The organism is Enterobacter sp. 50793107 (assembly GCF_001463365.1).
Classification (GTDB): domain Bacteria; phylum Pseudomonadota; class Gammaproteobacteria; order Enterobacterales; family Enterobacteriaceae; genus Enterobacter; species Enterobacter cloacae.
In genome coordinates, this window is record NZ_LNII01000118.1 from 1 (window position 1) to 56,995 (window position 56,995).

Consider the following 56,995-nt stretch of genomic DNA (forward strand, 5'->3'; position numbering starts at 1 on the left):
GGTTAATGTATATGTTGACGGTTATTTACACATCGCAGAATTGACCCACCCTTCCCGCTGTGCCTTAATATCCACGTCGCCCAAAAGGGTATGTCCAGGAAAAACACAGTGAGTCAGGCCACACGTATGCGAAAACGACATCGATTTAACACTCGAATGACCCGCATCATATTGCTAATCAGCTTCCTGTTTTTCTTTGGCCGCTTCGTTTATTCCTCCATTGGTGCCTGGTATCACCATCAGGACAAACTCCAGTCGCAGCAAACCAGCCTGAACGTCGATACTGCCGATCGCTAATCCACCGGTGGGTTTTGTATTATCCGAATAATGGCCGCGATCCCTTTGCTGAGGATCTTATCCTGACGCATCACAACAGCCAGCTGCCGTTGCAATACGGGTTCAAGCGACATGACGCTTAGCCCTTCGCGGTCAGCGGCGTGTTCAACCGCCATTCGCGGTACAATGCTATAACCCAACCCCGCGCGAACCATCCGTTTAATGGCCTCAATGCTGCCAAGCTGCATCACCGGCGCAATCGCTAACCCACATGCCGCAAACCAGCCATCTATCAGCGCGCGGGTGCCACTGCCGGATTCAAAGGCAATCAGCGGCTGAAGGTGCAACGCCTCAGGGGTTAAACGCGAAAATCGCTCCTGCTGCATAAGCGAGGCAATAAAAACAAACTCTTCGTCCATCACCGTCACGACGTCCAGACTTTTACCACTGACAGGCAGGGTCACCAGCCCCAGATCGAGACGGTTTTCTTCTATCGCCCTGACAATGTCGAGGGTGTTGCCCGTGGTTACCCCCACTTTCAGGAGTGGGTAGTCGCTGCGTAACTGCTGCAACAATGGCGGTAAAAGATGGATACAGGCCGTTGCGCCAGTGCCAAGCGTCACGGTGCCGCTCACGTCGTGGCTGAACTCACTCACGGAACGAACCGCTTCATATACCGCCTGCTGAATACGCTCTTCGTGGAGCAGCAGAGCCTGTCCGGCAGGTGTAGCCTTGATACCACGCCCGGTTCGTTCTACCAGCCGCGTTTGCAGAAACTGTTCCAGCTGACGTATTTGCAGACTAACGGCGGGCTGGGAAATACCGAGCAGATCCGCTGCAGCCGAAAAGCTGCCGCGCTGGATCACCAGACGGAAGGTCGCAAGATGTCCCAGATTGAGCGTCGTCATGCAAAGTTTCTCTTATACGGGTCATAAAGATACGGCACTGCCAGCACAATACCGCGCCCGTTATGCTCAGGACAACTGAATAACGGAATGAAAACTCATGGAAACACCTGCACTTCCCCGCCGCCTCGCCCTCACCGCCGGATGTAATCAACTTATCAACTGGGGGATCTCTTTTTATATGCCCGGCACTTTTGCCCTCGCCATTATCGCCGACAGGGGATGGACATCGCCCCAGCTCTATCTCGGCCTGACGCTGGCGATGCTGGTGATGGCCGCCGTCTCCCCTTTTGTCGCCCGTCTGCTGGCACGCTTTGGCGGGCAAAACGTGGTGATGAGTGGAACGCTGCTGATCGCCGTAAGCTGCGCGGGGATGGCATACACCCAGACCCTTCTCGGCTGGTACAGCGCCTGGCTGGTGACCGGTATCGGGATGCGCCTGTCGCTCTACGATGCGCTATTCGCCGCGCTGGTAAACCTGTATGGACAGCAGGCGCGAAAAACGATCTCACGCATTACGCTGGCAGGTGGGCTGGCGTCTGCTGTTTTTTGGCCGCTGGGAGACACGCTGCTGAAGGTGATGAGCTGGCAGCATGCGCTGCAAATTTACGCTCTTTTTGGACTCCTGAGCGCGGTATGCATTCGAACCCTCCCCCACCAGCGTCTGGCGATTACCCGCAGCGTAAGTGCCCCCATCCCGGCCGGTGAACGGCGTAACGGCTGGCTTTACGCAACGTTTATCGCCCTCATTACGTTCGTCTCTAACGGCACATCCACGCACCTGCCGGAGTTTATCGCCAGCGTCGGCCTGCCGATCGCCCTCGGCATGCTGTGGGGAGTCGGCCAGACGGGGGCGCGCGCAATCGAGGTCATGGCGGGAGCCCGCTCAACCCCACTCTCCCTTACACGCTTTACCGCCCTCGCGATGCCGCTCTGCTTTCTTCTTGGGCTAAGCAGTACCCTGTATGCCTGGTGTGCTGCCGGATTTGTGCTGGGCTATGGCGCCATCAACGGGCTGGTGACAATCGTCAAAGCCACGCTACCGCTGGCGCTGTTCAGCGCTGAAAGCTATGCCCGGCGCACTGGTTTGCTTCTGATCCCTGCACAACTGATGGCAGCAGCGTCGCCGTTTGCATACGCATGGCTTAACAAAACGCTGGGGATCGCGGGCGCTATGTGGGTGTCTACCGGGTTAACGCTGGTAATTGCCGGGCTGGCGATCGCCATTGTACGCCGTTCGGGCACGCAGAATGTATCACACTGTATCGAGAACGCCCCGCAGACAAGCCGGTACAAAAAGCCGCCCGCAGCAAACATCTCTGATACATAAAAATGGTCTTCTGTGTTCGTTATCACTATGAACCGATAAGGAGACACAGATGATTCGCCGATATTTATTGCTCCCGGCCCTGGCCGTGGCATCGGTCAGCTCCTGGGGGGCACCACTGGATAATCTCAGCGCCGCCGACGTCAACGGTCCGGCTGCCGTTTCCCCGCTTGAGCAGCCCCAGCCACCCGCCAGGCTGATTGTCGATCCGCCGCTGGCAGGCCCGCTGAGTAAGGGGGCTGTCTTTATTCAGTACCGTGTTGAAAACCTGCGCATTGAACCTGTCTTTGGACCCGACGCGCTGAAAGTCACTCCGCGCATCGGCCATATTCACGTTGTGGTGGATGACGCGCCCTGGCACTGGGCGGACACCAGCGGTGAGCCGGTGATTCTGGTGGGACTGCCCGCCGGAAAACACAAGGTGACCATTATTCTGGCCGACCCGACGCATAAGCCTCTCGACCATAAAACCCTTGAATTCACCGTGCCGCCGCATGCGCCGGTCCACCATTTCTGAGGAGCCTGAAGATGAAAACATTATCGATACTGACGGCGGGTCTGCTGGCGATGTCGGCCAGCGCCTTTGCGCAGAGTGAAACCAGCGTGGTGCTGGTGCATGGCGCCTTTGCCGACGGCAGCAGCTGGAACAAGGTGATTTCCCTTTTGCAGAAACGCCACACCGAGGTAATAGCCGTCCAGCTGCCGCTGACCTCACTAAAAGATGACGTAGCAGCCACCCGGCGCGCCATCGCTCGCGCACACGGGGACGTGGTACTGGTAGGTCACTCCTGGGGCGGCACCGTGATTAGCGAGGCCGGCAACGATGCGCGGGTGAAATCACTGGTGTATGTGGCGGCGTTCGCGCCGGACGCCGGTCAGTCAACGGCAGAGCTGGCGAATAGCTACCCGGCGCCACCGGGGAGCGCCGGTATCGCAAAAACCGCGGACGGCTTTTTATACCTGCCGCCTGCGTCGGTCAGTAAGGACTTCGCACCGGATGTGAAACCGGGTGAACAACAGATCATCGCCGCCACACAGGGGCCAATAAAGGGCGATGCGTTTGGCGAAAAGGTCACTCGCGCGGCGTGGCACGCGAAGCCGAGCTGGTATGTGGTAAGCAAGAACGACCGGATGATCAATCCTGAGCTTGAACGCGCGATGGCGAAGGCCATCCACGCGAACACCACCGAGGTCGCGGCGAGCCACGTATCGATGGTGAGCCAGCCGGAAGCCATTGCCCGCACGATTGAGCAGGCGAGGCAGATGCACTGAAGACAATTCGACCAGCGGCGCTGTGCTTGCGCGAGCCTACGGTTTCGTAGGTCGGGTCAGCGCAGCGCCACCCGACAAGAAAGGCCGCTTCAGCCCCCATTCTCTGCGGGATAATCCCGGTTAATCCACGCGTGGTCCTCTTCCCACGTGAACATCCATTTGCGCACCGGCCCGGCCATCACGTTGAGGTAGTAGCTGTCATACCCCGCCAGGGTTGCCACCGGGTGGTAGCCCTTCGGCACCATCACCACGTCACGGTTGTAGACCGCCATGCATTCATCCAGCGTTCTGTCGTCAGTGTAGACCCGCTGCATGCAAAACCCCTGATCCGGGTTGAGGCGATGGTAATAGGTCTCCTCCAGATACGTCTCCTGGGGCGGATTATCCGTGTCGTGCTTATGGCTCGGGTACGAGCTGGTGCAGCCTTCGTTGGTCCAGACCTCCACCACCAGCAGGCTGTCAGCCGGTTTGTCTTCCGGCAGAATGTTATGCACATAGCGCTGGTTATGGCCTTTGCCGCGCGCTTCAGCGTCGATATCCTGCGGTGCAATCAGCCGCGTCGGCCAGCTACCTTTACCCGGAGCGGCACAAACCGCCAGTTCCAGCTTCGTGAGCGCCTTCACTTGCACCGTCTCCTGCGGGGTAACGTACACCGCCCACGGCTTGATGCGCTCGAACGGGCTCATCCGCTCGCCAATATCGTTAAACTGCGCGGAAGGCGTGCTGATGGAGGCGCGCCCGGCCACTAGCACCAGACAGCGCTCTTCGCTGACGGCGGGCAGCGTCAACTGCTGCCCCTCCTGCAACTCATAGGCCTCAAAGCCAACATATCCCCACCCGGCGCGTTCCGGCGTGACGGACTGGGTCCGCCCTTCAGCGTTCGGCTGTTGCCAGCGTGATAGCAGACGTGACATGTCACCTCCTCAGATAAGCCCGGCGTCGCGCGCCAGACGGCTCAGGTTGTTATACCCCAGACGGGCATAGGTCAGCGGATGGGCAATCGCCGGATCCTGCTCCGCCTCCACCACCAGCCAGCCATGATAATTCTGCGCTTTCAGCAGTTGCATGATCGGCGGATAATCCACGCAACCGTCGCCCGGCACGGTAAACACGCCGCTCAGCACCGCATCGAGGAAGCTGGTTTTGCGGTTTTTGACATCCGCCAGCACGTCGGCACGCACATCTTTGCAGTGAACGTGGTTGATGCGCGACGCCCAGCGCTGCGCCACCGCCAGCGGATCGGCCCCGGCAAAGGTCAGATGACCGGTGTCCAGCAGCAACCCGACCTCTTCGCCGGTATGGGTCATCAGGTTGTCTACGTCGTCAGCAGACTCAATCACCGTCCCCATATGGTGGTGATAGGCAATCTGCACCCCCTGCTGCTGAGTGTAGCGGGCAAATTCCGTGAGCTTCTCGCCATACTCCTTCCAGCGTGCCTGCGGGAAGCGCGGGCGCAGATGCACCGGCGTCTGCTGCTCGCCGTGAATGCAGCCGCTCACCTCCGCAAATACCAGCACCTTTGCCCCCAGCTCACGCAGCAGCGTCAGGTGGGACTGCACGGCGGCAATCTCCTCTTCCACGCTGCGCTCCAGCAGTCGGCCGGAGTACCAGCCAGAGACCAGCTGCAGATCGTGGTGCTGCAAAATGGGGCCAAGCAGGCGCGCTTTACGCGGGAATTTGTTGCCCAGTTCGAAACCGGCAAAACCGGCCTCTTTCCCCTCGCTCAGACAGGTCTCCAGCGGCGTTTCGGCACCAAGGGAAGGCAGATCGTCGTTAGTCCACGTCAGGGGGTTAATGCCTAATTGCACACTCATTGTCGTCTCCATTATGCGTGTCCGCGCTCGCGCCACCAGGCGATAAGCTGCAGGTAATTGTCCCGGATGCGCGCCACCAGCTGCGCATCGTCGATATCGTGTTTCAGCCATGCGCGGGAAGCTTCGCCAAACAGCGTGCGCCCCACGGCAAATCCTTTCACCAGTTCGTGCCCTGCCGCGGCGTTAAACCCGGCACGCAGTTGCTCGGCAGGCGCATCCAGCCCGAGGATCACCACCCCACGGCAGTGCGGATCCCGACGCTGGATAATCTCGCTCAGTGCCGTCCAGCCATCGGACGTCAGCGGCGGCAATTTCCACCAGTCCGGGTAAATACCCAGGTTGTAGAAGCGGGAGATGGCACGCAGATATAGTTCATCGCTGCGCGGCATGCTGGCGGGCAATATCACCTCCAGCAGCAGCTCATGCCCGGACTGGCAGCAGGCGTGGTAGACCTCGGCAATTTTCTGCTCCTGCTCCAGGCGCAGGCCGTGGGCATCTTCCGGGTGGAAAAAGACCAGGCACTTCACCACATGCTCCTGCGGCCAGCTGATAAGCTGGGTGCCAATGTTGCCGTGCTCCATCTCCAGCGGACGGGAGCCCGGCAGCTCAATGGGCCGCCCGATCCACCACCCTTCACCGGTAATGGCGTTGAGCGCATCCTGACCAAACGTACCGTCACACAGCAGGCCCGCTTTGCCTGCCAGCCCGGCACGGCTCGCCGCCTCGCGGCTGGCCTGCAGGATCAGCTGCTTGAGCGCCGGAATACGTTTGAGCGACGCCCCGCACTGCAGTGCCATATCTTCAAGCTGGCTGCGGTGATCGAACGCCATTACGCACAATTCCGGCCATTCGCGGCGACGGGTGGTGACCCGGTGCAGATGGTTCAGACGCGGGTCGAGATCCGGGCGTGGAACGAGCGCGGCGCGCGAGAGATAGTCATCCAGCTCAATTTTGCTCGGCATCGCCGGGGCGCAGCCGTGGCGCGAGACCACCAGCGCGCCGCAGGCGTTGGCATAGCGGCACGCCTGCTCCCAGCCCTCGTCGTTCAGGTAGCCGCGCAGCAGGCCAGACATAAAGGCATCGCCCGCGCCGAGGACGTTCAGCACCTCCACGCGCACGCCGGTCACCGTCAGGCCGTCATCCAGACGGGCCGGAATGGCACCGGTATAGACTGAACAGCCAAGCGCGCCGCGTTTGCAGACCAGCGTGGCCTGACTCACGGCACGCACCTGCGCCAGCGCCAGCAGGGTGTCCGTGCTGCCGCCCGCAATGTGAAACTCCTCCTCGGTGCCGACAATAACGTCGAAGAGGTGCAGCACCTCCTGAAGTTCACGGGTGACCTGATCGGCCGCGATAAAGCGCGTTTCGCCGTCGCCTAAGGAGGTCAGCCCCCACAGCACCGGGCGGTAATCAATGTCCAGCACCGTGCGCACGCCGTGACGACGGGCGTAGCCCAGCGCCGTCAGCACCGCCTCGCGGGTCTGCGGATGAGAAAGGTGAGTCCCGGTGATGGCAAGACACCGTGCGGAGGCGATGTAGTTTTCGTCCACATCGCTGGCCGTAATGGCCATATCCGCGCAGTTATCGCGATAAAAAATCAGAGGAAAGGTGTCCCGGTCTTTAATGCCGAGTAGCACCAGCGCCGTGAGGCGTGTTTTATCGGTGATCAGATGGCTGGTATCACAGCCCACCTGATTTAGCTCTTCGCGCAGGAATCGGCCCATATGCTCGTCGCCCACGCGCGCCAGCATCGACGAACGCAACCCCTGCCGCGCCGTGCCGTACGCCACGTTGCCGGACGAGCCACCGAGATATTTGGCAAAGCTCGACACATCCTCCAGCCGCGCACCAATCTGCTGACTGTAGAGGTCTACCGCCACGCGGCCCATGCATATCACATCAAACTGCTTTTCCACGTTGATACCTCTTCAGACAATGTCATTCACGTTCAGCCAGCGGCCTTGCTGGTGTGAGAGTGCGATGGCGTCCAGCACGCGCGAGACCTTCCACCCCTCTTCAAAGTCCGGCCACATCGGTGCGTCGGCGGCAATGCCATCCACCAGGTCACGCACTTCCACCGTTTTTTGATCGTTAAAGCCAATACCGTGGCCTGCACCCATACAGAACGCGCCGTAGTCCGGGTGTGCCGGGCCAACCAGCAGCGTGCGGAATCCCTGACGGTTGACCGGATCGTCATGCAGATAGAGCTTCAGCTCGGCCATGCGCTCCTGAGTAAAGCTGATGGCGCCTTTCGTTCCGGTGATCACATATGACAACCCCATCTTGCGGCCGCAGGCGACGCGGGAGGTTTCAATCACACCCTGCGCCCCGCCCGCGAAACGTACCATCGCGTGGGCCTGGTCCTCGTTTTCGACGGCAATCATCTCCGACGACCCGGCCTTCGCCGGACGTTCCGGGACCACAATCTTCAGGTCGCCGCAAACCTGCTCAATCTCCCCCACCAGGTACTGCGCCATATTGACGATATGCGCCGCCAGATCGCCCAGTGCCCCCAGCCCGGCAGTCTCTTTGAAGCAGTGCCAGTGAATGGGCGAAAGCGGGTCGGCCATATAGTCTTCGTTGTGGGTGCCGTAGAAGTGGATCACCTCGCCTATTTCGCCGCGGGCGATAATCTCTTTCGCCAGCTGCGCCGTCGGGTTTTTCATGTAGTTGAAGCCCACCAGGGTTTTCACCCCTGCCCGCTTCGCGGCCTCGACCATCTCACGCGCGTCGTGGGCGTTCAGCGCCAGCGGTTTTTCCGAGTAAACGTGCTTGCCGTGGCGGATCGCCTCCAGCGCCATCTCTTTATGCAGATGGTTGGGCGAGCAAATATCCACCACATCAATGGCCGGGTCGGCCACCAGCGCCCGCCAGTCTCCCGTTGAACGGTTAAAGCCAAACGCCTGCGCGCGCTCTGCCGCCAGCGTCGGGCTTACCTCGGCCACCATCTCACGCACCAGCTTGCCACGCAGGTTGAACACCGTAGGGGCCTGGGCATAAGCGATGGCATGCGCCTTGCCGATATACCCGGTGCCAATTAATCCAATACGAACCTCTTTCATCGTGATCCTCACAGTGCGCCGCGACGGCTCTTGGCGTAGGTGTCGAACGCCACCGCCAGAACGATAATTAACCCGGTGATAATCTGCTGGTAGTAAGCCGAGACGTTCATCAGCACCAGGCCGTTAATCAGAATGCCCATAATGATGGAGCCGATAATGGTGCCGCCGATGCGTCCGTAGCCGCCCATCAGCGAGGTGCCGCCAATCACCACCGAGGCAATGACGCGCAACTCAAAGGAGATCCCGGCCACCGCCTCGGCGCTCCCCAGACGCGCGCTAAGAATAAAGCCCGCCAGCCCCGCCAGACAGCCAATCAGCACATAGACGCTGACCAGTACGCGCTTCACGTTCACACCCGCCAGACGCGCCGCCTCCGGGTTGCCACCGATGGCGTAAACGAAGCGCCCCCAGCGGGTTTTGTGCAGCGCCAGATAACCGCCAACGGCGACGATGGCGAAGATCCAGATCGGAATGGAGATACCGAGCAGCTCGCCCCGTCCCCACCAGCGGTAGCCCTGATCGAAACCGGCGATTGGCGCGCCGTCGTTAATCACCAGGGTCAGGCCGCGCCAGATGGTCATCCCCCCGAGGGTGACGATGAACGGCGGCAGGCGCAGGCGGGTGACGCCCAGGCCATGCAGAAAACCAATCGCCGTGCCCATCGCCAGACAAATCCCCAGCCCTATCAGCCAGCTCATGCCGCCCCAGGCGTTCGGGTCGACGGTGGTAAAGTTGTCGCCTTTAATCACGTACGCCGCGGTCATGGCGCACACTGCCAGAATGGAGCCGACGGAGAGGTCGATCCCGGCGGTCAGGATGACGAAGGTCATCCCCACGGCCATGATCCCGTAGATGGAGACTTCGGTCAGGATGTTGAAAATGTTGCGTTCAGAGAAAAAATTGCTGTTCTGCGACTGGAAGAAAATCAGTAGCAGGATCATGAAAATCAGCACCCCAAAGCGCTCGAAGAAGGCGATGGGATCGATGCGTCCGGCGCGTTTCACCGGGGCCTGCGTTTTAGAAATCATCTGCGTCATGAGAAACTCCGTTATGCCGCGTTCAGGGCGTTGTGGTTGATGGCCATCATCGTCATCAGCCGCTCTTCGTTGGCATCATCGCCGTGGATCTCGCCGGTGACCCGGCCTTCGCTCAGGGTGATGATCCGGTCGGACACCGCCATCACTTCAGGCAGATCGGAGGAGATCACAATCACCGCCACGCCCTTTTTCGCCATGTCAAACAGCACCTGGTGCACTTCTGATTTGGTCCCCACGTCGATGCCACGCGTTGGCTCATCGACAATCAGCACCCGTGGGTTGAGCGCCATGCAGCGCGCGAGGATCACTTTTTGCTGGTTACCGCCGGAGAGCTTGCGCACCTCCTGCGCACTGTTGACCATCTTGATCTGCAGCGCCTGGCGGTAGGACTCAATCAGATCGTCCTCTTTGCGGGTATTGACGAACCAGCGCCAGTGCAGCAGTGACGAAAGGCAGGAGAGCGACAGGTTGTCGCGAATCGACAGCCCCAGCACCGCCCCCTCTTTTTTGCGATCTTCCGGCACCAGCGCCACGCCCTGATCGAGGGCATACAGCGGGTCGCGCGGCTGGTACGGCACGCCGTCAAGCTCAAAGCTGCCAGAGGTAAACGCGTCTGCGCCAAACAGGCAGCGGGCCACTTCGGTGCGTCCTGCACCCACCAGTCCGGCGATGCCCAGCACCTCACCCGCGTGGACATGGAAGCTGATGTCATGCAGGGCAATACCGTGCGGATCCAGCGGCGGCTTTTCGCGGCTCAGCCCCTTCACGGCCAGACGGATGGGTTTATCCTCATGGTGGGTTTCACTGGCGGGACGGCGGTTAAACGCCACGTCGCGCCCGACCATCAGGCGGATCAACTGCTCTACGTTCGTTTCTGCCACCGCGCCGGTGCCGGTGAAACGGCCATCCTGGAAAACGGTGAAACGGTCGCAAAGCTGAAAAACTTCATGCAGGCGGTGCGTCACATAGATAATGCTCACCCCGCGGTTTTTAAGCTCCCGCACCACACGGTGCAGGCTTTCTACTTCGCTGTCGCTCAGCGCGGCGGAAGGTTCATCCATGATGATCAGCCTGGCGTTGAGGGTCAGCGCTCTCGCGATCTCGACCATCTGCTGCTGGGCCACGCTCAGGCGGGCAACGGGTGTGGTCGGCGCGACGTTCAGCTGCAGGTAATCGAGAATGACCTGCGCCTCCTGGTTTACCGCTTTTTCATCGACGATCAGGTTCCGCTTACGCGGCTCGCGCCCAAGGAACATGTTTTCCGCGACGGTCATGTTGGGCAGCAGGTTAAATTCCTGATAGATGGTGATAATGCCCTTGTTCTGTCGTTCCACCGGGGAGTCATCTACCGGCAGCGTTTCGCCGTTGAACCAGATCTCCCCGCGCGTTTGCGGCTGCGCGCCCGCAAGCGCCTTCAGCAGCGTGGATTTTCCCGCCCCGTTTTCCCCCAGCAGGGCGTGGATTTCTCCTGGCCCGACGGTCAACTGGGCATTGCTCAGCGCCCAGACGCCGGAAAAGCTTTTCGCCAGCTCGGTCACTTTCAGTAAGGGTTGCGACATCAGTCTGCTCCTCCTCATGATGAGCCGCCAAAGGCGGCTCGGGACATATTAGTTACCGGCTTCACCGATACGCTCAGCCTGCTGCAGGTTCTCTTTGGTGATAAGCGTTGGCGGATAGTCCGCGCCGGTGATGGCTTTCTTCTCACGCACGTTGGCCACCAGCTGGCTCATTGCCGTTTGCACCGCAAAGCCCGGGCGCTGATCCGCAGTCACCGCCAGCCAGCCGTCACGCACGCGAGCCAGCGCTTCAGGAACCGCATCAAAGCCGGTTACCAGGATTTCACCGGGCTTCACGCCCTGGCTCTGCAGGGCTTCAATCGCCCCCAGCGCCATATCATCGTTAGCGGAGAGGATCACCTGCGGGCGTTTCGGTAGTGACGGCAGAACGCTTTCTACAATGCGCATCCCTTCAGAACGCATCCAGTTGCCGGTCTGATCGGCGACGATCTTGTATTTATCGCCACCCGCTTTCAGGCTGTCGCGGATCCCTTTAGTGCGTTCGATGTTGGAAGAGGAACCCGGCTGACCGGTGAGCAGAATGATCTCTGCCCCGTCGGGGAATTTGCTTTTCACGAAGTCGCCAATGGCCTGGCCGCCTTTGTAGTTGTTGGCGCCAAAGTGCGGCACTTTCTTCTGACTGTCGACGGAGCGGTCAAGGGTGACCACCGGCAGCTTCGCATCCTGAATTTCATCCACCGCGCTGGAGACCGCGTTCACGTCGTTCGGGGAGACGATGAACCCCTGCGCCCCGCGGGTGATGGCGTTTTCCAGGTCAGCCACCTGTTTTGGTGAACTGCCCTGCCCGTCCAGCACCTGCAACTTTACGCCCATCTCTTTTGCGGCTTTCACCGCCGTGCGCTGCATGTGAACTTCAAACGGCATCGCCAGGTTTGGCGTACTGAAAACAATTTGCTCGTTTTCGGCGAGGGCGGCCCCGGACGTCATGGCGATGAGGGCGGCTAAGATCAGCTTTTTCATTATTATGTCTCTCTGTGTAGGGTGGTTGTGTTTAGAGGACGATCTCGCGCTGGCTACGCAGCGACTCCAGCGCTTTATCCGCGAGGTACAGCGCACGTTCACCATCATCGCCGCTGCAGTCAGGCACCGCTTCGCCGCGCAATACCGCAACAAAGTGTTCCCATTCCGCGGCGTAAGCGGATTTGTAGCGCTGCAGGAAGAAGTGTTCCGGCAGCGCGCTGGTGCAGCCCTGTTTGCCGTAGTGCTGCACCTGATTTTCAAGAATATTGCCCGCGCAGAGCAGCCCTTCAGAACCGTGTAGCTCCAGGCGCTGGTCGTAGCCGTAAGAGGAGCGGCGGCTGTTGACGATGGTCGCCATTGCGCCGGAGGCATATTTCAGAACGATAAATGCGGTGTCGATGTCCCCCGCCTCGCCAATCGCCGGATCCACCAGGTTACTGCCCTGGGCATACACTGACACCGGCTCTTCACCCATGATGAAGCGCGCCATATCAAAGTCGTGAATGGTCATATCGCGGAACATGCCGCCAGAGACGCGGACATACTCCGCCGGTGGTGGAGACGGATCGCGGGAGATGATCAGCAGCGATTCCGGTTTGCCGATACGCCCGGCCTGGGCGTCGGTTTTCACGCGGCGGAACTGTGGGTCAAAGCGGCGGTTAAAGCCGATGAACAGCGGCACGTCGTACTCTTTGACTACTTTCAGGCAGTCGCGCACGCGGGCGAGGTCGAGGTGTACCGGTTTTTCACAGAAGATGGCTTTGCCATGACGGGCGGCCATTTCAATCAGGTCCGCATGGGTATCGGTCGCCGAGGCGATCAGCACGGCATGAACGTCAGGGTCGGTCATCGCCTCAATCAGGCTCTGCTGGCGGGCCTGGTACTGCGTGGCGAGACGGGTGGCAAATTCCTGATTCGGGTCAACCACGGACCAGAGCGTGGTCGCGCTGTGGCTGGCGATGTTAGCTGCATGTACCTGGCCAATTCGGCCAGCGCCCAGTAAAGCAATGTTAAACATAACGGCTCCCGGTGTTGGTGAATGCTGTGAACTAACGACCCTTTAAATAAAACATTTATTTCATTTTTATAAATAGTGAAAATTATGTTTTTGAGTGTGGGTTAACACTTTTGAGATGAATGAGATAAATTTTGTTATCAATCTCACAACATGAAAGGACGTGCTACCCGCCCCTCTCCCCAAAGGGGCGAGGGAGAAAAGGCCGCACCGAAGCATCCCCTCTCCCCTTTGGGGAGAGGGTTAGGGTGAGGGGAAATGAAATGAAAATTTCGTTAGGGCGGGAAATCTTAATACTGACGTGCTTTTTTCACCTGCGCCTGCGTCTGCGCCGCGGCTTCGCGCACGGCAGGAGACGCTGCTACCTGCGCATCGCCGGTTCGCCACCAGGAGGCGTAATCGTGGGTCATGGTCTTCGGCAGCACTTTGATGTCCAGCAGCGTCGGGCCAGGATGGGCGCGGGACGCCTCCAGCGCCGCCAGCAGGCTTTGCTCATCATGTACCCGCCACGCGCGACAGCCGTAGCTTTCCGCGTTTTGCGCGAAATCGACCTTCACCAGCGGCCCGTCAAGCTGCCCGGTCTGCGGGTTACGGTGGCGGTTTTCCGTGCCGAAGCTTCCCATTCCATGACCCATCTGCAGGTTATTAATGCAGCCAAAGCTGGCGTTATCAAACAGCAGAACGGTGATTTTAATGCCCTCCTGCACCGCGGTTTGCAGCTCGGAGTGCAGCATCATGTAAGAGCCATCCCCCACCATGGCGTAAACCGGTTGCCCGGGTCGGGCAAGCTTTGCGCCAAGCGCCGCCGCAATCTCGTAACCCATGCAGGAGTAACCGTACTCCAGATGATAGGTATCAGGCGTTTTGACCTGCCAGAGGCGCTGTAAATCTCCCGGCAGCGAACCGGCTGCGCCCACCACGATGGCGTTATCTTCAACATGCTGATTAATCAGCCCCAGCACCCGCGTCTGGGTCAGGCGGGTGTTGAGCGTCTCGCCATATTCCGTCAGTTGGGCATCAAGATGGCCCGCCACTTCCGGTGCCTCGTCCGGGCGCCACTGGCGCTCCCAGAGACGGCGGCACTCGTCGTGCCAGGCGGCTTTCGCCTGCGCAATCTCCTCTCCCCAGCCGCTGCGATACTCCCTGAGCGAGTGGGTTAAGGCCTGCAGTCCGGTCCGGGCATCGGCAATCAGCGCGGTGGCGTCAAGCTTCAGGGCGTCAAACTCGGCCACGTTCAGCAGCAGAAACTCGACGTCCGGGTGGGAAAAGAGCGCCTTGGAGCCGGTGGTAAAATCGGTAAGACGTGTCCCCACGCCAATCACTAAATCGGCCTGCGGCGCAAGCTGGTTGGCGGCCATTCCGCCCGTCACGCCCACCCCACCCATATTAAGTGGGTGGTCACTTACCAGCGCCCCTTTTCCGGCCTGGGTTTCGGCAAACGGCAGATGCAGCGTTTCGACAAATTCGCGCAACGCCTCATGCGCACCGGAGTAGCGTACACCGCCGCCGCACACCACCAGCGGACGGCGTTTACGCGCAATCAACGCCTGCGCCTGCGCCAGACGCTGCGGATCTGGCGGTCGACGCTCGATGTGATGCACGCGACGCGCGAAGAAGCTCAGCGGGTAATCCCAGGCTTCGCCCTGCACGTCCTGCGGCAGGCAAAGGGTTACCGCACCGGTATCTGCGGGGTCAGTGAGCGTTCGCATCGCATTTAACATGGCGCTCATTAACTGCTCCGGGCGATTGATGCGGTCCCAGTAGCGGGAGACCGGGCGGAAGCAGTCGTTGGTGCTGATGCTGAGATCGTGATACTGCTCGATCTGCTGCAACACCGGGTCCGGCTGGCGGCTGGCGTAGATATCCCCCGGCAGCAGCAGCAGCGGAATACGGTTCGCCGTGGCGGTTGCCGCAGCGGTGATCATATTGGCGGCTCCCGGCCCGACGGAGGAGGTCACGGCGAAAATGCGCTGACGGCGATGCTGTTTGGCGAATCCCGTCGCCATGTGGGCGATGCCCTGCTCATTACAGCCCTGCATTACCTGCAGATGGCCCGGATCCTGTTCCAGCGCCTGGCCGATGCCCAGCACGTTGCCATGACCAAAAATGGTCGCCACGCCCTCCACGAAGGGCGTTTCAATGCCATCAATGCTGACGTACTGTTGATTAAGGAACCGGACCAGCGCCTGGGCCATGGTCATACGTTCGGTTTGCATAAAACCTCCTGTCAGCCCAGCGTCGGCATGGAGAACGCAGCGCCTGTCTCCTGCTGCATTTCCGGCCAGCGTGCGGTGACGGTTTTCATTCGGGTGTAGAAACGCACGCCGTCGTTACCGTGCACGTTGAGTGCGCCAAAAATCGAGCGCTTCCAGCCGCCGAAACTGTGGAACGCCATCGGCACCGGGATCGGCACGTTAACCCCCACCATGCCCGCCTGCACCTCTTCGCAGAAGCGGCGCGCGCAGCCGCCGTCGCGGGTGAAAATGGCTGAACCATTACCATATTCATGGCGGTTAATCAGATCCACCGCGCTGGCGTAATCTGCTACGCGCACCACAGAAAGCACCGGGCCGAAAATTTCTTCCTTATAGATCGTCATCTCCGGGGTGACGTTATCGAACAGCGTCGGCCCGACAAAATAGCCCTTCTCGTGCCCCTGCACGCTAAAGCTGCGGCCGTCCACGCGCAGATTCGCCCCCTGCGCTTCCCCGCTGTCAATGTAGCCCAGCACCGTGCTGCGGTGCGCGGAGGAGATAAGCGGCCCCATTTCGTTTTCTGGCGTCTGGTCCAGCCCTGGCCCAACGCGCAGCGCGGCAATCTGTTTTTCCAGACGGGCGCAGAGGTCATCGGCGGTTTTATCGCCCACCGCCAGTACCACTGAAAGCGCCATACAGCGTTCCCCCGCCGCGCCGTAGGCCGCGCCCATAATGGCGTTGGTTGCCATTTCCATGTCGGCATCCGGCATTAAAATGCAGTGGTTTTTCGCCCCACCCAGCGCCTGACAGCGTTTGCCGTGGGCGGACGCGGTCTGGTAGATGTATTCCGCAATCGGCGTAGAGCCAACAAAGCTCACGGCCTGCACGCGCGGGTCGGTCAATAGCACATCAACGGATTCTTTATCCCCCTGCACCACGTTAAACACTCCGTCCGGCAGGCCAGCCTCTTTCAGCAGTTTTGCCAGCGCGAGCGCCAGAGAGGGATCTTTTTCTGATGGTTTCAGCACGAAGGTATTGCCGGTCGCCAGCGCAATCGGGAACATCCACATCGGCACCATCGCCGGGAAGTTAAACGGCGTGATCCCGGCGCAGACGCCGAGCGGCTGCATCAGCGAGTGGCTGTCCACACCGGTGCCCACGTTGGCAGAGTGTTCACCCTTTTGCAGATGCGGGATGCCACAGGCGAACTCTACAACTTCCAGGCCACGGGTCAGCTCGCCTACCGCGTCGGAGAAGACCTTGCCGTGCTCTTCGCTGATAAGACGGGCCAGACGTTCCATATTCTCTTCCAGCAGCGCTTTGAAGCGGAACATCACACGCGCGCGCTTAAGCGGAGAATGACGCGCCCACGCCGGAAACGCCTGCTGCGCGGCGGCAATCGCCTGCTCCGTTTCCTGTGCCGTACTCATCACCACCTGACGGATCTGCTCGCCGGTGGCCGGGTTGAAGATCGCCTGAACGCGCTGGCCTGAACCGGTGACACATTCGCCGTGAATAAAATTCGCTACCGTCTCCATCCTTAACCTCTCGCTGTTGATACGTGACTGTTACCTGAACACTGTGTACTGAACACTATATATGAAACAAATATTCCATTTTAAGTTGAAATAAAATAAATGATGATTATTGTGATCAAGGATGGATTTTTATGTTAACAGCCAACAACACTGACGCAGCGTGCGCTATTAAGGATTTTCAGGCGATGAAATGAGTGAAGTTTCTGTTTCATTTTTGCTGCCAGATGGATGGCCAACATTTAAAAGACGCGGTTTTGCGTTTAGAATCATAAGACTGTATTTGGGGGATAACATGACGACAGCAACCAGCCTGAACGAACTGCAGCAGCAAATCCGCGATCGCTACGATAGCCTGAGCAAGAGGCTGCAGCAGGTCTCCCGCTATGTACTGGATAATACGAACAGTGTGGCGTTTGATACGGTTGCGGTCATTGCCGAGCGTGCCGATGTGCCGCCCTCGACGCTGATCCGTTTTGCCAATGCCTTTGACTTCACCGGCTTCAACGAGATGAAACAGCTGTTTCGTATGAACCTGGTGGAGGAGACCGCCAGCTACAGCGATCGCGCGCGGCTGTTCCGCGAAATGGAGAGCGAAGCCGTGCCGGAAACGCCGCTCGATATCCTGCAGGAGTTTGCCCGCTCGAACGCGCAGGCGCTGCAGCAGCTGGCCGCCCGTGCTGAACCGGAGATGCTGGAGCGCGCCGTACAGCTTCTGGCCGACGCGGACACCATCTACATCGCCGGACTGCGCCGCTCCTTTAGCGTCGCTGCTTATCTCACCTATGCTTTAAGCCACCTAGAGTGCCGCCCGATTCTGCTCGACGGCATGGGCGGCATGCTGCGTGAGCAGATCAGCCGCATTAAGGCGCGCGACATTGTGGTGTCGATCAGCTTCTCGCCGTACGCGGAAGAGACGGTGATGGTCAGCGAAACCGCCGCCAGCGTCGGCGCGCGGCAGATTGTGATTACGGACAGCCAGATTAGCCCGCTGGCGACATTTAGCGATCTCTGCTTTGTGGTGAAAGAGGCGCAGGTGGATGCGTTTCGATCTCAATCGGCAACGCTGTGCCTGGTGCAGTCGCTGGTGGTGGCGCTGGCGTATAGGTTGGGGAGTGGGGAGAAATAGCCCCAGCGCAGTTTGGTGGACCGGGTAAGGCATAGCCGATACCCGACCACCTGAAATGCATCAGCCAGACATTAAAGGCTCCTTATCTCGGGGCAATCAGAATAACTGACGGAAGAGAGGGAATTCAGACGTTGCCCCGTAATCTGTAACACGCGCAATAAAAGCATAATGCCGCGGCGGGTATCAGGATCGTTGAGCATGGCAAACACCTGCCGAAGCGAAATATCCCCTTCCCGGTTAATTTGCTCTCCCCACGCCATGCGTAGCGCGGTTCCGCCTTCCCAGCCGACGGTGACCACATCTTCAAATACGCCAGCCAGTTTTTCGACCATCGCGCTATCGGTCATTTCCAGCATGTCTGCTGCTAAGGCCAGCAGATCAACCAGATTATTCAGGCGATTGCCCGCCATGAGCGGGGCAAGGCTTTTAAGTAACTGTTCCTGTTCGCTCATCAGAACATCCCCCTCACGACACCCCAATAGAGACCACGGTTAAAACCGTTTCGCAGCATGCCACCAAGTTTAGTCGCAGGCATGGGCGTCACGTCATTGCGATAGTCATACACCAACGGCATACCGGCCCAGAGTCCCATCTGCGCAACGGCCTGAACCCGTCCATCATAATGGTTACCGCTTCCGGGCGGTCTGCCGTACAGCTCCGCCACAATGTTATCAGCAATGATGGGCGCCTGGTTGTGGCACGATCCCCCGGCTTTACTGATCGGGAGGTCAACGGTATCGCCGATCACATACACCCCTTCCAGGCCGTAGACGCCCAGCGTTTGGTGATCCGTCGGCAGCCAGCCTTCACCGTTCTGAACCTCACTGAGGCCCGTATTACGCACTGCTTCAACCGCCCTGATGGGAGGCGTTGCCATCAGGATGTCGAAGTTCTGTGAATCGCCCTCGGCGGAATAGGCAATTTTGCTGTCAGGATCGACATGACTTAAGGTAAAGCCGCGCTGATGCTGTATTCCTTTGGCAGCAAAAATATCGCCCAGCGCCTCCCCCACCGGACGCTGCAGGAACAGACAGTTTCGCAGCAACTGCGCTACGGTCGGATAGGTATAAACGATCTCAACCTGATTACGTACGCCGCGCTGACGCAGATAGTCGTCAACCATCAGCGTGGTTTCAATGGGGGCGATGCCGCACTGATGGGGAACATTCGGAGTTTCCGGGAAAGAGACGGTAATAAATATTCGCCCTTTTTTAATGGTGGAGAGCTTATGCGCTAACTGTCTTGACGCCGCATATTGATAAAAATGGTCCCCCGCTTCGGCAAGCCCGGGGATTTTCTGCGGGAAAGGCGTGCAGCCGGTTGCGATAACCAGCAGGTCCCAGTCGTAATATTGCTTACTGGCACCGTACAGTCGACGCTGTTTAAAATCGAAAGATTCAATCTTATCGGTAATAAATCGAATTTCCGGACTCAATAATTGCCGCTCAGGCCGGGCCAGTTCATGGTGGTGGAAGAGGTTAAACGCGACGTACATAAACGCCGGTTTGTAGTAATGCACCGGCGATTCGGAAATCAGCATCAACTCTACCTGACCGGCAGCAATTTCATGCCGTAATTTTCTGGCCAGCAGGTTGGCGACAATCGTCCCTCCCGTGCCGCCGCCGACAATAATTATGCGGTTTTTCATTCCTTTATTCGCTCATGGTAGTGAATGGGAATTCACGTAACCAGACCGCTTCACTGTTACGCTCAGCTAAAGGGTAGCAATGGAATAATATCTCGCAATTTAATCCTTAATGTGAAATTTAATTTTGATAATCACACCATCATTTATAATGTACGCTACAAAATATAACTTATATCCCTATACCGTAGCCTCTGGCTGTGGTCTCTTTTCATTACCATTATTCGCCAAAGAGCAGCTTTGTGTACTTTTTAGATACGGCCCCGGAGCGCTGTCCGTTCGCGCCATAATAGCGATCTTCACGGCACAGTCGTTCCTTCACATCGCATAAAATGCCGTTGGCAAAGGTGAATTCGGTCAGATCGACATTGCTCGATGTGAACACCTCGTTTGCAGCAGCCTTCTTACCGAGATACGTCTCTGTTAATTCACGGGATATTCCCTTGTCATTGGCACATACATATCGGTCGCAGAGCACGCCCGATGCTGGCGAATTGAGCCTGGCGGCTGACCTGGCCTGGGCAGACATGGCGGACACGGCCAGCAGCGCGGCCACAGAACATGAGAGTATTGCCTTGTTCAAGATGATTATCTCCGTTGGTTAATGAGTGTCGGCTTTGCACCGGGCGCGGTGGAACCATGATGAGGGTGAAAAACCCTGAGGGTTCTGAGTTTCGGCAGGAAATGCACCGTTTAGCTTTTTATTGACCTAAACATTTGTCGAAAGTTCGGCTCGGAGGCAAGGGCCCTATCCAGGTGAGTCATGCGATTTTAGAGACCTGAACTAATACGCTCTAAAAGGAGTGGGCTTGTTGGGCGGGTTAGGGCAGGTGTGAGCGAGGAGCGGACGTTAACGTTTAAAGCAGCGAGCGGCAAAGCAGTACAAATCCTTGATTTTGTTAGGTGCCGAACTCATTGTGCGCTATGAGTATCCGTCTTGCCCGTCTAATTGTTCGTTAACTATTGTAGAACATTAATATATAGAATTAATAAATATCTTAATTTAGGGGGCTTGTCTGCTTGGCACTGTAAGTGCCAAGGCCATTTGCGTGCGATATCAATAGCTTCTTTGATATAGATTACAATGAAAGGTCATATGCATAGACGACAAGACTCTCCCCTAGGCTAACAAGCAAAATACTAATCGGGAGTTAAAGGCCGACCGATAAACATATTTCCCGAGATCCGCGACAGTATCTTATAGAGGACCACCAATGAGCCCTGCGGGTCTTAAACCCACACAGAATCCTCAATGTATACAGGCTAGCTGACTTCATGAAAGCGATAAATCCGCCCATTCTCATTCACCTCTGCCACCTTTCTCAAAGCCTCTGCTGGCGACAAACCGAAATTTCGGGTTAACACAACGAACAGATGATAGAACTCGGATTTCAAATCTGCGGCGAAGATCCCTGGATCATCAGATCCAAGACAAATAGACATAGGAACATCACCTTCAATCGCCTCACTCGGCAAGCCCATCCAGCGAAAGATATGATGCTCGCTGACATCTCGATACTGACTGATACGGGTATTGCTGGTCGGAGGGCATTCTATCGCAATGTTTCGGTCTGCCATTTTTGCCATTACAGCTTGTTGTAATGCAACAACCGCTTCATCCGGCAAATATTCCAGGGCAACTTCAACATATTCAGCACGCTGCTTTCGCACATTGTCAGATGTAAGCCATTGCTTATACAACTTCAGCGGCCTTTTCATACCCGTCGTTTTAACCAACTCTCTGGCGCGCTCGTACTCTTCCAACCAGAGGGATTTGGGTTTTAATGGCCCATTTAGTTCACCTAGTAGACCTTCCGACTCCGCCAACAGCCCCCGCATTTCAAATACCTGATCAAGGGTGGTAATCGAGACTTCTTCTTCCAGCGAAAACACTTTATGGGCCAAGCGAACTGCTTCAATCGCTGCATCACTGGCGTAACGCAGCAGTTCCGGATGACTGCGAAGTTCCCGCCAGATAAACACCAAATCGAGCAATCTCGTCTCTTTGGTCATGGACAAAGAAAATGGCAAAGAGCGTTTCCAGATATTAGGTGTGATGCCAATCGCCGTGCAGTGACCAAGACGGTCGCCATTACGCAATGGCAAAAATCTCAAGGCATCATCAATGGATCGAATACCACTGATCAGATGCGGAAAGTCCTCGCCAACATGATAGGTAAAATGAGCAATACCTGATTTGGCTAGCACCCGGAACAAGGGGCCAAACAACTCCGGTGGCGCGTGCATCTCATTAGCTGCGGCATCCACTCCTCGAATCCAGCCTGTCAGGCGCGGTTCAGACTTCAGCATGTCCATCAGAATAGCTGCCTGATTTTTCAGGTCTTTGAATAGTAATGCGTAAGGATAGACCTCACCATTTTTTGGCTTTCTTTTGATGAAGTGCGGCACTAGCGCCAGTTCAGCACACTTGCCATGAGGTTCAACCAGTTCGAGGTTATCGAGCACTTGCGACATAGTCAGCGGCTTCTCATGCACCCATTCCAGAGACATATGAGCACCCAGGTATTCCCAATATCCTCTTAACACACTGAAGAGCAGTTTTTGCATTTTGCTGGGGTCGCTCTTCGGAGCAAAACGTCCTTCCAGATAACGCACCTGAGAATACACACCAGCACCATGGGCATGTTTAAAACGAGACAAATAAGATTTCTCTGTTTCCTCCCTCAACTCCGTCATGGTGTAATTCTGGAACTGATCAAAACCGAAAAAATCGTCTCGCTGAACCAGTAAGGTCAAGTACTGATTTTGAATCAGCAGGTAAATCCAAAGCAGTCGTTCTAACCCTTCGGGCGCATTATACCGCCATTTTTCCAACAACCCGGTTAGCCAGCAAAATTCAGACTCCTGACTGTATTTGTCGTCAGTTGGCCAAACCGTCGCAAACCCATACTCCTGACCATTATGCAGAATTGTGCTATCCGCCAACTGCTGCGGATACTGCACTGATGCTATCCATTCTGGCAACTCCACGCCCTGAGCAACCCGACAAAGAATTTCGCGAATATTACAGGCGATTTGCAAACGATCCTTGAAGATTTCAGGCGTCATAGAGGGGTCAATCTGGGCGCAGAGTTGTTTCATCTCTTGAGATGCCCAGCCCTTCTCGAAATCTCTGACGCTCACTTCCGGGTGCTTGAGTGCATCCAGCCAACACTCTTCCGCACTAGTACTGCCATTCAGATGTTGGTGAGTTTCGTGTAGGCATTCACGGGTAATGTAGTCTTCAACCGTCGGGTGATATGGGTATAAAGGCCAGCGAAAGCTATATTCCTGACTGGCAGACTCAGGGTTAAATACCTGATGACATGCCATAATTGGTAGGCACGACACTCGGCTCATCAGCGTTTGCCATTCCGAGAACATAGGTAGATCGATTTTGGGGCCACCTTTCTCGTTTTTAATAAACTTTTCAGATATCTGGCGTAAGGCTGCTACTGGGCCGAGTTTCATATTCCGCTGTTTGATTTGCTGCACTAAAGATGACCAAGCCGATTTAGCTACATGATCAGGCAAACTACGCACCTGTTCGTATTGAGCAAGGAACACAGATGACTCCACCCTCTCATCAAGTGATACCTCATCCAAAGAGACTGTGCTCAGCCTATGCAACAGTACTGTTGAGTTAAGAAGAAACCTTTCCATACCCAATCCTTATACGAAGGCCATTATCATTTTTCTTCGCCGTCACTTAATGAAGGCGACTTGGTTTTCCTAGCTGGCGTAGGCTTATCGTATGATGCTCCGACGATTGTAGAGGAATTCAACGATGTTATAGTGTTTTGACACATCTGTTGTTTAATGTTTGTTTCTCGATTACCATTTTTAAACAAATAGTCCCATTCCGCATCAGAAAGTAATTTTTCGCCAACAATTTCACCAATCAATTCATTGAAACTTACTTCCTTGCTCAGTGCTTTGGCTGAACAATTAATCCCTCCAACAGGAAAAATGAACGGATGTAGAATTGGACAGCTAATTAATAAGAAAAACAATGGATGGGTATCTTTCCATGTTTTTTTATCCGCTTTCAATTCCTCACTAATTACTTTTATCTTTTTCTCAAACGTATCAACCGAAGTAACTGGATTTAGTCTCAACCCCTCACCGAGATATTCCCTATCACTAACCGAATGATATAAGCTCTCTTCAACCAATACTGCATGAAGAAAAGCTAAAACATTAAAACGCATAATTTTCGCAGCATTTGATTGACTGGCCATTCGTCCATACTCTGCATCATTAAAGAGTCTGGTTTTATGCTGATCAGCCACATTATTAAGGTTGAAATAGAATCGACTCCATACTTTACCAATCAAAAGTGCCGACGGACGAATTTCAATCTCAATTTTGTTTACTTTTTTAAGCCATTCCTCAACTTTAGTAATGGCATCAGAAAATTCCGTTGCGTCATCCTGCTGACTTTCATCAGTTACACCATCATCCTTGGGATCAAGGTCAACATCCAAAACAGCAGCATCGTTATCCGCACTTTTACTTGAGACTTTCATTTCTGCACGAGCAGCAGCCTCACTCCATGGGGGAACAATACATGTTGTCTGAGCTATAACTTTATTAAAAGCATTAGTAATGGCAGGCCTTTCACGACGGCATGCAGAGATATCTGCGATAGCACCAATCAGATTAAAAACACTACTGAAATCCATAAGGTTACTTGAAGCTACCGTACTCAAGGAAGCTGCCATTGCGGCTTTTGCCAAGCCACTCTCAGTATCAATGTTAAATTTTTTGTAACCCTCAGGCATGTTTTGGCGTGATTTACGATTTAACTGCACCATGCCAAGAAAAACACCAATATTTTCATCATTAGGGTTGTTTGCAACCACCGCACAACACCGATTAGCCCAATGTGAGGCGCTTTCAATTCTGCCAACAGACATATAAGCTACATATTCACTAACAAGCTGTTCGAATTTTTCTCTATCTTTTTCAGCCTGTGCTAACTTGGTCACAAATTGGTTGAATATGCTGACAGAACCACAACCAACCAAAAGCATCTGTAGGAACTTTGACAGGCTGCCCTGACAGTTTTCACTTACCTGAGACGCTAAGTAAATAGAGCAATTTCTTAATGCTTCACTTTCAGACTGAGGACGCAAATAAAATCCTGTATTAAAATCACGATCCTGCTTAACATAGGTGAAAATGTCCTTACAGAGCGAATCCATACCAAACCGATGCTGTTCATAATTTAATCCTGCGCGATAAATGCTGCTTAGCATCGAACCATATAAGGCATTTCTAAGTAAATTCGGAACTGATAACTCATCAGGCCTTTCATTTCTGCTTTGTTTACCACTAAGTTTTACCGATGTAGCATGATATTTTTTGGTATAGAAATCCTGAAGCACCTGCATCAACAACCGCACTGGCTGCTTCAGCAGTTCATTCACATACATATCAGCATCAGAGCCCTCTCTCAAATTAAGGCCTTCCCTAACAGCATCGCCAATCGCTTGCCGAACATCTATGGCATCATTATCCTGCATGCCAGGCTCGGTTTTAACCTTGATCTCCTCTTTACCGACTTTTCCTTTTTCGCCGACCAGTTGCAACATGGTTTTTAGTTGAATACGCTTTTGTACCGGAAAAATTTTTAATAAATATTGCTGTTCTAGGTGTTCAACCATATAGCCTCGCTCTGCTAAGCGGGCGCTTTCTTTTTCCTGATCGAGTAAAGTTTTGCTGTAATTTTCGTATTGCTTACCGCGAATCAATTGGGAATATAGGCGCAAGTCACCTGTCGCCACCACCACCAATTTCCGGCTGTTAAAGAATTTACGAATAGATTCAAGTACATCCCAACCCGCGTCAAACTGAGTATCAATATCATCAAAGGTGATCAAAATGGCCTTGCAGCCGAGAATTTCACACGCTCGTTTAACCAGCTCCTCAAAGATTTCTGACAAATCCTGGCCACCAATGGAATAATCAAGCTGGGCATCCAGCTTCAAAGCATCACTGAAATATTCCGGCTTATATTCCTTGTCTGTGAGCAGATGTAAACCACGCTGGAGCTGCGCAAGGTGATTCTGCCATTGTTCTTTTTGTTTTTTATAGTCATTCGACGCCCAGCATCCTTTTAACTTGTCGGACACCATTTTATTCAGACGGGCAGTCACAGTGACCAAAATTGGTTCATGACGCGGCAACTTGGTAGGGTCGATGGTCGGCAAACACTTGATGCTAACTTTTACATCACCTTGGTCATTGTTCAGAGATTTAACCACGCTATTGATAAAAGTGGTTTTACCCGCACCGCGAGTACCATCCACAAAAAATACATTACGACCGGACTCATCAATAAACCGTGTTAGCCCAGCAGACTTATCGGTGTCAGGAAGAGTAACCGAGTTTCGGATACTCTCAACTAACTGATCACGCAGAGATTTCTGAATGAGATCATCTTCTTTGGTACTTCCGGGAAGATTGGGAGCAAACAAGTTAATGATGATTTTTCCCTCGGTTGTTTCAGTTTGTATGCTGTCTGTCATGTCCGTATCAATCCATTTATTTTGATTTTTTGCCAGCCTGAGCATCAGACTGGTGCTTTAAATTTCCACTGAGTTGATTCATGCAATGCTCAATGCCCTTAGCTTCAATCAGTTCGTTGAGGAGCTTCACCACGCTCCAACCTAAAAAGCTACCTAAAGCGCTGAAAAAATGAACAACTCATTCATTGTCCTCACCCTCGCGACTGAGCGGTTCGTTTTGTCGAGAGACATTGCTGCGCGGGGTATGGGACCGAGGATAACCCATAATATGCTCATGTTGTGTCGGCACACCTTCACAAGTTCTAACAGATAATATACTTACGTTAAATCATTGATAAATATTAACAACGATTAACTACCATTCCTGTGACCAACAACGTGTTGGTATACCAATAACTTTTTCTAGCTATTTGTTCAAGCGAGCTTATCTGTGGCGAAAATAAACAACTCTTAGTATTTATCCATATATACAACTAATGTCCTCCCCTAGCACTAACCTGACAACGCCATAGCGAGAAGCGACAGGTCAGCGGTAATGGTAACATCCATAAACCAAATGGTTATTTTCTTTGTAACGCTTATCTTTAGTCTTGAATTGTCGCAGCATGGAATCGGGTGAAATCCATAGTTTTAACGAAAAAACATCCTCTCAAACTACCACGTTTAAACCATGCATGCGGTTGCCTGCCATGGCTCAAAAAAAAGCCCGCAATCCGCGGGCTTAGAGATAATTTAGAACATGTTAGTGCCAGACGCTTCCGGGTAGAAAATCATTCCCACTCAATTATTTACGACATGCATAACCAATTGACTGGTAACAACTTTCTGAAGCCTGATTTTCACTGTACCGTTTTATATACCGTCACCGGAAATCAGTGCCCCGCTTTCAGGGAGTCGTACTGTCGCTCGCATGTGAGTCCTGCAGACCGATATCGCTCAGCCTCTTCTGCTGCTGCGATGTAAGATCGGTTGCTTTCTTCAAGCATGTCGGCGAGCACACCGATGACCTTGCTGGCTGGCGTGCCAGTGGGGAAAGATCCGGTATAGTGTTCGGCGAGTCGCTTGGTTTTGTCAAGCTCGGCGCGCAGGCTGTCAGCAGCGGTATTAGCATGCTCAGCGTCAACACGCGCCACATCGATACGGGATTGTGCTTCACGTTCAATTTGTGTTTTCTCCTGATCACGTTGTGACCTGGCCTTATCATCAGACTGTTTCTGATCTGCCTGTGCCTGCGCATACCCGGCGGCGTACTGCCGGTCACCGTGTTCATTCCAGGCAACCCTGCAGCCGATGACCAGAGCAGCAAGCATCAACACGATAAGCAACTGTTTCCAGTACGCTTTGACGAATGCACTGATCATACCGCCAGCACCTTACTGGCAGTGATGTACCGCGCGCGCCGGTCGTCGATACCGTTCTGGCCGCCATTGATGATCTGCGTGACGCGCACCAGGTCGCCGGTGTACTTCATGCAGCCTTTGGTGGCAAAGAACCATGCTGCGCTGCGGGCCGCATATTCATCCTGCGCCAGCAGTTCCGGTTGCTTGACCAGATCCACCTTCAGGCCGTTGCCACAGTCGCGGTAGTTATTCAGGCCGGTGATCTGGATAAGCCCGCGACCGCGGTAGAACCAGCCGTCAGTCGGACCGTTATTTCCCATGCGTTTGCTGTACACCAGGTTGGCGATTGCACGCTGCCGCTCCAGCGGTAACGATGGCTCACCAGCACGGCGGCCCAGCGCGTTGGCCTGACCCTGAGTGAGTCGCCCGGCGCGGACGAATCCCGCCAGCCCGGTCACGCTGTAGTTGAAGTTCTCCTGCAGTCGGGTGAATCCGCCGGACTCATGACCCACCTGTGCGATAAACATCGCCTGGTGCAGCGGTTGATCGATACCAAACTCTTTCATGGCTGCAGTAATATGCGGGAACCAGCGCGCGGCCAGCACCTCACTGATACCAGCGGCACGCTGGAATTGTTTAATGTCCATGCTGGGACCTCGTTATCTTGAAGATTTGTACCACGTTCCCTTTTGTCTTGATGAGCGCAGCCAGGAACACGGCTTTGATGATGATTTCTGACCAGTCGGCGCTGACGTAGTACCCGTAGAAAGTCCGGATAGGTACACTGGCAGCCACGACGATCAGCAGGTAGGCGAGCCATCCACCCCACCACCGATGGCGTGACCCGTCACGGCGGAACAGCAGGACTCGGATTGCAATGCCGCCGCATATAGCGGCGTTCAGGATGAGTTCAGGACTGGTCATCGTCTTTTCTCCCCGGGATCAGGTCGCGTGGATTTCCAGAACGGTGATACAGCCAGGTACCGATACCAACAGCAACGATTGAAGAAACAAACGCCCCTGCTGAGTACGCAACCCCCTTCTCAAACATATCTGTGGTGATGCCAGGGAAAGCGGATGCGAAGCCGATGAGAAGTGTTGCTGTCGGTTTGTAGAAGAGAAGGCCGCAGAAGAAGCTGAGGAACGCCAGAAGTAACCGTCGCTTTATGGGATACTCCACTGCCGAGGTAACAAAAATTACCGCACCAGCAAGCGCCCCTAAAGCCACCTCAGGCGGCACACCCGCGACCACAGACATAAGCGCGCTCAGGCTAAGCCCCTGATTCAGCGTTTCCGTGGTTAACGTGTGCGACATAGTGACCACCGTTTAATGTGCATAAGAACCCCCTTAGTTGGTGAGTTCATCATACACAATAAACCATATGTGGATTAAAAAACCTCAGACTACTCCTATCGAAATTACCTTAAAGGTGATAATATCCAGAAATCTTTAAGTGAAAACCATTTACGGATTCTGAATGAAAGCTATAAACATGAATTACCTCTCAAGACTTGATCATTTGAGATTTTTTGCAACATGCATGGTCATTATTTATCACGCACGAGGTAAGTACTACCAACAGGATGGAGGCTTGTTTGATCTTAAATCTGTCATTGCAACATGGATAAATAGCGGCACAGCTGGTGTTGCTCTTTTCCTGACTCTTTCAGGGTTTCTTTTTTGCCTGATTTCTGGTGAAGGAAAGAAGGAGATTCAGTATTTTAAGTTCATAAAAAACAGGGTGCTGAGAATATTCCCTCTGCTTACCGTGGTTATTTTTGCTCTTATCTGTGTAACAAGGGCAACATCATCACCTGAAGATATATTTAGATTATTAACTTTGCAATTAAACACTGGCCCGCTTAACGACAAAATATTTCCTATCGGGCCAGTATGGACAATTGCTGTTGAGTTTCAGTTTTATTTGATATTCCCATTCCTTGCATTATTTTTAAATAAATACGGAATTAAATATATCATAGGGCTTATCGCTCTTGCCATTGTAATAAAGTTAGGGATAGTGACTATAAAGGGGGTAGGACAATACGGTAACCTTTACAATACTATTACCGGCCGTATTGACCAATTTTTGATTGGCATGCTGTTTGCTGTCTTATATAACAGAATTGATACAATAAGATTTATAAATACAAAGCTATTTAAAACTCTATTATTCCCTGCAAGCTTCATAATCATTACATCTTATTTCCTGCTTGACAGGGGAACATGGTTTAGATGTGTATTTGGATTTACATGTGATGCCATATTATGGGGCTTCTTTATTGTTGGGTATCTTATTTTCCCATACAAAATGAATTTTACATTAGATAAGGTATTGACTAGTCTTGGCGGAATTAGTTTCTCAATGTATCTATTGCACACCCCTATAATGTATGCGCTAAGAATATCAGGATCAACTTCACCTTACGGTGGGGAGTTCATTCTTGCAGCAGTAACTATGATTTTACCAGTTGTAATAATGGTGTCATATCTAAGTTATTACGTAATAGAAAAGCCATTCCTTGAATTACGTGTAAAATATACTAAATGATTAGTATTGCGGGGTTTGTAACAACCCCGCAAACTTTATTAATAAGCCAGCAAGCGCCAAACGCCACTTATTTTCTTGAAAGTATACAACTTATTACCATTACCAGTATTCCCGGCAAGTGTTATATTTGAACTTCCTATTTCGACATTTGTCGCATTCGAGTTTATAACAATTGACCCGCCAGTTGTTTCTGAACCGATAAACATATGGAACTGAGTGCCATCAGGAGGTGTAGATGGCAATCCAGTAATGGTGGTTGCCGATATCGCGCCATTGGTTGTATATGTCCGGTTGTGTACAGGTATAAATGTAGTAGAGATGGTTGGCCATCCAGTTTGAGTGTTAAATGTTGCAGCATCTCCTTTCTGATTTGGAGTGCCCTGCAATTGATAAAAACCACTCTGAGTGTTGTAAATGAGTTTGTACAATCGGAGATTTGTTTGCCCGAACCCAATGGAGAACGAGCCATCAACTTTAGAACCAGCAACCGTAATCCCAGCAGCAGCATTTCCAGAAGCAACAAGCAACCAGAAATAGTCTCCGCCTTTCTCATTAATATTAATTGTAGCCTGAATTGAACCGCCAACTCTGTATACATAATTACATTGCGGAACAATTGTTTGCGAACCACTTGTGATAGTCCCACCTTCTGCCCACTTCGGAGGAACATAATCACTGTCCATAATGGCACTTGCCTTTACAAAAGACGCTACTGCTGATTTTGCTTCAGGACTATTAGCAATATTGTAGACGGTACCATGTCTCATTGGGCCAGGAGACTGGACCCTAACCGGGGATGTCCACGAAGTAAGGTTTGTAGAGTCAGTACACCACGTTACACCATTCTGATTAAATGCATCGGCGTATAACCTCCACTTTGAGGTCTGGTTCATCCATACCAAACTAGGCCCCTCTACAGGAGTGCCACCAAAATCAAGATCTGCAATTCGTGTGTATCCACCGATATACGTTGATGACGTCCACACTTCAATATGCTTGTTGTATTCATTCTTGATGACAATCGCATAACCTGAAGTGATCTTTGACACTTCTACATCAATCCTCTGAACAGAAGTATCGGACATCATCTGCACAGCACTGTCAAAGGTAAGATTGTTGATATTATTGCATCGGCAACTGAAAGGTACCATCCAGTTAACGTTGGTGCCATTTATGTCTGGTGCTGGTGGGTTGTACGCCACGTTAATCTGGCAATAAAGCTCACCACCATCGACAAATAAACTTGGTGCCCATATTGGTGAAATTACCGGGATCGTACCGCCGATGGTGCTACCTGGCTTACCCCAGAGGCCAGTACCTGCCTTACAAAGGTTATCTGTCCAGTTAATTAAATCGTATGATTTAAGGATATGAAAATCTGAGTCAGCACTGGCTCCAGTTACGGCTACGTACCAACATCCTTTATAAAACACAATGCTGGGGTCCCTGTTACCAACTGGTGATCCAGTATTAGTAAGTAAAGGTGACTTATTCATTACAGAAAAGTTAATGCCGTCAAACGATTTAAAAAGAGTCAGACTTACATCGCTGTTGCTGTTAAAAAAAGATCCGATAAAGTAATCTTTTGGCGTTTCTGAAAAATTGCTATTAATGTTATTAAGTTCACCCTGTACTGTTGTGGTGTTCCCATCAGCATCATAAGCTCCAACCAGGCCTGCGCCAGTAGGCTTTGCCAGCTCAATCATGACATCAGTTGCTGAGCCAGATGGAGGGAACACTACAATCGCGTTACCTGCACTGTCGAACACCGGCATTTTGTTTGCCCTGTCAGCTGCCGATGGTAACTGATTGATCGGCTCAGGAACCCGTAATGTTCTGCTGAGATTTCCTGATGCGACACTGTCCACATAGTTCTTTGTGGCCGCGTCTTGCGGGTCTCGAGGGTCGCGCAAATTGCGAATGTAGTTGTTCAGCGCGTCGTACCAGTTCGCGATACTGGAAGGCTTACGCAGCGCCAGGCGGAACATGCTGCCTACCTGCTGGATCAGCATTGTCAGCTTATCGAAAGCGTCCTCATGCACCTCAGCGAAGAACTTTCCCTGGTTTCGCAGGTCTGTTTCCTGGGTTGGCTCCAGCTCACGAGCAATGGAGATCTGCCAGCCATCAGCCAGCGGTGTTGTGAGCACCACGTTACCGCCGTTGTAACCACCGGCATTCGTCACGGTGTAGTCCGTGTCCAGCACCAGAACAGTAATGTTTTCATCAAGGTCTACAACCGAGACGGTCAGATCTGTTTTCTTGAATATGCGGAAGGTATACGGGAAAGATGTCGTAACGCCGTTCCCGGTGTAATCGTTATGGTCAACTACGGTTGATACCGTCATGGCCTGTCTCCAGTAAAGCAGCGCCCGGCGCGCGTGCATCATCTGGACAGTTTATTACCTGGCAAACCTTATATGAATTGATTGAATAACAAACACCAAATATATTACCTTTCAGGTAATTCACAAATCGTGCTGGATAGTCTTTAGGACTTTTGCTACTGTACATACATACAGTGAATGCATGGAGAATATCAGATGCAACGTCAGTATCATCACCCGCTGGAAAAAGGCTTTGCCGAACGCATACACACGCCGGGAGGCGTCCGCTCCCTTGTTGAAGATTCGCACCTGATGACGTTGCTGCGCCAGTTGGGTGAGGATGGCTTTAATGTTGATGGCCCGATGGCAGAGCTGACTGCCCTGGTGAACTATGTCACCAGCTCGCAGATGTCCATGAAGGATCTGCAGATGCATCTTGATTACTGCGTGGAAAAACTGAAGCAGGAAACGACATAAAAAAAAGGCCGCATTAGCGGCCTCGTGACATGTCACACAAGCGGTAATTTATACACTATCGCGGCGATAATAACGAAGGTCGCGAAGTAAACGACCTTCGCCGATGTCTCTCCTAACCATCCTTTCCTGATCGCGAAAATTATCGCCACAAGATACGCCGTGCCGCAGACCACAACGGCAGCAAACCAGAACAGAATCAACCCTATCTTGATTAAGATATCCATTATTGCCCCACTGCCTTTCCGAGATCTGGAGCGCGGCGCGGCGAAGTTTCACCAGGCTCCCACCAGCTCGTTGTATTGAATTCCCGCTGCGCACGGTCCCTTACCCGGTCGTTATAGCCTGGGTTTGCCATCTCCTGCAGTTGCTGCAGTATCAGGTGGTTGGTGATTGCCTTCGCGTACCAGAGATTAGCGAACGGGGTTATCATGCGGGCCGTCTTCAGCGCATCGGCACCGAAAGATGTTTCCTCGCCCTGAAGCGCCTTCTGCGGGTTCGTGATCAGTAGTTTGGTTAACTGTTCTGCGAAGCTGAGCACCGGGCCGCCAATGGTTGCCGCGATACTTGAGCCATATTGCGTATGGTCCTGGAAGAGGAAATCGCCGTAGATACCGAATGATCCCCCCTTCAGCAACGCCTGTACCCATGTAGTTGGCTTTGTCATATCCAGTGGGTCATTACCGGTCAGCAGGCTGTTCATCTGGTTTGCAAACATCCCGGCCAGTGTCGTACCAGCAATGTATGAAGCGAGGAATTTAAGCGCCGGAACAGTATCGAGATCATTGGCTCGGTTCACCAGTTGGCGGAACCCGGCAAACGGCGTTGTTTTGAAGAGCATGAAGCTCTTAATCAACTGCCCGGCATCGTCACGGGCATAGGTGTCCAGGCCGGTGGCCGTCGTTACGGCGCTGGTCATTTCACCGTGGGTGATCCCCAACAATTTCTGCGCGGCTTCAGCGCGGGCATTGCGAACCATGCGCGTGATGGTCTGCTCTGCTTCTGCATCGAATGCTTCTTTCATCCGTTTCAGGCGCTCAGGAGGAAGATCGCCAAGCGCGGCCAGAGCTGCTTCACTCCCGGCGCGAACCTGTGCAATACGGTCTGCCATGATTCCGGTGATCACGTCGTCAGGCACGGCATAAATAGCGTCAGGCGTCATGCCCTTATGCCCGGCGGTGGTCATTGGCTGAAGGTCTGCTGCTGCCATGATAGCCCAGTCCTCATTGCTCCAGCCTTTGTTGGCCAGGATGGTTTTATCTGACCCTTTAACATCGTCCAGCGTCTTAAATTTGCGGGTGAGCTCTCCAATGTTTTTGTACATCAGCAGGCCGAACGCCGCTTTGTTGGCGCGGTCCATTGCGATCAGCCCTGACCACTTCAGAGTCTTCTCTGCAAACCAGCCGGTAATTCCGCGCGACAGGTCAAATCCGCCCATCTTTGAAACAACAGCAGCATGCGAATCCACCAGCAGGCCCAGTTCAGCATTCGCCCTTTTCGCGTCACCACTGAAAAGGTTCTTGATGGTGTTGGCTGACAGGCGCATGCCGTCGCGGGTGAAACCGAGCGCCTGGGCATTGGCGCGCATAATGGCCTGGTCGCTGGTTGCTGTCAGGACGCTGGTACCGAGCATGGCGCTGGTCATCAGGTTACGAAGACCGCCAACTGCTGACGTGAACACGCTCGATGTGGCCGCGCCGTTAAGCCCGGCCATAGAGTTAAACATCCGCTCGACCATCTTGCGTTCTTCGTTCATCTTGCCCACTTCCTTCCCGCCGGTTACCGCACGCTGATATACGCGGTCCAGCACCAGGGAAAAGTTGCGGGCAGCGTCCGGGCCGAAAGCTTTAACGACGCCAAGATCACGGGACGAGGATTGAAGGTGTGACATCATAACACCAGCCACCGGCTGCTGAGTGTAGCGCTCCATGTAGGCGAAGTGTGACTGTGCATCCTTGAACGCCATCACTCTGCTCTGGGAGCCGCGGTTCTTTATCCCGCCGGTGCCCATGAATGCGCCCGGGTCGATTTTGTTGGCCCCGTCGGTGGCCTTCGTTTCGAAAATAGCTTCAAGCGCCTGGCGATACTCGATGTCATTCATCGGGCTGCCGTCCGGATTAACGTAGTTGCTGCGATCCTGCGTATTGTAAACGTCGTCCACCCATGCCTGGCGGGCAAACTCAATCGGAGGCTGGCGGCCTGACAGTCTCGCTTTGGCCTGTTCTGCCACCGGCAATGATGCCAACCATTCATCTCGCCCGGCGTTGCGAATAAAATCAGCGTCATCCACATAGGGCAGATGCCAGTCATCGCGCAGGCCGATATCAAATCCGTTGTCGTTCATTTCCTGCCGAGCCCGGCTGGTTACGTCATTCCATACCTGTGCGATTTTCTTCGCCTGCGGGTTCCCGGTATCCTCGCCGTAAAGCTCTTTCAGGATCTGGAATTGTGCAGACTTTGCAGCCTGCTGGTCGAACAGACTACGGAAACGCTGCTCGCCGAGTGCTTTGCTCTGCTCGAAGAATTTACGGACGTCATCACCGGCTTTGAGCAGTTCAGCGCTGAGTTGGCGGGACCAGTCCTGATATGCACCGGTAGCCAGTTCCTCAGCCGATGTGACCGCAATATCTTTTCCGTCAGTTGTCCGCCGCCCTGCAAATATAAACTGCTGCAAATTGGCGGGAGTTTGCTGCTCTGGCGGGATGTTAGCATCGAGGGTTTCTGTCACCCTGCTGATAGCGATCGCGTTCTGAGCGACGCGCTGGCGCTTCTTATAGACGTCATGCACAACGCGCTGACGCACCAGATCGGCGGCCTCCATATACGTCTGTGCATCAGGGATGCCAGTCTTGCCTTCCCTGGCATTTTTTTTATGCACCTGGCGCACGGCTTCTTTGATACGGTCCTCAATACCTTTCAGCTCGTCAGCCTTTGGCTGGCGGCCAAGTGTCTGCGCAATGGCTTCAACACATGCCTGTTTCATTATGGGTTCCTCAGGAAGCACGCAGCGGCGACTGAATACACTTTCGATTCGTTCTGCACGGTCTGGATTTGCTCATCAAATTCAGCCAGAACATCGGAGAGTTTTGCAGGCTGCCCGGTGTCAGGGTGCGTAATTGTCAAATCCGGATTGGTGGTGGCCATATCGCGCGCCGCCATCAGGTCGTAACTGTTTGATGAAATCGCCTGGCCTGTATCTGGATCAACGCTGACCTGCCCGCCAGTTTCGTCTGCTGCCGTGAATGCACTTTCGGCGCGCGGCGCCGGAGCCTCTCCAGCCAGTTCTGACGGCGTTTCATATCTGACACCATTCTCTTCGAAAACCTGCTGCATTGCATGGTACTGCTCGTTTGCAGATTCCAGCATGCCAGGCCGGGCCGGACCATCCAGCCCGCGCGCCATCATTCCGACGTTAACAGGCTGGCCATCATTCAGTTGCCGGTACGCTTCATCCATGGCTGCCACATGGCTGTTAATGCTCTCGTTGCTGGCGTGCAGCACAGGGGAGGATTCCAGGTCGTAATACAGTCCCTCATTCAGCGTGTGTGCTGCATCGATGTCGCTCGGCTTAATGGCCGGAATATCTGACGCTGCGGCGGTCTCTGTCACTGGCGTCTGGGTATCAGATCGCACCGGTGCACCAGGCGCATCCGTTACTGGCGTAGCTTCGCCCACAGGTGATGGCTCTGCGGTAGCATCAGGAACACTCTGCACTTCTGCTGCCGGGATCTGCGTTTCAGCATCTGCCGGAGGTGGCACATCAGCATTACGCGGGGCCAGGTGATGGGCACCACCAAAAGCGCCTCCCAGCACCGCATCCACCAGCATGGCCTGGCCGTCGAATACCCGGTACTGCTTCGCCATCTCGGTGTATCCTTTTTTCTCCAGCGTTTCGCCGACTGAGTAACGGTTCAGGCCACCGAATCCGGTGTTGATTGCCACGCCTGAAGCGATGCGTGTTGCCAGCGTGGTGCCGACGGCAGCAGGTAAAGCCATGCCCGCGGCGTTGAAAAGGCTCTGCTGAGTTGCCAGGTTGCGAGCCGTCGACTCGTCTACGCCCTTTCCTTTGAAATCCTGATAGGACTGTTCATACGTAGAGCTGAATGCGGTGGCGGCGCCGACGGCAGGACCGCCGACAATGGTCGCACCTATCGATGGTACAAACTGGCCGAGACCGTAAATCACCTCGGCAGCGGTTCCCTGGCTACCCGCATCAGGCTTCACGTATCCGCGTGCATCCTGCAGTTGTTTGCCGATCGTGTCGTAGGTGTCATTCAGCGCTTTGTCGGCATCAGGGAACATCACCCGGAAGATATTAACCGTTGGCGCCACGTCTGCGGTGAATGCAGGATCGCTGATCAGACGCTTGCTAAAACCAACGGCGGACTGAGCCAGGCCGAGAGTACCTTCCGCCACGCCGCGCACCGGTGCAGCAATTGAGCCCTGGAAGAATGTAGGCTCATAATCTTCTGGTCGTGCCGGATTGGCTGCTGTTTTATCGTCGGTCCACGCCTGGCCTTCCGGAGCCAGAGAAAATACATCAGACATTATTCGACCCTCACGACGATAGCTTCATTGGTTTTCGGATCCGTCGCCCAGCGCCCGCTGCCGCTTACCAGACGGTACTGGTTGTTGCCGATATTAACCGGGGTGAAGTTTGATGCGGCGTTGACGTTCAGCCCGGCATCTTTCAGCGCCTGCTGTGCGGACGCTGTGTAACGGTCATTGAACGTAGATTTATCCATGCCGAACGGCATTACCACATCGCCACCATTAAAGCCCTTGTACACGCCGCCTGTGGCGTATTGCGCCGCCTTTTCCACTACGTCGGAGTTGGCTGCATCAGTGCGCGTCATGGAAGCGTCTCCGGACTGATAAGCGATCCCGGCGTAAGCGGCTTTGAAAAGGTTGTAACTGAGCTGGCGCGCCTGCGGGTTGTTGGCGAATGCATTACCAACCTGATCGTCGAATGCGCGCTTAAGCTTATCTTCGCTCGGCAACTGGACCGGAGTTATGCCCGCGTCTTTCATAGCCTTGGTCGGGTTAAGCAACTGGTCACCTGCCAGGATCACCTTCGATACGTCGTACTTGTTCATGGTTGGCTTGTAGCCAATGAACTGGCTGTAGGCGATAGACGGCTTTGTGTTGTCGTACTGGTTGTCAGGCGTGCCAAGCAGCAACGCAGAATAGGCTGTAGCCGCGTTGTTCGGCGCGATGGCAGAGGCGACCTGACGCATTGCCGGAGCAGACAACGTTTCCCCCATGCTCTGCAGCAGACTGATGGTCTGGTTAACGTCTTTGGTGCCGCGTACCTGTTCAGACAGAGCCGCAGCCTCCTCACTCGACAGGATAGGCGCATTGATGCCCAGCGCACGCAGGCTTTCCTGAGATGAGAACCGGTTGGCCACCTCCGCAGTGATGTCGTTAGGGTTATTGCTGGAGATCGGCTTATAGGCGCCAATCTCTACCGCAGCGTTGAACGGATTATTCTGGCGCTGGCTGATCACCTTCGTGGCCGCAGCCGATACCTGATCGAATAATTCGGCACGGGAAGCATATCCCTCGCCGGTTTCCTCGGTTCCTGGCTTCAACTGATTGACGTAGGCTGTAATGCTGCTCGTCGGCATGTTGCGGAATGAGCCAATGTACTGCCCGGCGATCTGCGTGTTCCTGAATTCGGTGTAACGGAGATTACCTTCCCGCACCCCATAGGCCGCCAGGAAGTCGGTCTGAGTCGGAGCATTGGGGAAATCCACACCGCGCATGTATGCCGCGCTGGCATCGCGTACCCGGCTGTCGATACTGGTGCGATATTCTGCCTGCTGCTGCTTGCGAATTTGGTCAGCCTGTCGCAGGAATGTCGCCTGCGCTTCAGGAGATGCAGCGTCGAATGCAGCATTGCCGGTGTAACGTTTGGTGCTGGTCGGCAGCTGAGACAGGCCAATAGCTGCACTGACACCGGTGGCGAGCTGCTGGTCGCTGTATGGCTGGCTACCGTTCTCATGCTGGATGATTGCAGCACACAGGGCCTTCAGCGTGTCAGGGTTTGATGCGTCAAGCTGCTGATCCGCAGTCACACCAAGCTGCGCGCATACTGCCTTAATGTAGGCATCGGTATTGTTATTGTCGGACGGCGGCGCCCAGCGGTTGATAATGTCACTGACGGTATCGATCCCCTGGCGCTGGTAAGACAGCAGGTTGCGGCCCAGCGCGCGGATGCCATGCTCAGGAGTTTCGAATTTAGCAAATCGACCATCATCACCGGTCTGTCCAACCCATGGATTTGTTTTGCTGTATTCGAGGTTTCCGGGGTTGTTATTGCGAATGCCGCGAGCGTCGCCTTTCTCACCTTTTACATAATACTGATCCTGCTGTTCGTGCAGCCTCTCAGCGTAGGCTGTGGCATCTTCAGGGTTGTCGAATATGCCTAGGTGCTTGCCAGTTTTTTCATATAACGCAATGGCTTCATCGTCAGAGAGTAATTTTCCATCGTCGCTTACGGTAGGAATCAGGACTTCACCTGAATCTGTTCCAATGGAAATTGTTCGAACGGTACTGATCGTTCCATCTTCGTTTTTAACAGATGGTCGATTAAACAGGTTGATATTACCCTGAGTCACCATTCCTTTTGTGGTTTTAGGATCTCCACCATACGGATTAACCGTTGCCCGCTTTGAACCAGAAACTGTGTCGCTCAGCTCGCCATTGCTCTGAATGAACTCGATAGAGTTATTCGCCGACCACTGAGAAAGGGCAGTATCAGCAACCTTCTCCTTAAATTCGGTCTTTTTCGCCTGAATTTGCTCGGCGCTCCAGCCATGCGCGGCGCCATAGGTTTCGATCTGCTGGAAGGTCTGCTGGTTGTACAGCACATAGTTGGCGTTGTCGCCGTACGCAGATGCTGCCAGCTTCCCGTTGTTCTCGAGCGTAGCCTGGAACTGACCTTCTTCGTAGGCATTGAGCTGGCTGATCTCATGCCGCCCGGCCTGCGTCGTGAACTGAATGCGCTGCTGCTGCGCCTGCTGCATGAAACCTGCGCGGGCACCTTCCGGCAGCGTCATGGCGATCTGCTCGGCCTGAGAATCAAACTTTTGGGTGTACTCCTGGCCCTTACCGAGTGCATTTTTACCCTGAAGATTCAGCAGTCCGGTATCAGGGTTGGTCAGCAGATCGCTGGAAATCTGGCTGAGTTGCAGCGATGCATCCTGTGCCTGGGCAACATCAGCCCGCTGCTTGGCCTGCGCGAACATGTCGATAGCCTTTGGTGCCACCTGAGAAATGACGTCGCCGACATTGGGCTGCTCGAATGCCTGAAGGCCTGGAGACTGGAATCCACGGCTTTCAACCTGGCGACCGGTGACTGTTGGTACTGTAGGCATTTCGGTATCTCCTTATCGACCGGTACGAGTGCCGACTGCCGCGCTGATTGGTGCGGCTTTCTGCGAGAACGGCGACCATGTACCGCCAGCCATTTGATAAGCGCCATACGCCTGCAGCGGCGTAGTAAGCAACGTGGTAGCGGCCCCCATATTCCCCTGCTTACGCGCTGATACCGCCTGGGCGTCATAGTTAGCAGACTGAACCTGATAGCCGTAAGCCTCGCGCTGGGCGTTGTTAACGGTCGTCAGAGCATCCAGCGTGCCGAACTGAGCGGTATCCCCGAAGATGTCCAGAGCGTTACCGGTTGAGAGATCCGCACCGGTGGCACCCATGGTTGCCGCCTGGGTGCCGGCTGCCTGGCGATTACGGCGTCGCACTTCCTCGGCCTGGGCATTGCCACGGTTAATTGAGTCCTGCGCCTGCGCTTCTGCCACATCAGCATTTTGCTCCGCTACTGCAGAGGTGTATTTCCCGGTCTGATACTGGTCGTAAGCGGACAGCGCGCCTGCCGCGAGTGTCGCACCGGCTAAAATTGTGGTGGGTTCACACATTATTTTCTCTCCATGTGGAAGCGGTGAAACAGAAGACCGTGAGCGCCGTATGGCTGCGGCTCTTCAATGGTGAATCCCAGCCAGTGCAGCCAGATACGCGCTGTGTGGTTGCGGGCATCAACATAGTTTTCAAGATACGGGTAAACAGCCAGCATTGCATTGACCACTTTCCCGCAGCGGCGCAGGAAGGTACGCTGGTATTTCTCCAGCGCGTCGGTGCCCACCAGCCACGGGATGCCGTTGCCGCCGATCATAGATGCCGGTGCCACGCCGAAGATGGTCACCACCTCCCCGTTGATAAGCCCTGCGCAGGCGAAAGTTGACGTGCGCAGACCGGTTTCAAGCACGCGGCGCGGGCTCCATCCGTTTGTCGCCAGAAATTCATCAACATCAGCCTGGCGGACATGCGGCAGCATGGCTTCGATATGCTCTGCGGTTGCCGGTACGATCTGAGCTTTAATCATCAGAATCCCCCAACCGTCATGCGCGGAATGACAGCCAGAACTGACAGCGGCAGCGGATCGAGCTGGCGCACCTTAACGCGTCCGTTTTTATCCCAGTTGCTGTCGAGCTTCACCTCAACTTTTCCGGTAGCGTCATCAACAGGGTCGTCGTAAAACTCGAACTCACGCTGTGGATACTCGTACCATGTGCCACCAGGCGTGGTTGCCCATATTCCGCGGCTGGCATTTACCACCATCGTGACAGTGGGGATCACCTGCTTTTTATCCAGCAGCGTTTCCTGGCCATTGATGTTGATGTCCAGCGTTTCGAACTCAGCAGTGATCGGCAGTCCGATATGAACTACCGCGCCCGGAGATTCGAGCGTGACAGCACCGCCTGTTACGGTTTTCTGTGGCTCAACGCTGGCGTCTGAGAGTATGTTGACTGTCTGGCCTTCTAGGTGTGACAGGCCGCTGAAAGTCTGGCGGGCCATCTGCCAGTTTGTTGTGGCCGCATTGCGCAGCACAGCAGGAACATCTCGGTTAAATCGCACGACCACCGCCGTAGTGCTGGTTACAGAAATGATGTTGCCGCGTAGCTCCTTCGCAACCACCTCTCCGGTGTCAGGATCAGCCTCTGAGTACGGGAACTGGATCTGAGCGTCAACGTCCGTATTTTCAAAGTAAGCACCACCGCTTATCGTCACCGGGTAGTCGACCTGATAGCTCCATTCTCCGGTGCCGCCGCTGATGGTCATCGTCCTGGATGATGTGTTACGCCCGTCATAGCTCAGCCCACAGTCGACAAAGAATGCGTCTTCATCACTGGTAAACAGGCGGCTGGAAAGACGTTCGATGTAACGTTTCGTCTGGCCGTTGATGGTCCGGTTAACCACGAAATAAACAGCGTCCTCACTGCCTTCGCTGATGGAGCAGGTGCTTTCGTACTTCCCGGTGCTGGACTGCGGTGCCCAGGCGAATACCTGCTGATCACGCAGATAGGTCAGCACCAGCAGTTTTCCGTCGTCGCGGATGCAGAACGCGCTGCTGTACGGCACGATGCAGAATGACCAGTCTACAATGCTGCGTTTCTGGAAAAGATGGTTTGCCAGTATGGTCAGGTCAGTGCCCTGGTACCCGTCGACGTCGAAGGAGTAAGCCAGATCACGCACCACACTCCCCTTTTCCTGGATGAACAACGCGATGTTTGCCACGGCGATCGGCGGCACATTGCTGGAACCGTTGTTTCCCTGCGAGCTGAACGAGAAAGCCGACGGCGTGAGCACCTTATTCTGGTCTCCGGATATCGTATATTCCCCGCCGGACGTCAACGCAACCAGGCTGCCTACATCGATAAGATGGCGAATCTCATTTACCTGGCGCCCGGCATAGGTGTAGATAATGCGATCGTCATCCTGAATGGGGTTGCTCTTGCCAAAGTCTTTATAGTCACCGGTACGGCTCGCCCAGATGGTTTGTGGGTAAGCGGTAGACGCGGCAAAATACAGACGCTGCTGATAATAGACGACCGTGCTCGGGTAGCCGTTGACGCTGTTCCAGGCATATTTTGCCCATTTATAGCTACCGTTAGCGGAGCCAACGACCTGAGAAGGGATATAGCTAACCACCGTTGCAGTTGCGGTTGTACCCGCTACAGCAGTGATTCGCGCAATGCCGAAACCGCTGTGGAGATATTCCCACTGAATGCCGGTATCACCACCCCAGCCATCCCATGACATACCTTCTGTGTGGGACGGACGAAGTGTGCCAGTGGTGCCGCCAGTATTGGCGCGGTAGTAGTTGCTGTCGGCGCGACGCACATCGTTGATAGCGGTGGTCTTTCTGGTCTCCCATACGGGAACGGAATCAACCGCCGGCTGTTCGAGATAGAAGAGTTTCCCTACCTGCTCGGCACCGAAGATAGAAGAGCTGGCCGTCAGCGTAATGGTCCCGGTGCTGGCACTGGCGTATACCTTCACTGACTCGTCAACGTTGATATCTTCGAAAGGTCCGTTTTTGGTGGTGACGTCGACGATCTGCCAGTTGTCATGCGCGTAGCGGCGCAACTCCTTCGGCGGGTAGGACGGGTGAACCAGCGTAAGCACATCGGCGCTCTGCGTGAATTTGATGCGGAACAGGTCGGCCTCTGCATACGGCATAGCCAGCTCGTAGATCACATTGCTGCTGTTCAGCACATACGCGCCGTCTTTGATAACGCGCATGTAGTTGTGCCCGAACTCCAGCGCATAGGTCTGGACGGTAGAGAACTGGAAAGGAATAAGGCGGCATTTTCGCGTCGGATATTTGGCTTCTCCGACGAAGCGCGTGCCCGGGCGATTCTCCACCCCACCATACTGGCGAACGATAAAGTTATCACATTTGCGCAGCGCCACCTGATACTTCGACATATCGATGCGCCCGTACAGCGACGGGCCAATCTCACCACCGGCAAAGCTCGGCTGGATCCAACTGAAAGCCATTATGACAACCTCGCTGCGGTGAACTCATCAACTGGCGGCTGCGGCTCCTGAGATTCGTTCTGGCTGTGCGAGCCAGCGCTCAGGATGACGCTGCGGTACATAGTCAGTGCGTTGTTACCGAGATCTGCGCTGCCAGTAAGCGGCATGTTGATGGCGGCCGCCAGGCGCCAGGACAGCGCTTCCATGAAGATGGCATCGAACATGTTCACGTCGGTGACGCGTGCGATGTACTTCAGCCATGCCTGAGGCTGGTCTGTATAGATCAGCTTTCCGGTGCCGTCGGCATCAGCCCCAACCTCATAGTTGATGCGCATGGCAGCCGTAGGATTACGGATACCGGGCACCATAATTTCGGTGATGCGCAGGCAGTCAGTCGGATACTGGTAGGAATAAGCCCAGTCCGGCGGCGGATTGTTGGTGTCGGCCAGCGCCAGGCGTTTGGTGGCAAAGTTCCAGTCGAAGTCCGCCAGCGCAGAATCGCGGCAGGAATCGAAATGCAGGGAGCACTGCCCGGCTTCTTTACTCGCTTCGGTCAGGCTGTTAATGCTGCGGCTGTTGCCGATATTGCTCAGCGCACGGTTGCAGATCTCGATAACGGAGGCCATTAATCATCCTCCCCGCCTGGGTAGAATGCATCTTTCAGCTCTTTGGCATCATCACGTTTCTGTGGAGCCAGGCCAATATCAGTGATCTGAAGCTCAACATAGTTGTCTTCACCGTGATCTGTAGTGCGGGTAGATACAGAACATACGTTAGCCATTGCCATAACTGATACGCTATCACCTACCGCTGGCAGTGATTTTGCATTCAGGCCGAGGCGTTGCAGAGATTCATTATCCAGCGTGATGCGCAGCCCCCACGGATACTGATCTTTGGTTTCTGGTTTTCCATCTTCACCAACGAATGAGTCGGTGCCTGTTTTCATGTTTACAGTTTTCATTCTCAGGTCTCCGCATAGAAAAGCGGGGCCGAATGGCCCCGGCTTTTAGCACTTTATCGAGCGCTTACACGCCCAGTTCTTTACGCCGGGCATCAATCTTCTCTTTGAGAGTTTTTGCGCTGGTGTTTTTATGCGGAGCTTCGCCGAACATCTCTTCGTAAATGGTACGAAGCTGGTCCAGCTCCTGAAGCTCTTCATTGGTTGGCAGATCGTCAGCCTTCACCACGACATCACCGTCGTTATAAGGGATAAGGTTTTTTCCAGCCTCCCCGGAAAACTCCACAATATCGCCAGGCTCGCAGAGCTTGCCGTTAATGAAGGAGCGTTCTTTGACGCGATATTTAGACATTGGTCTGCACCCCGCCAACAATGCCAGCGGTTACTTTGCCAGTGGTCGGCGCGGTACCGGTGACGGTGTAGTTAAGGCGGATGTAGCGCTCCAGCTTCATCGGCAGCGTGATGACCGGCGTTTTGTAACCAACGGTCAGGGATGCCAGCGGGATGACCATAGAGATCACGTCCGTTGGAGAACTGAATGCCGAGTTATCATCGGTCTGCACCGTTACAGTCAGGCTGGTCAGGGTGTTAAATGCCTCAACAACCTGAATCAGCAGCGGGATATCGCCATATTTACCGACATCCTTACTGGAGCCGGTGTCAATAACGTTGGTTGATGCCGCGGTGGCCGTAATGGCCTGAGCCGCGGAGAACAAAGCCTGTTGATCAAGCAACATGATTCTCTCTCCTTACGCCGTTACGGCAGATTCAGTGTTGAGCAGGGCATCAGCGCGACGGATCGGAATGCCGAGGAAAGAAACCACTTTCTTACCGGCATACTCTTCGATAGTCAGGTTGACGTTTTTCGCGTTCATTGCCTGCTTGTGCAGCCACGCGTGAATTGTTTTGTTGCAGTAGATGACTTCTTTACCATCACCCAGCATTGCAACATCACGTGCATAGTACGCATCGACCATCATGCTGATCAGATCAGCACCAGTTGATGCGTCTTTAGTCAGGGTGGTGACATCGATGTTGCAGATACGGGAGATTGAACGCCAGTCACGAACGCTCAGGCCGAGGTTCCATTTGAACTCATCACGGTATGCGCGGTATTTGCCGCCATTGCCGTCGTCCACCAGATCATCGCCGAGGTCTTCATGCTGGAAACCTGCGACCATGCCTTCCGGGTAGATCATGTGAGCAGTCATTTCGCCCCATGACATAAACCAGATGGAGGTATTAGTGGAACCAGAACCACCGGCGCTGAATACGTTTTCTGCGCTTGCGGCCTTGCTGGTGCTGAGCGTGTTGAAACGCGGAGCCAGGCCCATGAATGCTTCAGGCTCGGCATCGGTATTGCCGTAGAAGGTATAACGCGCGACTTTGTTGTTGAAGCCCTGCAGTTTGCCCATGTTTTCAGAAACACGGAATGCTTCTGCGTTGTTTGAGCGATCTGCCAGGTCTTTATCGACAAAGCCCAGGTCGTACAACATACCGGTTGTATCGGTTACTGGCACGGTCTGGGTTTTGGTTGGCTGAACGCCCTGGTTATAGCGGCGCCATACCGGCTCAGGAATACCTGCGCGGATGGTGGTTTTATGCTTAGAGCCGTCGTTACACGGCACATAGATCGCATCGGTCAGGATGTCGTTGGTTTTCGCCAACTGCTCCACGATGCGCGCGATTCGCCCGTTCTTGTCAGTACGATTGTAGATGTCAAGCAACGATGGCAGAGTTTGACCGATTAAAGCCATTTTTCATACCTCACTTTTTGGGATAGAAGGCGGAGATAAGGTCACTGCCGCCGCTTTCATGACCGCCGGTGACAACCTTGTCTTCTGACATTGCCTTGCCGACTTTGATAAACGCTTTAACAAGCGCCGGGTGATTACCCAGACCGGTTGAGTCCAGGTACTCTTTCAGTTCTGGATCGCCGAATTGTTCCAGTGCACGCTGCGCAGCGCTGAGGTTTGCGGTCAGCTTGTCGCCGCCGATCTCCTTGTCTGCCTTCACGTCGGCTGCCCACTGTTCTGTCTGCGCCTGCCAGGCTTCTGCCTGACGCTGCTGCACACCGGCCAGAATTTTTGGATATGCGTCCACCAGCTTCTGCGCCTGCTCGTTTGTCAGGTTCAGCTCGCGGGCAACCGGCTCGAAGTCCTTCAGCGCTTCGGTGTCAAGCTCAACGCCTTCTCCAGCCTTAAATTCGTATTTCTCCGGCGCGCCTTCCTGCTTCTGGTCTTTTTCTTCAGCAGGCTTGTCTGCTGGCTTATCACCATCAGCGGGCTTATCGTCCTGAGGCTTGTCGCCTTCAGTGCCAGGCTGTGGTTTATCGCCTTCTGGTTTGGCCGGGTCAGCAGCAGGTGCCGGAGCATCAGCAGCAGGTGCGGATGGCTCAGACGGTGCCGGTGAAGAGCCACCATCAGCAGGTTGCTCATTGCAAAGACGGCGATGCAGCAAACGTTCTAATAAATTCATGGTTACTCCTGTTCACTGGCCTCTGCGGCCATCTTCAGATACTGATCGGGGCAGTGCGTCATGACGCGCTGAAACAGAACCAGAGCCAGGTTGCGCTGCCCTTCGTTGAATGCTGTGATGTTCGGGTCTACGTTGAAGCAGGTACCGAACACCTGACCTTTCTCCAGCAGCCACCACACGACGCGGCGGCCCTGTTCGCTATCCATGACGAACTTGATGTCGTCCTTCTCGCGCTGCTCCAGATCGTGCTTCTTACGCTCGTTCTGAATGCGCAGTTCTTCTTCATCGAAGTCCGTCATTGCTGCGCCGCTCCAACTGCGTTAGTGATTGCTGTCAGTGCGCTTGGGTCTGTGGTCTGCGTCTCGCTGAGCGTCTTGGCTCCCTGCGTTACTGCCTGGCCCATTGCCAGCGCCTGGGCTGCCTGCTGCTGTTTGGCTCGATCCTCGCGAATCTGCTGCACCTGCTCCTGCGGAACAATGACGGTTGGCGACGTGCCTGCCATCTCTGCGAACGCGTCGATAGCCTGATCCGCGTCCAGCTTGTCGAGCGCTTCAGGTTTGAACTGTGCGAGCTGGCCGATAAAGCCAACGGTCTGCGACAGGCTGGTGAGGCCGATAGATTTCTGCGCCTGAGCCATAACGGAGATGTACTCGATGCGCAGCGGCATGCCCTGCATAACGTCAGGTGGAGGCGGAAGCATGTTCTTGCGCGCCATAATGGAGAACACGCGGTCGATAAGCGGGTTGAGCGCTTCGTCGTTCAGGCGTTCCAGCACCGGGCCGAGCATCAGCAGTTTCTCTTCCTTCATCTCGATCACTGCTTCCACCGGCATGGAGCGGGTGTTGATGTTTTGCAGCATCATGAAGAGGTCAACGAAGTAGGCGCTGTTGATGGTCTGGCGGGTGTCCTGAATGTCAGCCAGCAGGTCGGCTGTATTCGGGTTGACCAGGTATGCAGGCTTGAAACCGTCCTGGCCGCTCAGAACGTCGAGATACGTCACGTCGCCTGGCAGCAGAGAAACGCGCTGATTCTTCAGTGAAGTTGGCGCAACCATCGGCGGGTTAGTGGCTTTGTCGATCAGCTGAGCTTTGCGCTTCTGCTCAACCTGCAGGGCTTTAACCTGACCGAGTGCCAGCATGCCAGGGCAGGAGGACGCATAAACGTCTTCGCCGTTAACTTCCCAGCGTGGCGCCAGGATCGGGAATTCGTCAAAGCCAGATTCACGCAGCAGCTTGTCGGCGTCGCCGCCAGTCTCGAAGTACACAGAGCGGAACGGTTTGTTCTTGCTGTCCATCTTGCCGCTGTCGCGGTTGATGTTTGGCGTGATGCAGTGGTTAACCTCGATCCAGTTTTCGTATGTGCCGTTTTCCCACATTCCCCGAACGGAAGCGCTCACGTTGTCCAGGCCAAATTCCTGCACCAGCTGGCGCACGGTCATGGAGAACTGGCGGAAGGAAGTGTCTACGCTGCCGCGCGGGCTGTTCGCCAGGTAGTAGCTGCCAATCGGGAATGGCATTGTGCGGATCACGTCCTGGTCATCTTCGAGCACGGCCATCGCGGCGGTACCGAAAGTACCCAGGCTGGCGTACATCACTGGAAGAGACTGGTACAAATTCGATTTGTTGAACACCTCGTTCATGCGGCGCTGCACGACTTCCAGCCAGACCTTCACCGGGCCGTAATCCATCATGTCAGGGTCAGGCGTTGCCAGTTTGAACCACGGACGGGCCGGGCTGGTGATGCCGGACATCATGCCGCTGGCGAGAATGCGCTGAGCGAGTGAGCCGGTAGGGTCAACAATTTTGGTGTTGCGGCGATCATCACGGTTAACGTCAGACGGCAGGAAGCGTGAACCGCGCGGATTGATAAAGTCGCTCAGATCGCGCCAGTGCGGCTCGAACGATGTGCGCTCACTCTTCAGCTGTGCTAGCTGCTTCAGCAGCCGCTCTTTTTCGGTTTCCGCCATCTCTCAGGTCTCCGTTACTGACCGAGCAGCGTTTTACCGCTGGTGTTGGCTTTGGAAGTGTCGCCCTGGGCACCGGTGAGCATGGTCGAGTTACGACCGGCTGCAGCACGGCGGCGGCGCTCTTCGTCATCGCGGGCACTGACCACAGCGGCGTCCTGCTCCTGAGGTGCGGCCTGAACTTCTGGTGCCGCTGGCACTGATGGCTTGCTGCCGATACACATAGCGATAACCTCACACACGATTAAATTATTACCAATTTAACCATATACGGATTATTTTACGTAGTGCATTGACAGAATGCCGTGCAATTATTACCCTTCAGGTAACACAACATGAAAGCGCACTTCGATATCGGTTCTGTGAGGTCTTGTCGCTAAATCAAACTGGTGAGTGCGCTTCCAGGTGTGAGCAGTACGGCATATGGCACATGTGTCGCAGCGGTCCGGAGGGGTTCCTTGGTTTCCTTACCCCCGAGCGGGTAGCCGGAATGTGCAAGTCAGTGCTCTCGGTATGCACGGACATGACGACTCACCATCGTGGCGATCAGGTGTGACACCTCGGAAGAGACGAGGATGCAACGATGAGAGCATTGCAGGTTTACATGGTGGACATGATTGCCACGGAGTACGAAGCAAAGTGCAGTGCTCTCAATGTTGTGGTGAATGCGCAGGCTGATGCGCGGGGTGGAGCGGCCCGGGTGGCTACTGGATCAAGACAGGCTGTAAGACAAGCTGTGTAAATAACTGGTAAGCCGTAGTAGCCAATAAAGCAGGTGAAAATCATAACGTCTATCCCGCCTCGGCGGTGGCAGCTAACACCTGTGATAGTCAACGCCGGAGATCAGCACCGGCCACCACAACCCAATCACGCCTCAGGACCGTGATACGGCAGTACCAGGCAATGCGTGTAGCTTTGGCGGTGGCAGTTGCTCCCACTTCTGACCACCGCCCTTTTTACAGCAGAACGCCATTCCGATGACGTTGCGCTGTAAACCCTGCATCACCCGCCAAGGAAGGCACTCCGTAGTCCATTGCTTCCAGTTCGCCAGGTTCGTCCGGGCATTTTTTTAAGGTGAGAATTATGAGCGTATGCTTAAGAGATAAGCGCCGAAAAGGCCAGAGAATACCTGACGTTGAAATGCCGAACGGAACATGGTTCAAGGTACTGGATATCGAAGGAATGAGCGACTTGGTTGACACAAGGCACTATGGTGATACAGCAACCGCTACGCCATCAAAAGCAAAAAAAATGGCAGATTTGGTAGACTCCTGGACTCCACCAGATGGATGGTGCAACGGAAACGACAGGGAGTGGCATCAGAAAATGAAGAATTACATCGTGGAATTCCTGCGAAACTGCAACGGATTCACAACGCAATAACGCCGTGACATGTCACAATCAGCCCGCAGATGCGCGGGCTTTAATTCGAGGTCACTATGTCAAAACTCAGACTGAGCGCCAGAACAAAGAAGCGTAGAGCAGCAGACCAGGAAGTTATGGACAAGATGAATTACATCTTCCAGAAGGTTAAAAAGTGCGAGCATGAGCTGACAGATACCATCATTAGCACTCCGTATTTCAAGGCCCGCTAATGCGGGCTTTGTTTTATCCACACCAGCGGATATCTCCGCAATTATCACATGCAGGGATAATTATTCATAATGACCACAATTTACCCAAACGGTATAATCGGAGAAAACTTAGAAGGGATTGGGCATGTTGGAATCATTAAAAGAGCTGTTTTCTTCCTCCGTCAGCACTGCTGCGCAACGAGTAAAAAATCCTGCGTTAGGCGCATTTGCTTTATCGTGGTGTGCATTTAACTGGAAATCCATTCTTTATTTGCTCCTTAGCGATACCAAGATTTACAACAGAATCGAATTCATATCAGCTCATAGTGACTGGAAGATCTCATTTGGATACCCTGTACTATCGACAATAGTTTTATGCGGTTTCATGCCCTGGGTTAACAATGTTGTTTCAAAGTGGCAAAGCCAGCCACTCATCAATGCCGACGCAATTGAAGGCGTTAGAAAAGCGCATCAATTCAAAATCGGCGCTCGCCTGGAGAGAATGAAAGCAAGACAATATGTGGCCTATGAAAGATACAAAACCCGTGCAGAGGAAGAGATCCAGGAGATGCGAGAAAGCATCTTAAAGTCCCAAGAAACTATGGGGCTGATCACAAAGGAGCGTGATGACGCAGCGGCTGAGCTATATCAAGCTAAAGAAAAACTATCCAACTATGAGCAATTTGATAAAGACAGATCGTTTCAACTTGAAGCCGCAAATAGTCAGGTGGCACAACTAACAAAGGTGCTGGAGCAGTGCTATTTTAATTTGCTCAGACACCCTGATGATAAAAACTATAATGACCTTGCAAAGTTCATAAAATCATCACTTGAAAACTTGAATATCAAAATTCGTTATTAGGCATACGGGTCGTACTCGGTCAGCGCCTTACCCTGCTGGTTCTGCTGCTGCCCATAGTTAAACTGCTTTTTGGTTACCGGCGCGGCGTAAGTCAGGACGTATGCATCTGCGTCGTTCGGCGACCGGCCAAGCAACTCTTTGACTTCTTCCTTGTCCTGAAGAATTTTCCTGCTGTCCTTCAGCCTTACCTTGTACTCCGGCGCGCTCAGTTCATCGGCAAGGTTCTGGCTGTCTAACTGAGCACCAAGCTTCAGCGCGTCTCGGGCGGATTTGTACATCTCTCCGCGCTTATTTCCCATCTCTGGATCTGCGGTTCCGCTGCCGAACTGTATCAGCGTCCAGTTGCGCCCCCAGTTATCCCCTACTGATTTAAGCCCGGTTCCGTAGCCGTAATCGATAAACACCGCGTCGGCCTGGTACTGGTCCTCAAAGTCAGCGATGATCTTCGCAAACAGCACATCGTCTGTGGTGCGTTGCCACTCCCCGAGCTTCTTACAGTGCAGCCCCTGGCGAAGATAGATCACTGCTGGGTCTTTACCCTGGTGAGACGGGTCAACGCCGAGTATTACTGCAGCATGCTGAACCTGTTCAGGAGTAATCACCCTGCCTACTGCCGGCTGCGTCAGACCTGACGGAATGAACTGGTTTTCAGACGCGTCAGGGAAGATCCCCCGCACACGGACCTTCACGAAATCGCTGTCCTCGCCGTAGTCGTCCACCCATTTCTGGAGTTGCTGTTTGTTCGTGCCTTCCACGGTGCGGCTGTCTATCTGCGCGCACTTCCAGCGGTGCTTATATTTGCGGAAACATTCGCGGAAACGCCCGGTGTTACGCGTCGGGTTCCCGAACGCCACCCAGATTATTTCCGTGTCTTCGTCCGTCAGCGCACCTTCAGCAACTTCCCACACCAGATCGGCAATATTCGATGCTTCGTCGAATACAACGATGATACGCTTGCGCTCGTTGTGCAGGCCGGCGAAAGCCTCGGTATTGTGTTCAGACCACGGGATTGCGTCAGCGCGCCAGCGTTTATCGTGACCAGGATCGTTGCTGTACATCGCCGTGGCGGTGCAGGTGAACCAATCTTTCGTTATGGCCAGGTTCGACCATTTGATGATTTCCGGCCAGGTCTTGGTGCGCAGCTGGTTGTCGGTGTTGGCGGTCACCACCACCTTGCAGTCCTCGCAGGTGGACATACCCCAGTTAATCAGCATCGAGATGAAAGCGGACTTTCCGATGCCGTGGCCGGATGCTCGGGCCAGCATCAGCGGCTGGTGACGTGTCTCAGGGTTCTGAAGGTGATCCCGTATCTCGCGGAATGCGTCTGCCTGCCATTTACGCGGCCCGGTGGCATGCGCCAGTTCTGTTCCTTCCTCGCCCCACGGAAACGCATACAGCGCATAGCCCAGCGGGTCATACGTGAACGAGGCGATATCCTCGACGAGCTGCTCTTCCGGCGACATGGCTGCGGCTGTCATTCTTCACCACCAGCCTGCTCTTTGACGCGGCGGCGCGCTGCGGCCATGCGGTCGGCGATGGTGACGGTGCCGGAAACCTCCAGGCGCTCTTTGAACGCGTTGACGTCTACGTGCTTACCAATCAGCTCGAGGTTCTTCACCTTGTCAGGCCATTTCACCTTCTTCAGGATATGCTCGACATCCTCAACAGAGAGATCCGCCTCGCCATTCTCTTTCTGCAGAGAGGCCTGAGTCGTCTTGATGGTAGCGATATCCATCGCACTAAGAGATGTGCGCCATACCTTAGGCCATTCAGCAATCGGCTTCATTCCACCGTCGTCGTTCAGGATATCCAGCACATCCATCTGGTCGATCTCCACCAGGCGCATGAGCACGTAATCAGCGCTGACGCGCATGCGCTTGTTGCGCTCCTCCATCAGCTCAGCGATTCGTTTCTGGATTCTTTCGTCTCGCATCATCACGCTGGCTTTGACCGCAGCCGTATTAGGCGAAAATCCTGCGTCTATCGCTGCCTGAGACTGGTTTTCGGGTGTCTTAATGTAGGACTGGCAGTAAGCCTCCTGCATCGCTGTAAGAGGCTTATATTGCGTTGATTTGCGTTTGTGGGTTTTTGGTGTCGCGGCCATGATTACCACCTGAGTAATTTTATTACCATGAAGGTAATACTATCACGCCCGCGCAGATGTTACATGACTGGTATCGGGTCCGGCCGCTGATTGTCCACGCGGTTCAGGAAGTGGGTCACCACACCATGCACTGTCGTGTCGTCCAGCGCATCACCTTCCAGCGCTTCACCGTCAGGAGTTATCAGCGCCTTTCCCTGCACAACGGCGAACTCCGTGCGGCCGCAATAGGATATCAGCACGGTGTCACCCGGATGTGGTTTGTGTGAAACATTGATGATTGCGTAGCCCGCTGACGTCTCGATGGTGCGGCAGTTGCCGTCGTAGCCGCACATGCTGGTGATGGTTAGCGTGGCTTCTGCGTAGTCTTTTGCCGGAGATGGAAAGCCCATAATGGAACCTCACATAAAAATACTGTACATTTAAACAGTATAATCATGTGAGGATTTAGTCAATACGTCGTGACCTGTCACACCGCAAGTTTCGTTTCATGCCAGCCCTGCGTTACCCAGCACGCCGAGTCACCGGCGCACGGGCATGACTTCACCGGCAGGCTGTCGCCGCACCTGCCGCACCGGTTGGCGCTGATAGCTTTGATACGTCCGCGCACCCGGGCATCATCCTGGCGGATCAGCAGAGCAATGTACTCGCTCAGCTCATATGGCTCACGGCCCGGGCGACGCTCTGCGCAGTTCCGCGCCAGCATCTCCATTTCCTGCTCGTCGAGAACCAGCTCCAGCTTGCGTTCACCGGCTTCAGCCTGGCGGGCGCGCTGCGCTGCTTTGCGTTCTGCTGCTGTCTTAGCCATTGCCGCTCTCCATTTTGGTTTCCATCCCTTTCTCTCTGGATAGATAATTGAGCAGCATGCGATACGCTGCGAGTTGATATTCCTCGTTCAGGGTTAACCCTAATGCGTATTCAGCGTTACCGAGTGACTCGAGCCGCTTAATCTTTTCGGCCAGTGATTCCTGGGTTACCGTGACCATTTCCGAACCTCCCCGTTTTCTATTTCGATTACCGCTGTTTGGTCCTCACCACCAGCAAGGTCAATTCCGATGAATGCCGCAGACTGAGCCGGGACCACCACAGGCATCGGCACGCGGATAACCAGTTTTTTGAGCCTGTCGATTTCGCCGGCCAGTTCCAGCAGACGGGAGCGACAATCCTCTGCCTCTTCTCGCCACCATGCCACATCAGCTTTAAGGCGGCGAAGGCGCCGCTGTTTGAGTTTGCTCACCATAATCCATACCCGGTCATGGATATGAACTGGCAAATAGCGAACATCACTACCGTGATGACAACAACTTTGACCGGAGGCATCACTTCACCTCCTGCTGCGGTGCTACTGCGAGTACGCTGCGCCAAACATCGACGTTATGCAGATCATCAAGAATCGCTTCGCTCATTGCATTGGTCATATCACCCGTCAATTCAATAGGAACCAGTTTCCAACCATCCGGAATCACCGGAGAGTCGAGTTGTTCTGAATTACCGAACGACTGAAGCATGGCGGCGCGGCAGGCGTCCTTGCTTTCACCAAAAATAGCTGACTCAAGCACGTCCATAGCCTGAGAAGGGGAATAAGCATATTTGTCGAAAGACGGCCCCTTGATGCGCTGAGCGATTTTAAACAAGCGCTTTTCCTGTGCGTGATACAGCTCGCTAAGGTGCTGGTAGCGCTCATCAAGCAAAGATACCGGCGCTGGCGGGGCGTTAGTTTCGCTGACAACCTTTTTGACATGCTTAATTAGGCTGCTTTCGTGGTCAATTTTGAAAACAGATACAGGCTCCAGCGATGCCAGCAGCGCATCCATGGCCACCATGCCGAGCCCAAACATGTCGTACTGCTCTTTGTCTTCTACCGGGTCATAGTCCTGCTGCCAGCACTGGAATGCATTGCGGAGGTCTTTGGCCTGTTCTTTGGTAATTGTGATCATACTGTCGCTCCTTCCTGATACCGTTCAAACCAGAAAACAACTGGCTTATCGACTACCTCAACCAGACCAAAACGCTCTGCCGTTCGGAAATTTACACTGTATGCTCGCGCGCGATCCGCCTGCGCCGCCACCTGTTCACGGAATGTTTCAACGGTGAAGGTTGCTTTAAACAGATTGCATGGAGCGCAGGCCGGGAACAGATTTTCGATAGCATCATTCTCCGGCCGCCAGAACTCTCCCGTTGCGACAGTGCGGCGAGCTCCATCTTTCTGTCGCCCTCCGAATTCCCATTTCCTGAGAGCCGCTTCAACATGGTCAGCGTGCCAGCCCTTTTCGGGAAGTTCGCACCCACAATAAGCACAGCGGCCGCCAAACTTCATGCGCAGCTCCGCGCGCTGTTTTTTAGTCAGTGCCATGCTCACTCTCCTTTACCGGCTGCAGCGAAGAGCACTTTGTTGTAATTGTTCTGACAGTCGATATAGCCCTTCGCATAGTCCTCGGTGGCACCGTAATGGCAAATCTGGAACTCTGAGTACTGCTTCACGCCACGCGCTAACGCTTGCAGCTCAACAATCTGCTTGTCTTTGGCTTCCATCTCATCCAGCAGCGCCAGCACGGTGGCTGGGTCTGCCGTTGCGATGAATGTGGCGTCGTTATCGTTTCGCCACCGAGAGAGATTACCGGTATCCTCATGCCGAACGGCGGCGCGCTTGTTATCGGTGGCAAACACCTCCAGCACGTCGTTGTCGATAAACGACACCATGGCCTGCCCATGACTATCAATCCACCAATTGCCAGGCGTCGCCCTCTCCGCCGCTTCCCGTAATGCGCGTTTGTCGATGTTGCTCATTGGGCGGCCTCCACGCTGCTTTGATACTTGCTATCCCAGTCCAATACTTTGCTCAGCATTTCCTGATAGTCATCGTCCCATTCCAGCCGATCGCTTTCCCGGGTCAATTTCGCAACCATTTCGGCCAGCGTGTTTGCGGGAAGGTATCCGCGACCAAAGTCGGCTAGGCGTGATTGATAGTCAGGCGCCTCGGTCTCCACGTAGCCAAACTCGCCTTCGAATGCATCACAGTAACTACAGGACCCGTAACTCCCTTCGCACACGCCAATTTCATCGCCGAGGCGAATAAGTGCGAGCCACTCGCCCTGGTAGCAACCGAATTGCACAAACTCGATCACCTCGCATCCTGCTGCTTCTAATGCACTTTGGTAGCTCATGACTGCACTCCTTTGCGAAGCTGAACTTCGGTATTGATGCGGCTAAAATAGAATCCGAATACTTTCTTCCATGGCTTAACAACAGCGTCC

The 56,995-nt window shown here is 54.2% G+C and carries 56 protein-coding genes; 9 read left to right on the plus strand and 47 right to left on the minus strand.

Going from position 1 to position 56,995, the window contains the following annotated elements; genetic code table 11:
- Positions 1 to 126 precede the first annotated feature (126 nt).
- Complete coding sequence (locus APU11_RS27025) at positions 127 to 297, plus strand: YfgG family protein (protein WP_028027964.1); 171 nt, start codon at positions 127 to 129, stop codon at positions 295 to 297.
- Here the strand turns inward: APU11_RS27025 and APU11_RS15285 are convergent.
- Positions 294 to 1,184 carry a LysR family transcriptional regulator gene (locus APU11_RS15285; RefSeq protein ID WP_058651791.1) on the minus strand — a complete coding sequence of 297 codons (891 nt, stop codon included), beginning with the start codon at positions 1,182 to 1,184 and terminating at the stop codon, positions 294 to 296. The two genes, APU11_RS27025 and APU11_RS15285, sit on opposite strands and share 4 nt — an antisense overlap.
- 97 nt (positions 1,185 to 1,281) lie before the next feature.
- Between APU11_RS15285 and APU11_RS15290 the strand changes: the two genes are divergently transcribed.
- Genes APU11_RS15290 through APU11_RS15300 form a run of 3 tightly spaced genes read left to right on the plus strand, consistent with a single transcriptional unit; the run spans position 1,282 to position 3,780 of the window.
- Complete coding sequence (locus APU11_RS15290; RefSeq protein ID WP_058651792.1) at positions 1,282 to 2,511, plus strand: MFS transporter; 1,230 nt, start codon at positions 1,282 to 1,284, stop codon at positions 2,509 to 2,511.
- Between the two features lie 49 nt (positions 2,512 to 2,560).
- Entirely contained in the window at positions 2,561 to 3,025 is a 465-nt protein-coding gene (locus APU11_RS15295; RefSeq protein ID WP_058651793.1) for a DUF6130 family protein, read from the plus strand.
- Positions 3,026 to 3,036: 11 nt separating this feature from the next.
- Complete coding sequence (locus APU11_RS15300) at positions 3,037 to 3,780, plus strand: alpha/beta hydrolase (protein ID WP_013098249.1); 744 nt, start codon at positions 3,037 to 3,039, stop codon at positions 3,778 to 3,780.
- 89 nt (positions 3,781 to 3,869) lie between these two features.
- Here the strand turns inward: APU11_RS15300 and iolB are convergent, their stop codons facing one another.
- The 10 genes from iolB to APU11_RS15350 form a co-directional block, all read right to left on the minus strand.
- Positions 3,870 to 4,694: a 5-deoxy-glucuronate isomerase gene (gene iolB, locus APU11_RS15305; RefSeq protein ID WP_058651794.1), complete on the minus strand. Its 825-nt coding sequence runs from the start codon at positions 4,692 to 4,694 to the stop codon at positions 3,870 to 3,872.
- A gap of 9 nt (positions 4,695 to 4,703) precedes the next feature.
- Complete coding sequence (gene iolE / locus APU11_RS15310) at positions 4,704 to 5,594, minus strand: myo-inosose-2 dehydratase (RefSeq protein WP_058651795.1); 891 nt, start codon at positions 5,592 to 5,594, stop codon at positions 4,704 to 4,706.
- An 11-nt stretch (positions 5,595 to 5,605) separates the two neighbouring features.
- A complete protein-coding gene (iolC, locus tag APU11_RS15315) occupies positions 5,606 to 7,510 on the minus strand; it encodes a 5-dehydro-2-deoxygluconokinase (RefSeq protein WP_013098252.1) in 1,905 nt (634 codons plus the stop codon).
- Positions 7,511 to 7,522: 12 nt separating this feature from the next.
- On the minus strand, positions 7,523 to 8,656 hold the full coding sequence (locus tag APU11_RS15320) for a Gfo/Idh/MocA family oxidoreductase (RefSeq protein WP_058651796.1): 1,134 nt from the start codon (positions 8,654 to 8,656) through the stop codon (positions 7,523 to 7,525).
- Positions 8,657 to 8,664: 8 nt separating this feature from the next.
- Positions 8,665 to 9,693, minus strand: a complete 1,029-nt coding sequence (locus APU11_RS15325; protein ID WP_013098254.1) for an ABC transporter permease — start codon at positions 9,691 to 9,693, stop codon at positions 8,665 to 8,667.
- An 11-nt stretch (positions 9,694 to 9,704) separates the two neighbouring features.
- A complete protein-coding gene (locus tag APU11_RS15330) occupies positions 9,705 to 11,252 on the minus strand; it encodes a sugar ABC transporter ATP-binding protein (protein WP_029882255.1) in 1,548 nt (515 codons plus the stop codon).
- Between the two features lie 48 nt (positions 11,253 to 11,300).
- Entirely contained in the window at positions 11,301 to 12,230 is a 930-nt protein-coding gene (locus tag APU11_RS15335) for a sugar ABC transporter substrate-binding protein (RefSeq protein ID WP_013098256.1), read from the minus strand.
- A gap of 31 nt (positions 12,231 to 12,261) precedes the next feature.
- Positions 12,262 to 13,248 (minus strand): inositol 2-dehydrogenase, encoded by a 987-nt coding sequence (gene iolG / locus APU11_RS15340; protein WP_013098257.1) that lies wholly within the window; start codon positions 13,246 to 13,248, stop codon positions 12,262 to 12,264.
- A 287-nt stretch (positions 13,249 to 13,535) separates the two neighbouring features.
- Positions 13,536 to 15,461 carry a 3D-(3,5/4)-trihydroxycyclohexane-1,2-dione acylhydrolase (decyclizing) gene (iolD, locus tag APU11_RS15345; RefSeq protein ID WP_058651797.1) on the minus strand — a complete coding sequence of 642 codons (1,926 nt, stop codon included), beginning with the start codon at positions 15,459 to 15,461 and terminating at the stop codon, positions 13,536 to 13,538.
- Between the two features lie 11 nt (positions 15,462 to 15,472).
- Complete coding sequence (locus tag APU11_RS15350; protein ID WP_058651798.1) at positions 15,473 to 16,978, minus strand: CoA-acylating methylmalonate-semialdehyde dehydrogenase; 1,506 nt, start codon at positions 16,976 to 16,978, stop codon at positions 15,473 to 15,475.
- 292 nt (positions 16,979 to 17,270) lie between these two features.
- Between APU11_RS15350 and APU11_RS15355 the strand changes: the two genes are divergently transcribed.
- On the plus strand, positions 17,271 to 18,104 hold the full coding sequence (locus APU11_RS15355; RefSeq protein ID WP_024908667.1) for a MurR/RpiR family transcriptional regulator: 834 nt from the start codon (positions 17,271 to 17,273) through the stop codon (positions 18,102 to 18,104).
- Positions 18,105 to 18,175: 71 nt separating this feature from the next.
- On the opposite strand, the gene APU11_RS15360 is transcribed toward APU11_RS15355, so the two are convergent.
- From APU11_RS15360 to APU11_RS15400, 9 genes are all read right to left on the minus strand, one after another.
- Positions 18,176 to 18,556 (minus strand): DUF1641 domain-containing protein, encoded by a 381-nt coding sequence (locus tag APU11_RS15360; RefSeq protein WP_058651799.1) that lies wholly within the window; start codon positions 18,554 to 18,556, stop codon positions 18,176 to 18,178.
- Complete coding sequence (locus APU11_RS15365) at positions 18,556 to 19,752, minus strand: FAD/NAD(P)-binding oxidoreductase (protein ID WP_058651800.1); 1,197 nt, start codon at positions 19,750 to 19,752, stop codon at positions 18,556 to 18,558. Before APU11_RS15365 ends, APU11_RS15360 begins: the two co-directional genes overlap by 1 nt.
- Before the next feature lie 217 nt (positions 19,753 to 19,969).
- On the minus strand, positions 19,970 to 20,332 hold the full coding sequence (locus tag APU11_RS15370; RefSeq protein WP_306559743.1) for a YcgJ family protein: 363 nt from the start codon (positions 20,330 to 20,332) through the stop codon (positions 19,970 to 19,972).
- Between the two features lie 680 nt (positions 20,333 to 21,012).
- Positions 21,013 to 23,412 carry an adenosine deaminase gene (locus APU11_RS15375; protein ID WP_058651801.1) on the minus strand — a complete coding sequence of 800 codons (2,400 nt, stop codon included), beginning with the start codon at positions 23,410 to 23,412 and terminating at the stop codon, positions 21,013 to 21,015.
- Positions 23,413 to 23,438: 26 nt separating this feature from the next.
- On the minus strand, positions 23,439 to 26,327 hold the full coding sequence (locus APU11_RS15380; protein ID WP_230963073.1) for an archaeal ATPase: 2,889 nt from the start codon (positions 26,325 to 26,327) through the stop codon (positions 23,439 to 23,441).
- Positions 26,328 to 27,154: 827 nt separating this feature from the next.
- On the minus strand, positions 27,155 to 27,643 hold the full coding sequence (locus tag APU11_RS15385; protein ID WP_060578608.1) for a DUF2514 family protein: 489 nt from the start codon (positions 27,641 to 27,643) through the stop codon (positions 27,155 to 27,157).
- A complete protein-coding gene (locus APU11_RS15390) occupies positions 27,640 to 28,269 on the minus strand; it encodes a glycoside hydrolase family 19 protein (protein WP_060578610.1) in 630 nt (209 codons plus the stop codon). Before APU11_RS15390 ends, APU11_RS15385 begins: the two co-directional genes overlap by 4 nt.
- Positions 28,259 to 28,546: a phage holin family protein gene (locus tag APU11_RS15395; RefSeq protein ID WP_060578612.1), complete on the minus strand. Its 288-nt coding sequence runs from the start codon at positions 28,544 to 28,546 to the stop codon at positions 28,259 to 28,261. Before APU11_RS15395 ends, APU11_RS15390 begins: the two co-directional genes overlap by 11 nt.
- Positions 28,533 to 28,937 (minus strand): putative holin, encoded by a 405-nt coding sequence (locus tag APU11_RS15400; RefSeq protein WP_060578615.1) that lies wholly within the window; start codon positions 28,935 to 28,937, stop codon positions 28,533 to 28,535. Before APU11_RS15400 ends, APU11_RS15395 begins: the two co-directional genes overlap by 14 nt.
- Before the next feature lie 178 nt (positions 28,938 to 29,115).
- On the opposite strand from APU11_RS15400, the gene APU11_RS15405 reads away from it, so the two are divergent.
- Positions 29,116 to 30,174, plus strand: a complete 1,059-nt coding sequence (locus APU11_RS15405; protein WP_275045094.1) for an acyltransferase — start codon at positions 29,116 to 29,118, stop codon at positions 30,172 to 30,174.
- A 38-nt stretch (positions 30,175 to 30,212) separates the two neighbouring features.
- Here APU11_RS15405 and APU11_RS28915 read toward each other — a convergent pair whose 3' ends face one another.
- A complete protein-coding gene (locus tag APU11_RS28915) occupies positions 30,213 to 32,519 on the minus strand; it encodes a hypothetical protein (protein ID WP_060578618.1) in 2,307 nt (768 codons plus the stop codon).
- A gap of 195 nt (positions 32,520 to 32,714) precedes the next feature.
- Between APU11_RS28915 and APU11_RS15415 the strand changes: the two genes are divergently transcribed.
- A complete protein-coding gene (locus tag APU11_RS15415) occupies positions 32,715 to 32,975 on the plus strand; it encodes a hypothetical protein (protein ID WP_032671830.1) in 261 nt (86 codons plus the stop codon).
- Positions 32,976 to 33,007: 32 nt separating this feature from the next.
- Here the strand turns inward: APU11_RS15415 and APU11_RS15420 are convergent, their stop codons facing one another.
- From APU11_RS15420 to APU11_RS15495, 16 genes are all read right to left on the minus strand, one after another.
- A complete protein-coding gene (locus APU11_RS15420) occupies positions 33,008 to 33,199 on the minus strand; it encodes a hypothetical protein (RefSeq protein WP_239691332.1) in 192 nt (63 codons plus the stop codon).
- Positions 33,199 to 35,955, minus strand: coding sequence for a hypothetical protein (locus APU11_RS15425; protein WP_060578620.1), 2,757 nt, complete (start codon positions 35,953 to 35,955; stop codon positions 33,199 to 33,201). The genes APU11_RS15420 and APU11_RS15425 overlap by 1 nt, the downstream gene beginning before the upstream one ends.
- On the minus strand, positions 35,955 to 37,520 hold the full coding sequence (locus APU11_RS15430) for a hypothetical protein (RefSeq protein WP_060578621.1): 1,566 nt from the start codon (positions 37,518 to 37,520) through the stop codon (positions 35,955 to 35,957). Before APU11_RS15430 ends, APU11_RS15425 begins: the two co-directional genes overlap by 1 nt.
- A complete protein-coding gene (locus tag APU11_RS15435; protein ID WP_060578622.1) occupies positions 37,520 to 40,351 on the minus strand; it encodes a hypothetical protein in 2,832 nt (943 codons plus the stop codon). The genes APU11_RS15430 and APU11_RS15435 overlap by 1 nt, the downstream gene beginning before the upstream one ends.
- A gap of 12 nt (positions 40,352 to 40,363) precedes the next feature.
- Complete coding sequence (locus tag APU11_RS15440; RefSeq protein ID WP_060578623.1) at positions 40,364 to 40,903, minus strand: hypothetical protein; 540 nt, start codon at positions 40,901 to 40,903, stop codon at positions 40,364 to 40,366.
- Complete coding sequence (locus tag APU11_RS15445) at positions 40,903 to 41,367, minus strand: hypothetical protein (protein WP_060578624.1); 465 nt, start codon at positions 41,365 to 41,367, stop codon at positions 40,903 to 40,905. The genes APU11_RS15440 and APU11_RS15445 overlap by 1 nt, the downstream gene beginning before the upstream one ends.
- Positions 41,367 to 43,826: a hypothetical protein gene (locus APU11_RS15450; protein WP_060578625.1), complete on the minus strand. Its 2,460-nt coding sequence runs from the start codon at positions 43,824 to 43,826 to the stop codon at positions 41,367 to 41,369. Before APU11_RS15450 ends, APU11_RS15445 begins: the two co-directional genes overlap by 1 nt.
- Positions 43,826 to 44,431 (minus strand): hypothetical protein, encoded by a 606-nt coding sequence (locus APU11_RS15455; RefSeq protein ID WP_060578626.1) that lies wholly within the window; start codon positions 44,429 to 44,431, stop codon positions 43,826 to 43,828. Before APU11_RS15455 ends, APU11_RS15450 begins: the two co-directional genes overlap by 1 nt.
- The gene (gene gp10 / locus APU11_RS15460) at positions 44,431 to 44,766 is read right to left on the minus strand and encodes a capsid staple protein (protein WP_032636536.1); all 336 of its coding nucleotides are present in this window, start codon (positions 44,764 to 44,766) and stop codon (positions 44,431 to 44,433) included. The genes APU11_RS15455 and gp10 overlap by 1 nt, the downstream gene beginning before the upstream one ends.
- A 64-nt stretch (positions 44,767 to 44,830) precedes the next feature.
- A complete protein-coding gene (locus APU11_RS15465; RefSeq protein ID WP_060578627.1) occupies positions 44,831 to 45,115 on the minus strand; it encodes a hypothetical protein in 285 nt (94 codons plus the stop codon).
- Positions 45,108 to 45,500, minus strand: a complete 393-nt coding sequence (locus APU11_RS15470; RefSeq protein ID WP_045898079.1) for a Bbp16 family capsid cement protein — start codon at positions 45,498 to 45,500, stop codon at positions 45,108 to 45,110. The genes APU11_RS15465 and APU11_RS15470 overlap by 8 nt, the downstream gene beginning before the upstream one ends.
- 12 nt (positions 45,501 to 45,512) lie before the next feature.
- Positions 45,513 to 46,520 (minus strand): major capsid protein, encoded by a 1,008-nt coding sequence (locus APU11_RS15475; RefSeq protein ID WP_060578628.1) that lies wholly within the window; start codon positions 46,518 to 46,520, stop codon positions 45,513 to 45,515.
- 10 nt (positions 46,521 to 46,530) lie between these two features.
- The gene (locus tag APU11_RS15480) at positions 46,531 to 47,241 is read right to left on the minus strand and encodes a peptidase (protein ID WP_060578629.1); all 711 of its coding nucleotides are present in this window, start codon (positions 47,239 to 47,241) and stop codon (positions 46,531 to 46,533) included.
- A 2-nt stretch (positions 47,242 to 47,243) separates the two neighbouring features.
- Entirely contained in the window at positions 47,244 to 47,540 is a 297-nt protein-coding gene (locus tag APU11_RS15485) for a hypothetical protein (RefSeq protein WP_060578630.1), read from the minus strand.
- The gene (locus tag APU11_RS15490; RefSeq protein WP_060578631.1) at positions 47,537 to 49,207 is read right to left on the minus strand and encodes a portal protein; all 1,671 of its coding nucleotides are present in this window, start codon (positions 49,205 to 49,207) and stop codon (positions 47,537 to 47,539) included. Before APU11_RS15490 ends, APU11_RS15485 begins: the two co-directional genes overlap by 4 nt.
- 14 nt (positions 49,208 to 49,221) lie before the next feature.
- Entirely contained in the window at positions 49,222 to 49,428 is a 207-nt protein-coding gene (locus APU11_RS15495) for a hypothetical protein (protein WP_032634944.1), read from the minus strand.
- Between the two features lie 859 nt (positions 49,429 to 50,287).
- Between APU11_RS15495 and APU11_RS15500 the strand changes: the two genes are divergently transcribed.
- Positions 50,288 to 50,587, plus strand: coding sequence for a hypothetical protein (locus tag APU11_RS15500; protein ID WP_060578632.1), 300 nt, complete (start codon positions 50,288 to 50,290; stop codon positions 50,585 to 50,587).
- Positions 50,588 to 50,923: 336 nt separating this feature from the next.
- Entirely contained in the window at positions 50,924 to 51,640 is a 717-nt protein-coding gene (locus tag APU11_RS28320; protein ID WP_060578633.1) for a hypothetical protein, read from the plus strand.
- Here the strand turns inward: APU11_RS28320 and APU11_RS15510 are convergent.
- The 10 genes from APU11_RS15510 to APU11_RS15555 form a co-directional block, all read right to left on the minus strand.
- Entirely contained in the window at positions 51,637 to 53,118 is a 1,482-nt protein-coding gene (locus tag APU11_RS15510) for a hypothetical protein (protein WP_060578634.1), read from the minus strand. The genes APU11_RS28320 and APU11_RS15510 overlap by 4 nt on opposite strands.
- Positions 53,115 to 53,744, minus strand: coding sequence for a terminase small subunit (locus APU11_RS15515; RefSeq protein ID WP_060578635.1), 630 nt, complete (start codon positions 53,742 to 53,744; stop codon positions 53,115 to 53,117). Before APU11_RS15515 ends, APU11_RS15510 begins: the two co-directional genes overlap by 4 nt.
- Positions 53,745 to 53,803: 59 nt before the next feature.
- Complete coding sequence (locus tag APU11_RS15520; protein WP_060578636.1) at positions 53,804 to 54,133, minus strand: hypothetical protein; 330 nt, start codon at positions 54,131 to 54,133, stop codon at positions 53,804 to 53,806.
- 77 nt (positions 54,134 to 54,210) lie between these two features.
- Entirely contained in the window at positions 54,211 to 54,549 is a 339-nt protein-coding gene (locus tag APU11_RS15525) for a hypothetical protein (protein ID WP_060578637.1), read from the minus strand.
- Positions 54,542 to 54,727: a hypothetical protein gene (locus APU11_RS15530; RefSeq protein ID WP_060578638.1), complete on the minus strand. Its 186-nt coding sequence runs from the start codon at positions 54,725 to 54,727 to the stop codon at positions 54,542 to 54,544. The genes APU11_RS15525 and APU11_RS15530 overlap by 8 nt, the downstream gene beginning before the upstream one ends.
- Positions 54,715 to 54,981, minus strand: a complete 267-nt coding sequence (locus APU11_RS15535; RefSeq protein WP_060578639.1) for a hypothetical protein — start codon at positions 54,979 to 54,981, stop codon at positions 54,715 to 54,717. Before APU11_RS15535 ends, APU11_RS15530 begins: the two co-directional genes overlap by 13 nt.
- A gap of 79 nt (positions 54,982 to 55,060) precedes the next feature.
- Entirely contained in the window at positions 55,061 to 55,678 is a 618-nt protein-coding gene (locus APU11_RS15540; protein WP_060578640.1) for a hypothetical protein, read from the minus strand.
- Complete coding sequence (locus tag APU11_RS15545) at positions 55,675 to 56,094, minus strand: HNH endonuclease signature motif containing protein (RefSeq protein ID WP_060578641.1); 420 nt, start codon at positions 56,092 to 56,094, stop codon at positions 55,675 to 55,677. The genes APU11_RS15540 and APU11_RS15545 overlap by 4 nt, the downstream gene beginning before the upstream one ends.
- A gap of 2 nt (positions 56,095 to 56,096) precedes the next feature.
- Positions 56,097 to 56,528, minus strand: a complete 432-nt coding sequence (locus tag APU11_RS15550) for an ead/Ea22-like family protein (protein WP_060578642.1) — start codon at positions 56,526 to 56,528, stop codon at positions 56,097 to 56,099.
- Complete coding sequence (locus tag APU11_RS15555) at positions 56,525 to 56,905, minus strand: hypothetical protein (RefSeq protein WP_058650898.1); 381 nt, start codon at positions 56,903 to 56,905, stop codon at positions 56,525 to 56,527. Before APU11_RS15555 ends, APU11_RS15550 begins: the two co-directional genes overlap by 4 nt.
- Between the last annotated feature and the right edge of the window lie 90 nt (positions 56,906 to 56,995).

What these genes read in the sequence shown, in the direction of transcription:
- APU11_RS27025 (WP_028027964.1), top strand. Translation starts at nt 127, where the DNA reads ATGCGAAAACGACATCGATTTAACACTCGAATGACCCGCATCATATTG.
- APU11_RS15285 (WP_058651791.1), bottom strand. Translation starts at nt 1,184, where the DNA reads ATGACGACGCTCAATCTGGGACATCTTGCGACCTTCCGTCTGGTGATC.
- APU11_RS15290 (WP_058651792.1), top strand. Translation starts at nt 1,282, where the DNA reads ATGGAAACACCTGCACTTCCCCGCCGCCTCGCCCTCACCGCCGGATGT.
- APU11_RS15295 (WP_058651793.1), top strand. Translation starts at nt 2,561, where the DNA reads ATGATTCGCCGATATTTATTGCTCCCGGCCCTGGCCGTGGCATCGGTC.
- APU11_RS15300 (WP_013098249.1), top strand. Translation starts at nt 3,037, where the DNA reads ATGAAAACATTATCGATACTGACGGCGGGTCTGCTGGCGATGTCGGCC.
- iolB (WP_058651794.1), bottom strand. Translation starts at nt 4,694, where the DNA reads ATGTCACGTCTGCTATCACGCTGGCAACAGCCGAACGCTGAAGGGCGG.
- iolE (WP_058651795.1), bottom strand. Translation starts at nt 5,594, where the DNA reads ATGAGTGTGCAATTAGGCATTAACCCCCTGACGTGGACTAACGACGAT.
- APU11_RS15320 (WP_058651796.1), bottom strand. Translation starts at nt 8,656, where the DNA reads ATGAAAGAGGTTCGTATTGGATTAATTGGCACCGGGTATATCGGCAAG.
- APU11_RS15325 (WP_013098254.1), bottom strand. Translation starts at nt 9,693, where the DNA reads ATGACGCAGATGATTTCTAAAACGCAGGCCCCGGTGAAACGCGCCGGA.
- APU11_RS15330 (WP_029882255.1), bottom strand. Translation starts at nt 11,252, where the DNA reads ATGTCGCAACCCTTACTGAAAGTGACCGAGCTGGCGAAAAGCTTTTCC.
- APU11_RS15335 (WP_013098256.1), bottom strand. Translation starts at nt 12,230, where the DNA reads ATGAAAAAGCTGATCTTAGCCGCCCTCATCGCCATGACGTCCGGGGCC.
- iolG (WP_013098257.1), bottom strand. Translation starts at nt 13,248, where the DNA reads ATGTTTAACATTGCTTTACTGGGCGCTGGCCGAATTGGCCAGGTACAT.
- iolD (WP_058651797.1), bottom strand. Translation starts at nt 15,461, where the DNA reads ATGCAAACCGAACGTATGACCATGGCCCAGGCGCTGGTCCGGTTCCTT.
- APU11_RS15350 (WP_058651798.1), bottom strand. Translation starts at nt 16,978, where the DNA reads ATGGAGACGGTAGCGAATTTTATTCACGGCGAATGTGTCACCGGTTCA.
- APU11_RS15355 (WP_024908667.1), top strand. Translation starts at nt 17,271, where the DNA reads ATGACGACAGCAACCAGCCTGAACGAACTGCAGCAGCAAATCCGCGAT.
- APU11_RS15360 (WP_058651799.1), bottom strand. Translation starts at nt 18,556, where the DNA reads ATGAGCGAACAGGAACAGTTACTTAAAAGCCTTGCCCCGCTCATGGCG.
- APU11_RS15365 (WP_058651800.1), bottom strand. Translation starts at nt 19,752, where the DNA reads ATGAAAAACCGCATAATTATTGTCGGCGGCGGCACGGGAGGGACGATT.
- APU11_RS15375 (WP_058651801.1), bottom strand. Translation starts at nt 23,412, where the DNA reads ATGGAAAGGTTTCTTCTTAACTCAACAGTACTGTTGCATAGGCTGAGC.
- APU11_RS15380 (WP_230963073.1), bottom strand. Translation starts at nt 26,327, where the DNA reads ATGCTCAGGCTGGCAAAAAATCAAAATAAATGGATTGATACGGACATG.
- APU11_RS15385 (WP_060578608.1), bottom strand. Translation starts at nt 27,643, where the DNA reads ATGATCAGTGCATTCGTCAAAGCGTACTGGAAACAGTTGCTTATCGTG.
- APU11_RS15390 (WP_060578610.1), bottom strand. Translation starts at nt 28,269, where the DNA reads ATGGACATTAAACAATTCCAGCGTGCCGCTGGTATCAGTGAGGTGCTG.
- APU11_RS15395 (WP_060578612.1), bottom strand. Translation starts at nt 28,546, where the DNA reads ATGACCAGTCCTGAACTCATCCTGAACGCCGCTATATGCGGCGGCATT.
- APU11_RS15400 (WP_060578615.1), bottom strand. Translation starts at nt 28,937, where the DNA reads ATGTCGCACACGTTAACCACGGAAACGCTGAATCAGGGGCTTAGCCTG.
- APU11_RS15405 (WP_275045094.1), top strand. Translation starts at nt 29,116, where the DNA reads ATGAATTACCTCTCAAGACTTGATCATTTGAGATTTTTTGCAACATGC.
- APU11_RS28915 (WP_060578618.1), bottom strand. Translation starts at nt 32,519, where the DNA reads ATGACGGTATCAACCGTAGTTGACCATAACGATTACACCGGGAACGGC.
- APU11_RS15415 (WP_032671830.1), top strand. Translation starts at nt 32,715, where the DNA reads ATGCAACGTCAGTATCATCACCCGCTGGAAAAAGGCTTTGCCGAACGC.
- APU11_RS15420 (WP_239691332.1), bottom strand. Translation starts at nt 33,199, where the DNA reads ATGGATATCTTAATCAAGATAGGGTTGATTCTGTTCTGGTTTGCTGCC.
- APU11_RS15425 (WP_060578620.1), bottom strand. Translation starts at nt 35,955, where the DNA reads ATGAAACAGGCATGTGTTGAAGCCATTGCGCAGACACTTGGCCGCCAG.
- APU11_RS15430 (WP_060578621.1), bottom strand. Translation starts at nt 37,520, where the DNA reads ATGTCTGATGTATTTTCTCTGGCTCCGGAAGGCCAGGCGTGGACCGAC.
- APU11_RS15435 (WP_060578622.1), bottom strand. Translation starts at nt 40,351, where the DNA reads ATGCCTACAGTACCAACAGTCACCGGTCGCCAGGTTGAAAGCCGTGGA.
- APU11_RS15440 (WP_060578623.1), bottom strand. Translation starts at nt 40,903, where the DNA reads ATGTGTGAACCCACCACAATTTTAGCCGGTGCGACACTCGCGGCAGGC.
- APU11_RS15445 (WP_060578624.1), bottom strand. Translation starts at nt 41,367, where the DNA reads ATGATTAAAGCTCAGATCGTACCGGCAACCGCAGAGCATATCGAAGCC.
- APU11_RS15450 (WP_060578625.1), bottom strand. Translation starts at nt 43,826, where the DNA reads ATGGCTTTCAGTTGGATCCAGCCGAGCTTTGCCGGTGGTGAGATTGGC.
- APU11_RS15455 (WP_060578626.1), bottom strand. Translation starts at nt 44,431, where the DNA reads ATGGCCTCCGTTATCGAGATCTGCAACCGTGCGCTGAGCAATATCGGC.
- gp10 (WP_032636536.1), bottom strand. Translation starts at nt 44,766, where the DNA reads ATGAAAACTGTAAACATGAAAACAGGCACCGACTCATTCGTTGGTGAA.
- APU11_RS15465 (WP_060578627.1), bottom strand. Translation starts at nt 45,115, where the DNA reads ATGTCTAAATATCGCGTCAAAGAACGCTCCTTCATTAACGGCAAGCTC.
- APU11_RS15470 (WP_045898079.1), bottom strand. Translation starts at nt 45,500, where the DNA reads ATGTTGCTTGATCAACAGGCTTTGTTCTCCGCGGCTCAGGCCATTACG.
- APU11_RS15475 (WP_060578628.1), bottom strand. Translation starts at nt 46,520, where the DNA reads ATGGCTTTAATCGGTCAAACTCTGCCATCGTTGCTTGACATCTACAAT.
- APU11_RS15480 (WP_060578629.1), bottom strand. Translation starts at nt 47,241, where the DNA reads ATGAATTTATTAGAACGTTTGCTGCATCGCCGTCTTTGCAATGAGCAA.
- APU11_RS15485 (WP_060578630.1), bottom strand. Translation starts at nt 47,540, where the DNA reads ATGACGGACTTCGATGAAGAAGAACTGCGCATTCAGAACGAGCGTAAG.
- APU11_RS15490 (WP_060578631.1), bottom strand. Translation starts at nt 49,207, where the DNA reads ATGGCGGAAACCGAAAAAGAGCGGCTGCTGAAGCAGCTAGCACAGCTG.
- APU11_RS15495 (WP_032634944.1), bottom strand. Translation starts at nt 49,428, where the DNA reads ATGTGTATCGGCAGCAAGCCATCAGTGCCAGCGGCACCAGAAGTTCAG.
- APU11_RS15500 (WP_060578632.1), top strand. Translation starts at nt 50,288, where the DNA reads ATGAGCGTATGCTTAAGAGATAAGCGCCGAAAAGGCCAGAGAATACCT.
- APU11_RS28320 (WP_060578633.1), top strand. Translation starts at nt 50,924, where the DNA reads ATGTTGGAATCATTAAAAGAGCTGTTTTCTTCCTCCGTCAGCACTGCT.
- APU11_RS15510 (WP_060578634.1), bottom strand. Translation starts at nt 53,118, where the DNA reads ATGACAGCCGCAGCCATGTCGCCGGAAGAGCAGCTCGTCGAGGATATC.
- APU11_RS15515 (WP_060578635.1), bottom strand. Translation starts at nt 53,744, where the DNA reads ATGGCCGCGACACCAAAAACCCACAAACGCAAATCAACGCAATATAAG.
- APU11_RS15520 (WP_060578636.1), bottom strand. Translation starts at nt 54,133, where the DNA reads ATGGGCTTTCCATCTCCGGCAAAAGACTACGCAGAAGCCACGCTAACC.
- APU11_RS15525 (WP_060578637.1), bottom strand. Translation starts at nt 54,549, where the DNA reads ATGGCTAAGACAGCAGCAGAACGCAAAGCAGCGCAGCGCGCCCGCCAG.
- APU11_RS15530 (WP_060578638.1), bottom strand. Translation starts at nt 54,727, where the DNA reads ATGGTCACGGTAACCCAGGAATCACTGGCCGAAAAGATTAAGCGGCTC.
- APU11_RS15535 (WP_060578639.1), bottom strand. Translation starts at nt 54,981, where the DNA reads ATGGTGAGCAAACTCAAACAGCGGCGCCTTCGCCGCCTTAAAGCTGAT.
- APU11_RS15540 (WP_060578640.1), bottom strand. Translation starts at nt 55,678, where the DNA reads ATGATCACAATTACCAAAGAACAGGCCAAAGACCTCCGCAATGCATTC.
- APU11_RS15545 (WP_060578641.1), bottom strand. Translation starts at nt 56,094, where the DNA reads ATGGCACTGACTAAAAAACAGCGCGCGGAGCTGCGCATGAAGTTTGGC.
- APU11_RS15550 (WP_060578642.1), bottom strand. Translation starts at nt 56,528, where the DNA reads ATGAGCAACATCGACAAACGCGCATTACGGGAAGCGGCGGAGAGGGCG.
- APU11_RS15555 (WP_058650898.1), bottom strand. Translation starts at nt 56,905, where the DNA reads ATGAGCTACCAAAGTGCATTAGAAGCAGCAGGATGCGAGGTGATCGAG.